General features: G+C 72.5%; 47 protein-coding genes, 2 rRNA genes and 2 pseudogenes (1 of these 51 only partly in view). 41 read left to right on the top strand and 10 right to left on the bottom strand.

From position 1 onward, the window contains the following. From OG552_RS07355 to OG552_RS07340, 4 genes and pseudogenes are all read left to right on the top strand, one after another. A 23S ribosomal RNA gene (locus tag OG552_RS07355) occupies window positions 1–1,359 on the top strand; it begins 1,767 nt to the left of the window's first position. A 133-nt stretch (window positions 1,360–1,492) separates the two neighbouring features. Then, window positions 1,493–1,609: ribosomal RNA gene (rrf, locus tag OG552_RS07350) — 5S ribosomal RNA — on the top strand. Window positions 1,610–1,762: 153 nt separating this feature from the next. Continuing rightward, window positions 1,763–2,404: pseudogene (locus tag OG552_RS36395) on the top strand (hypothetical protein); the annotation flags it as partial. Window positions 2,405–3,013: 609 nt separating this feature from the next. Continuing rightward, the gene (locus OG552_RS07340) at window positions 3,014–4,042 is read left to right on the top strand and encodes a hypothetical protein (RefSeq protein ID WP_329130461.1); all 1,029 of its coding nucleotides are present in this window, start codon (window positions 3,014–3,016) and stop codon (window positions 4,040–4,042) included. Window positions 4,043–4,148: 106 nt separating this feature from the next. Here the strand turns inward: OG552_RS07340 and OG552_RS07335 are convergent, their stop codons facing one another. Next, window positions 4,149–5,438: a DUF1015 domain-containing protein gene (locus OG552_RS07335; RefSeq protein ID WP_329130459.1), complete on the bottom strand. Its 1,290-nt coding sequence runs from the start codon at window positions 5,436–5,438 to the stop codon at window positions 4,149–4,151. A 79-nt stretch (window positions 5,439–5,517) separates the two neighbouring features. Here OG552_RS07335 and OG552_RS07330 point away from each other — a divergent pair, with 79 nt between their 5' ends. After that, window positions 5,518–6,537 (top strand): HAD-IIA family hydrolase, encoded by a 1,020-nt coding sequence (locus OG552_RS07330; protein ID WP_329140622.1) that lies wholly within the window; start codon window positions 5,518–5,520, stop codon window positions 6,535–6,537. A 93-nt stretch (window positions 6,538–6,630) separates the two neighbouring features. Here OG552_RS07330 and OG552_RS07325 read toward each other — a convergent pair whose 3' ends face one another. Both OG552_RS07325 and OG552_RS07320 read right to left on the bottom strand, forming a co-directional pair. Continuing rightward, window positions 6,631–7,431, bottom strand: a complete 801-nt coding sequence (locus OG552_RS07325) for a siderophore-interacting protein (protein WP_329130457.1) — start codon at window positions 7,429–7,431, stop codon at window positions 6,631–6,633. 4 nt (window positions 7,432–7,435) lie between these two features. Then, window positions 7,436–8,476 (bottom strand): ABC transporter substrate-binding protein, encoded by a 1,041-nt coding sequence (locus tag OG552_RS07320; protein WP_329130455.1) that lies wholly within the window; start codon window positions 8,474–8,476, stop codon window positions 7,436–7,438. Window positions 8,477–8,555: 79 nt separating this feature from the next. Here OG552_RS07320 and OG552_RS07315 point away from each other — a divergent pair, with 79 nt between their 5' ends. From OG552_RS07315 to OG552_RS07305, 3 genes are all read left to right on the top strand, one after another. Beyond that, window positions 8,556–9,629, top strand: coding sequence for a FecCD family ABC transporter permease (locus OG552_RS07315; RefSeq protein ID WP_443070883.1), 1,074 nt, complete (start codon window positions 8,556–8,558; stop codon window positions 9,627–9,629). Then, window positions 9,626–10,684 carry a FecCD family ABC transporter permease gene (locus tag OG552_RS07310; protein ID WP_329130453.1) on the top strand — a complete coding sequence of 353 codons (1,059 nt, stop codon included), beginning with the start codon at window positions 9,626–9,628 and terminating at the stop codon, window positions 10,682–10,684. Before OG552_RS07315 ends, OG552_RS07310 begins: the two co-directional genes overlap by 4 nt. Window positions 10,685–10,801: 117 nt before the next feature. Then, on the top strand, window positions 10,802–11,743 hold the full coding sequence (locus OG552_RS07305) for an ABC transporter ATP-binding protein (RefSeq protein WP_329130451.1): 942 nt from the start codon (window positions 10,802–10,804) through the stop codon (window positions 11,741–11,743). On the opposite strand, the gene OG552_RS07300 is transcribed toward OG552_RS07305, so the two are convergent. After that, on the bottom strand, window positions 11,691–12,038 hold the full coding sequence (locus OG552_RS07300; protein ID WP_329130449.1) for an SCP2 sterol-binding domain-containing protein: 348 nt from the start codon (window positions 12,036–12,038) through the stop codon (window positions 11,691–11,693). The two genes, OG552_RS07305 and OG552_RS07300, sit on opposite strands and share 53 nt — an antisense overlap. 139 nt (window positions 12,039–12,177) lie before the next feature. Between OG552_RS07300 and OG552_RS07295 the strand changes: the two genes are divergently transcribed. From OG552_RS07295 to OG552_RS07250, 10 genes are all read left to right on the top strand, one after another. Next, a complete protein-coding gene (locus tag OG552_RS07295; protein WP_329130447.1) occupies window positions 12,178–13,302 on the top strand; it encodes a histone in 1,125 nt (374 codons plus the stop codon). After that, entirely contained in the window at window positions 13,295–13,576 is a 282-nt protein-coding gene (locus OG552_RS07290; RefSeq protein WP_329130446.1) for a hypothetical protein, read from the top strand. The genes OG552_RS07295 and OG552_RS07290 overlap by 8 nt, the downstream gene beginning before the upstream one ends. Window positions 13,577–13,583: 7 nt before the next feature. Beyond that, window positions 13,584–14,390, top strand: a complete 807-nt coding sequence (locus tag OG552_RS07285; RefSeq protein WP_329130444.1) for a TlyA family RNA methyltransferase — start codon at window positions 13,584–13,586, stop codon at window positions 14,388–14,390. Window positions 14,391–14,449: 59 nt separating this feature from the next. Further along, entirely contained in the window at window positions 14,450–15,391 is a 942-nt protein-coding gene (locus OG552_RS07280) for an NAD kinase (RefSeq protein ID WP_329130442.1), read from the top strand. A gap of 54 nt (window positions 15,392–15,445) precedes the next feature. Continuing rightward, window positions 15,446–17,197, top strand: a complete 1,752-nt coding sequence (gene recN, locus OG552_RS07275) for a DNA repair protein RecN (RefSeq protein WP_329130440.1) — start codon at window positions 15,446–15,448, stop codon at window positions 17,195–17,197. A gap of 46 nt (window positions 17,198–17,243) precedes the next feature. Then, window positions 17,244–18,077 (top strand): hypothetical protein, encoded by an 834-nt coding sequence (locus OG552_RS07270; protein WP_329130437.1) that lies wholly within the window; start codon window positions 17,244–17,246, stop codon window positions 18,075–18,077. Between the two features lie 101 nt (window positions 18,078–18,178). Beyond that, the gene (locus OG552_RS07265) at window positions 18,179–19,303 is read left to right on the top strand and encodes a glycosyltransferase family 4 protein (RefSeq protein WP_329130435.1); all 1,125 of its coding nucleotides are present in this window, start codon (window positions 18,179–18,181) and stop codon (window positions 19,301–19,303) included. Window positions 19,304–19,327: 24 nt separating this feature from the next. Next, complete coding sequence (locus OG552_RS07260; protein WP_443070882.1) at window positions 19,328–19,660, top strand: SDR family NAD(P)-dependent oxidoreductase; 333 nt, start codon at window positions 19,328–19,330, stop codon at window positions 19,658–19,660. Window positions 19,661–19,763: 103 nt separating this feature from the next. Further along, window positions 19,764–20,483, top strand: coding sequence for an MmyB family transcriptional regulator (locus OG552_RS07255; RefSeq protein WP_329140618.1), 720 nt, complete (start codon window positions 19,764–19,766; stop codon window positions 20,481–20,483). Beyond that, window positions 20,465–21,457, top strand: coding sequence for an aldo/keto reductase (locus OG552_RS07250; protein ID WP_329130433.1), 993 nt, complete (start codon window positions 20,465–20,467; stop codon window positions 21,455–21,457). Before OG552_RS07255 ends, OG552_RS07250 begins: the two co-directional genes overlap by 19 nt. Before the next feature lie 68 nt (window positions 21,458–21,525). Here OG552_RS07250 and OG552_RS07245 read toward each other — a convergent pair whose 3' ends face one another. Continuing rightward, window positions 21,526–23,340: a glycoside hydrolase family 15 protein gene (locus OG552_RS07245; RefSeq protein WP_443070881.1), complete on the bottom strand. Its 1,815-nt coding sequence runs from the start codon at window positions 23,338–23,340 to the stop codon at window positions 21,526–21,528. Window positions 23,341–23,781: 441 nt separating this feature from the next. On the opposite strand from OG552_RS07245, the gene OG552_RS07240 reads away from it, so the two are divergent. The 11 genes and pseudogenes from OG552_RS07240 (at window position 23,782) to OG552_RS07190 (ending at window position 37,213) form a co-directional block, all read left to right on the top strand. After that, window positions 23,782–25,434 (top strand): CTP synthase, encoded by a 1,653-nt coding sequence (locus OG552_RS07240; RefSeq protein WP_329130430.1) that lies wholly within the window; start codon window positions 23,782–23,784, stop codon window positions 25,432–25,434. A gap of 33 nt (window positions 25,435–25,467) precedes the next feature. Then, entirely contained in the window at window positions 25,468–26,091 is a 624-nt protein-coding gene (locus OG552_RS07235) for an NUDIX hydrolase (protein ID WP_329130428.1), read from the top strand. A 305-nt stretch (window positions 26,092–26,396) separates the two neighbouring features. Continuing rightward, window positions 26,397–28,775 carry a tetratricopeptide repeat protein gene (locus tag OG552_RS07230; RefSeq protein ID WP_329130425.1) on the top strand — a complete coding sequence of 793 codons (2,379 nt, stop codon included), beginning with the start codon at window positions 26,397–26,399 and terminating at the stop codon, window positions 28,773–28,775. A gap of 277 nt (window positions 28,776–29,052) precedes the next feature. Beyond that, window positions 29,053–30,177 (top strand): alanine dehydrogenase, encoded by a 1,125-nt coding sequence (gene ald, locus OG552_RS07225; protein ID WP_329130423.1) that lies wholly within the window; start codon window positions 29,053–29,055, stop codon window positions 30,175–30,177. A 404-nt stretch (window positions 30,178–30,581) separates the two neighbouring features. Continuing rightward, a pseudogene (locus OG552_RS07220) lies at window positions 30,582–31,511 on the top strand (ParA family protein); the annotation flags it as partial. Continuing rightward, window positions 31,496–32,131 carry a hypothetical protein gene (locus tag OG552_RS07215; RefSeq protein ID WP_329130422.1) on the top strand — a complete coding sequence of 212 codons (636 nt, stop codon included), beginning with the start codon at window positions 31,496–31,498 and terminating at the stop codon, window positions 32,129–32,131. The pseudogene OG552_RS07220 and the gene OG552_RS07215, both read left to right, overlap by 16 nt. Window positions 32,132–32,218: 87 nt before the next feature. Beyond that, entirely contained in the window at window positions 32,219–33,391 is a 1,173-nt protein-coding gene (locus OG552_RS07210; RefSeq protein ID WP_329130421.1) for a segregation and condensation protein A, read from the top strand. Continuing rightward, complete coding sequence (gene scpB, locus OG552_RS07205) at window positions 33,388–34,104, top strand: SMC-Scp complex subunit ScpB (protein WP_329130419.1); 717 nt, start codon at window positions 33,388–33,390, stop codon at window positions 34,102–34,104. Before OG552_RS07210 ends, scpB begins: the two co-directional genes overlap by 4 nt. Then, window positions 34,104–35,315 carry a pseudouridine synthase gene (locus OG552_RS07200; protein ID WP_329130417.1) on the top strand — a complete coding sequence of 404 codons (1,212 nt, stop codon included), beginning with the start codon at window positions 34,104–34,106 and terminating at the stop codon, window positions 35,313–35,315. Before scpB ends, OG552_RS07200 begins: the two co-directional genes overlap by 1 nt. Before the next feature lie 87 nt (window positions 35,316–35,402). Beyond that, complete coding sequence (locus tag OG552_RS07195; protein WP_329130415.1) at window positions 35,403–36,188, top strand: nucleotidyltransferase domain-containing protein; 786 nt, start codon at window positions 35,403–35,405, stop codon at window positions 36,186–36,188. Further along, a complete protein-coding gene (locus tag OG552_RS07190) occupies window positions 36,185–37,213 on the top strand; it encodes an ADP-ribosylglycohydrolase family protein (protein ID WP_329130413.1) in 1,029 nt (342 codons plus the stop codon). Before OG552_RS07195 ends, OG552_RS07190 begins: the two co-directional genes overlap by 4 nt. Here OG552_RS07190 and OG552_RS07185 read toward each other — a convergent pair. Next, window positions 37,166–37,897 (bottom strand): nucleotidyltransferase domain-containing protein, encoded by a 732-nt coding sequence (locus OG552_RS07185; protein WP_329130411.1) that lies wholly within the window; start codon window positions 37,895–37,897, stop codon window positions 37,166–37,168. The two genes, OG552_RS07190 and OG552_RS07185, sit on opposite strands and share 48 nt — an antisense overlap. 269 nt (window positions 37,898–38,166) lie before the next feature. Here OG552_RS07185 and OG552_RS07180 point away from each other — a divergent pair, with 269 nt between their 5' ends. The 4 genes from OG552_RS07180 to der all read left to right on the top strand — a co-directional run bounded on the left by OG552_RS07180 (window position 38,167) and on the right by der (window position 42,376). Next, a complete protein-coding gene (locus OG552_RS07180) occupies window positions 38,167–39,255 on the top strand; it encodes a prephenate dehydrogenase (protein ID WP_329130409.1) in 1,089 nt (362 codons plus the stop codon). Window positions 39,256–39,440: 185 nt separating this feature from the next. Next, the gene (cmk, locus tag OG552_RS07175; RefSeq protein WP_329130407.1) at window positions 39,441–40,136 is read left to right on the top strand and encodes a (d)CMP kinase; all 696 of its coding nucleotides are present in this window, start codon (window positions 39,441–39,443) and stop codon (window positions 40,134–40,136) included. A gap of 71 nt (window positions 40,137–40,207) precedes the next feature. Continuing rightward, window positions 40,208–40,792: a lysophospholipid acyltransferase family protein gene (locus OG552_RS07170; protein ID WP_329140614.1), complete on the top strand. Its 585-nt coding sequence runs from the start codon at window positions 40,208–40,210 to the stop codon at window positions 40,790–40,792. A gap of 126 nt (window positions 40,793–40,918) precedes the next feature. Continuing rightward, entirely contained in the window at window positions 40,919–42,376 is a 1,458-nt protein-coding gene (der, locus tag OG552_RS07165) for a ribosome biogenesis GTPase Der (protein ID WP_329130405.1), read from the top strand. A gap of 52 nt (window positions 42,377–42,428) precedes the next feature. Here the strand turns inward: der and OG552_RS07160 are convergent, their stop codons facing one another. Together OG552_RS07160 and OG552_RS07155 are read right to left on the bottom strand one after the other, a co-directional pair. Beyond that, a complete protein-coding gene (locus OG552_RS07160) occupies window positions 42,429–42,659 on the bottom strand; it encodes a hypothetical protein (RefSeq protein WP_329130402.1) in 231 nt (76 codons plus the stop codon). 250 nt (window positions 42,660–42,909) lie between these two features. Continuing rightward, window positions 42,910–43,731 carry a hypothetical protein gene (locus tag OG552_RS07155; RefSeq protein WP_329130400.1) on the bottom strand — a complete coding sequence of 274 codons (822 nt, stop codon included), beginning with the start codon at window positions 43,729–43,731 and terminating at the stop codon, window positions 42,910–42,912. A 446-nt stretch (window positions 43,732–44,177) separates the two neighbouring features. Between OG552_RS07155 and OG552_RS07150 the strand changes: the two genes are divergently transcribed. The 4 genes from OG552_RS07150 to OG552_RS07135 all read left to right on the top strand — a co-directional run bounded on the left by OG552_RS07150 (window position 44,178) and on the right by OG552_RS07135 (window position 47,566). Beyond that, window positions 44,178–44,837: a transglycosylase family protein gene (locus OG552_RS07150; RefSeq protein WP_329130398.1), complete on the top strand. Its 660-nt coding sequence runs from the start codon at window positions 44,178–44,180 to the stop codon at window positions 44,835–44,837. A 247-nt stretch (window positions 44,838–45,084) separates the two neighbouring features. Continuing rightward, window positions 45,085–45,798, top strand: a complete 714-nt coding sequence (locus OG552_RS07145) for a LysM peptidoglycan-binding domain-containing protein (RefSeq protein WP_329130396.1) — start codon at window positions 45,085–45,087, stop codon at window positions 45,796–45,798. A 132-nt stretch (window positions 45,799–45,930) separates the two neighbouring features. Then, the gene (locus OG552_RS07140) at window positions 45,931–47,196 is read left to right on the top strand and encodes a glycosyltransferase family 4 protein (protein WP_329130394.1); all 1,266 of its coding nucleotides are present in this window, start codon (window positions 45,931–45,933) and stop codon (window positions 47,194–47,196) included. 151 nt (window positions 47,197–47,347) lie between these two features. Further along, complete coding sequence (locus tag OG552_RS07135) at window positions 47,348–47,566, top strand: proteinase inhibitor I78 (protein WP_329130392.1); 219 nt, start codon at window positions 47,348–47,350, stop codon at window positions 47,564–47,566. A gap of 47 nt (window positions 47,567–47,613) precedes the next feature. Here the strand turns inward: OG552_RS07135 and OG552_RS07130 are convergent, their stop codons facing one another. Next, window positions 47,614–48,639 (bottom strand): phosphatase PAP2 family protein, encoded by a 1,026-nt coding sequence (locus OG552_RS07130; protein WP_329130390.1) that lies wholly within the window; start codon window positions 48,637–48,639, stop codon window positions 47,614–47,616. A gap of 303 nt (window positions 48,640–48,942) precedes the next feature. Between OG552_RS07130 and OG552_RS07125 the strand changes: the two genes are divergently transcribed. Together OG552_RS07125 and OG552_RS07120 are read left to right on the top strand one after the other, a co-directional pair. Then, window positions 48,943–50,526, top strand: a complete 1,584-nt coding sequence (locus tag OG552_RS07125) for an MFS transporter (protein WP_329130388.1) — start codon at window positions 48,943–48,945, stop codon at window positions 50,524–50,526. 64 nt (window positions 50,527–50,590) lie between these two features. Then, on the top strand, window positions 50,591–51,802 hold the full coding sequence (locus OG552_RS07120) for an acyl-CoA dehydrogenase family protein (protein WP_329130385.1): 1,212 nt from the start codon (window positions 50,591–50,593) through the stop codon (window positions 51,800–51,802). 218 nt (window positions 51,803–52,020) lie between these two features. Here OG552_RS07120 and OG552_RS07115 read toward each other — a convergent pair whose 3' ends face one another. Beyond that, the gene (locus OG552_RS07115; RefSeq protein WP_329130383.1) at window positions 52,021–52,464 is read right to left on the bottom strand and encodes a cell division protein SepF; all 444 of its coding nucleotides are present in this window, start codon (window positions 52,462–52,464) and stop codon (window positions 52,021–52,023) included. Window positions 52,465–52,758: 294 nt separating this feature from the next. On the opposite strand from OG552_RS07115, the gene OG552_RS07110 reads away from it, so the two are divergent. Both OG552_RS07110 and OG552_RS07105 read left to right on the top strand, forming a co-directional pair. Next, window positions 52,759–53,991, top strand: a complete 1,233-nt coding sequence (locus tag OG552_RS07110; RefSeq protein WP_329130381.1) for a DUF5685 family protein — start codon at window positions 52,759–52,761, stop codon at window positions 53,989–53,991. A 1,046-nt stretch (window positions 53,992–55,037) separates the two neighbouring features. Continuing rightward, window positions 55,038–56,006 carry an LLM class flavin-dependent oxidoreductase gene (locus OG552_RS07105; RefSeq protein WP_329140612.1) on the top strand — a complete coding sequence of 323 codons (969 nt, stop codon included), beginning with the start codon at window positions 55,038–55,040 and terminating at the stop codon, window positions 56,004–56,006. The last annotated feature ends 213 nt before the right edge of the window (window positions 56,007–56,219 follow it).

Here is a 56,219-nt window from a genome sequence, read left to right as displayed (position 1 = left end):
TGGATGATCCTATGCTGTCGAGAAAAGCCTCTAGCGAGTTTCATGGCGGCCCGTACCCTAAACCGACTCAGGTGGTCTGGTAGAGAATACCGAGGCGTTCGGGTGAACTATGGTTAAGGAACTCGGCAAAATGCCCCCGTAACTTCGGGAGAAGGGGGGCCATTCCTGGTGATGGGATTTACTCCTTGAGCTGGGGGTGGCCGCAGAGACCAGCGAGAAGCGACTGTTTACTAAAAACACAGGTCCGTGCGAAGCCGTAAGGCGATGTATACGGACTGACGCCTGCCCGGTGCTGGAACGTTAAGGGGACCGGTTAGTCATGCTTTGGTGTGGCGAGGCTGAGAACTTAAGCGCCAGTAAACGGCGGTGGTAACTATAACCATCCTAAGGTAGCGAAATTCCTTGTCGGGTAAGTTCCGACCTGCACGAATGGCGTAACGACTTCTCGACTGTCTCAACCATAGGCCCGGTGAAATTGCACTACGAGTAAAGATGCTCGTTTCGCGCAGCAGGACGGAAAGACCCCGGGACCTTTACTATAGCTTGATATTGGTGTTCGGTTCGGCTTGTGTAGGATAGGTGGGAGACTGTGAACCAGTGGCGCCAGCCATTGGGGAGTCGTCGTTGAAATACCACTCTGGTCGTGCTGGATGTCTAACCTCGGTCCGTGATCCGGATCAGGGACAGTGTCTGGTGGGTAGTTTAACTGGGGCGGTTGCCTCCTAAAGGGTAACGGAGGCGCCCAAAGGTTCCCTCAGCCTGGTTGGCAATCAGGTGTTGAGTGTAAGTGCACAAGGGAGCTTGACTGTGAGACTGACGGGTCGAGCAGGTACGAAAGTAGGGACTAGTGATCCGGCGGTGGCTTGTGGAAGCGCCGTCGCTCAACGGATAAAAGGTACCCCGGGGATAACAGGCTGATCTTCCCCAAGAGTCCATATCGACGGGATGGTTTGGCACCTCGATGTCGGCTCGTCGCATCCTGGGGCTGGAGTCGGTCCCAAGGGTTGGGCTGTTCGCCCATTAAAGCGGTACGCGAGCTGGGTTTAGAACGTCGTGAGACAGTTCGGTCCCTATCCGCTGCGCGCGTTGGAGTCTTGAGAAGGGCTGTCCCTAGTACGAGAGGACCGGGACGGACGGACCTCTGGTGTGCCAGTTGTTCTGCCAAGGGCATGGCTGGTTGGCTACGTTCGGGAGGGATAACCGCTGAAAGCATCTAAGCGGGAAGCCTGCTTCGAGATGAGGGCTCCCACCCACGTGATGGGGTAAGGCTCCCAGGAGACGACTGGGTTGATAGGCCGGATGTGGAAGCCCTGTGAGGGGTGGAGCTGACCGGTACTAATAGGCCGAGGGCTTGTCCATGTATGCTCGCGTCCACTGTTTGGTTCCCGGGTTGCGAACAGTCGCACCGGTTGAACCAGTCACACAACTGAAAAGTGTGCTTGTTCGCTAGGACACTGTCGATATCCCGCTTCTGCGGGTTACCCGATAGCGTTTCGGTGGTCATAGCGTTAGGGAAACGCCCGGTTACATTCCGAACCCGGAAGCTAAGCCTTTCAGCGCCGATGGTACTGCAGGGGGGACCCTGTGGGAGAGTAGGACACCGCCGAACAATCTTTTTGGACCCTCGGTCCTGGCCTAAGCGCTGGGACCGGGGGTCCTTTTGTTTTCCCTCGAAGCGCGATCTCCTGGACGGTACGGGAGACTTGCACTACAGCAGCACGATCCGACAGGAGTCACGTCGATGTCCAACTCACCCGAAGAACGGCCCGAACGCCCTGGGCGTCGGGACTCGCGCGGCGGCGACAACCGCCGCGACGATCGGCGTGATGGCCGTCGTGACGACCGTCCCCGCGGCCCGCGTCGCGACGACGACCGCGGTGGCCCCCGGCGTGACGACCGTGGGGGCGCCGGCTTCCGCCGTGACGACCGCTCCGGTGGGGGTCCGCGTCGTGATGACCGGCCTGGTGGGTTCCGTCGTGACGACCGTCCCGGTGGGGACCGCCCGCGTTATGACCGCCCGGCCGGCGGCGACCGTCCGAGCGGCGGTGGTTTCCGCCGCGACGACCGCCCCAGTGGCGGGGGAGGCGGTTTCCGCCGTGACGACCGTCCCGGCGGTGACCGTCCGCGCGGTCCGCGCCGCGAGGACGACCGCGGTGGCCCGCGCAGGGACGACCGTCCCGGTGGTGGCGGTGGTTTCCGCCGTGATGACCGTTCCGGTGGCGGTGCTCCGCGTCGCGATGACCGGCCTGGTGGGTTCCGTCGTGACGACCGTCCCGGTGGGGACCGCCCGCGTTACGACCGCCCGCGCGACGATCAGCGCGGTGGTTTCCGTCGTGACGACCGCCCTCGTGATGACCGTCCTCGCGATGACCGCCCTCGCGATGACCGTCCGCGTTACGACCGGCCCAGGGACGATCGTCCCCGTGACGACCGTCGTGTCGACAGGCCCCGTTATGACCGTCCCCGCGACGACCAGCGCGCTGGCTTCCGTCGCGACGACCGCCCCGGTGGCGGGGGTGGCGGCTTCCGCGGTGACGATCGTCCCCGTGACGACCGTCGCGATGATCGCCCGCGCTATGACCGGCCCAGGGACGACCGTCCGCGTGACGACCGTCGTGACGACAGGCCCCGTTATGACCGTCCCCGCGACGATCGCCCGCGCTATGACCGGCCCAGGGACGACCGGCCGCGCGACGACCGCCGTGACGACAGGCCGCGCTACGACCGTCCCCGCGAGGACAGGCCGCGTGATGACCGTCCGCGTTACGAGCGGCCCAGGGACGATCGTCCCCGTGACGACCGTCGTGATGACCGTCCGCGTGGGCCGCGGCGGGACGACGACCGCGGCGGGCCGCGCCGCGACGACCGTGACTTCGGCGGCCGGCGCCCGGCCGTGCAGGGGCGTGGCCGGTTCGAGAACCGTGGCGGGCGGGACGAGCGCCGTGACGACCGGGAGCCGATCAGGCGGCTGCCGATCCCGGACGAGGTGACCGGCCAGGAGATCGACCCGAGCGTGCGGCAGGAGTTGATGAGCCTGCCCAAGACACTCGCCGACGACGTGGCGCGCAACCTCGTGATGGTGGCCCAACTGCTGGACGAGGACCCGGAACGGGCATACGCGTACTCGCGCGTCGCGCTGCGGCTGGCGTCGCGCGTGGCGGCCGTACGAGAGGCGGCGGGATTCGCCTCCTACGCCAGTGAGCGGTACGCCGAGGCGCTGGCGGAGTTCCGGGCGACCCGGCGGATGACCGGCACCGTCGACCTCTGGCCCGTGATGGCGGACTGCGAGCGTGGGCTCGGCCGGCCGGAGCGGGCGCTGGAGATGGCCGGTGCCCCCGAGGTGCAGAAGCTGGACAAGGCCGGCCAGGTGGAGATGCGGCTGGTCGCGGCAGGTGCCCGGCAGGACATGGGCCAGGCCGAGGCGGCCGTGGTCACCCTGCAGAGCTCCGAGCTGGCGGCCAACGCGATCCACCCCTGGACCGCGCGGCTGCGTTACGCCTACGCCGACGCCCTGCTCGCGGTCGGCCGGGAGTCCGAGGCCCGTGACTGGTTCGCCAAGGCACTGGAGGCCGACCACGACGGCACCACCGACGCGTCGGACCGGCTCGCCCAGCTCGACGGCCTGCAGTTCGTCGATGTCACCGATGACGTCGATGTCACCGACGACGCCGATGACGCCGACGAGACCGAGGACGACGAGGCGGTGACGGACGGAGCCACGACCCCGGCCGCCGCCGACGCCGTCGCAGCGGCGGACGACGCCGATGACGAAGACGATGAGGACATCGAGGACATCGAGGACATCGAGGACGATGAAGACGATGAGGACGACGAAGACGAGGACGACGACCTCGACGTCACGACCGACGACGTAGCCGCCAAGGCAGCCGAGGACGTCGCGGCCGATGACGAGGACGAGGAAGACGACGACAGCGAGGCCGAGGCGGCTGAATCCGCCGCCACGGCCGCCGAGACCGGCGTCCCCTCCTCCTTCCTCGCGCCCTTCCGTGAGCCCGCGCGGGACGACCGCGACGAGGACTGACCGGACCGCCTCGGCACAGGGGCGGGCATAACACCGCTGAGGGCGGCACCCCCGGATCCCGGGGGTGCCGCCCTCAGCGTTCTGCCGGGAGGAGCGCGACCGGCGCTCAGTCCAGGTCCAGGCTCCGGATGACCAGTCCGCCCGCCGGTTTCGGACCGAAGGAGGTGGACTTGCGGGGCATCATCACGCCGGCCCGGGCCAGTTCCATGACGACGTGCTCCCGTACCGGGTGCATCAGCACCGCGGTGCCGCCCTCTCGTTCGGCGAGTTCGACGGCCGCGGCGGTGTCGTGGATGTAGCGGATGTCGTCGGGGGAGTCGGGGATCTGCCAGACCCGGTCGAGCAGCAGGCTGTGCAGCACGGTCGCGTCAAGACCGCGCCACTGCTCGGGGCGGTCGTGCCGGACGGCGGACGCGAGCAGGTCGGGGTGCGGCCGGTCCAGCAGGTGGAAACCGTCGCCCGCCAGCAGGAACGCGTTGCCCTCGGCTGCCGCCTCGGCCAGGGCGGCGAGCGCGTGGTCCAGCGGGCGGGCCAGCGCCCTGACCCGGAAGGCACCCTGGGCCGCTTTGAGCGCGGTGTCCAGTCGCAGGCGCGGCAGGACACGGTGGATGGCCCGTACCCGCAGCGGGTAGTGGGCGGTGTCGACCAGCAGTACCAGGCCGTAGTCCCAGGGAGTGCCGGGCGGGTGGGCGGACTTGAGGAGGCGGTAGGTGGCCCAGCGGTGGTGGCCGTCGGCGATCAGGGCCTGCCGGGTGGCGAGGTCGGCCTGGACGGTGGCCACGTCGGCGGGGCCGGTCAGCGCCCACAACCGGTGCTGGACGCCGTCCTCGGTGGTGGTGGCGAGCAGCGGATCCCCGGTGGCCACCACGCGGTTGATGACCTGCGCGGTGGGGTCGCCGTCGCGGTAGGCGAGCAGCAGGGGTTCGAGGTTGGCGCGGGTGGCGCGCATCAGGGCGGCGCGGTCGGCGACCGGGCCGGGCATGACGTCCTCGTGCGGCAGGACGATGCCCTCTTCCGGTGCGGTGATGCGCAGCGCGCCGATGACGCCGCGCTGCAGGTGGTCGCCGTCGAGCTGCTCGTAGATGTAGAGCGCGGGTACCGGGTCGGCGGCGAGTACGCCCTGCTCCAGCCAGTCGGAGAGGGCGCGGGCGGCCTTGCGGTGCTGCTCGGCCGGGGTGGCGGCGTCGGGCAGGATGAGCCGGACCACGTTGTGCGGGTCGGCGAACTCCAGGTGCCGCTGGCCGTCGGGCCGGACCACGACGTCGTACGGCGGTGAGGTGACCGCGGCGAGGCTGCCGACGCGCTCCGGTACGTAGCGCAGGCCGCGGAAGGGCGCCAGTCGCAGACCCGGCTCGTGACCAGGACATGCGGGGCTTTCTGGACCGGTGATGCTCATCAGCGCATGCTACGTCCTGCGCCGGGCGGCGATGAGGGATGATCAGGCCATCGACACCACGACGAGGAGCGACCCCGCCATGACCCAGCGGACCCTGCCGGACAGCAGCGAACAAGCGCTCGACGCGGCCTACGACACGGCGCTGCTCGACCTCGACGGCGTGGTGTACGCCGGCGGGGACGCGATCGCGCACGCGGTGGAGTCGCTGGAGGCGGCGCGCGGGCAGGGGATGCGGCTGGCGTACGTCACCAACAATGCGGCGCGCACCCCGCAGACCGTCGCCGAGCACCTGACGCGGCTGGGTGTGCCGGCCGGGGCCGAGGACGTCATCACCTCCGCGCAGGCGGTGGCCCGGTTGATCGCCGACCAGGTGCCGGCCGGTGCGAAGGTGCTGGTGGTCGGCGGGGAAGGGCTGCTGGCGGCGGTACGTGAACGCGGGCTGGTGCCGGTGGACTCGGCGGAGGAGAAGCCGGCCGCCGCGGTGCAGGGGTACTCGCCGGACCTGCGGTGGTCGCAGTTGATGGAGATGGCGTACGCCGTCAATGGCGGGGTGCCGTGGTTCGCGTCCAACACCGATCTGACGATCCCCAGCGGGCGCGGGATCGCGCCGGGCAACGGCGCGGCGGTGGAGGTCGTACGGATCGCCACCGGGGGGAACCCGCAGGTCGCGGGGAAGCCACTGCCTCCCATGCACCGGGAGACGGTGATCAGGACCGGGGCGAAGCGGCCGCTGGTGGTGGGGGACCGGCTGGACACGGACATCGAAGGGGCGTACGCGGGGGGCGTCGACGCGCTGCTGGTGCTCACCGGGGTGACGACGGCCGCACAGCTGGTGGCGGCGGAGCCGAAGCACCGGCCGGCGTATGTGGCGGCGGACCTGCGCGGGTTGCTCGTCCCGCACCCCCGGGTCGAGGCGGCGGACACGGGTTTCACCTGCGGGGGGTGGACCGCTTCTGCCTCCTCCGACGCGCTGACGCTGGAGGGGCGGGGGGACGCGATCGACGGGCTGCGGGCGCTGTGCGGTGCGGCGTGGACCGCGGGCGGGGCGGGGTCGTGCGGGCTCGACGCCGGTCCCGCGCTGGCGCGCCTCGGCCTGTGAAGGGCCCCGCCCGCGGACCGGTGGCGGGAGGCCGGCGACCGGCGGACGGCCGTACGCCGGGCCGGCGATGACGCGCTGGACCGGTGGCCCCCGTCAGGCGGCGGCCTCCGCGGCGGCGGCCTCCAGCAGGTCGTCCTCGGTGGTGCCGCGGCGCCAGTAACCGCTGAAGGTGACGGCCGCGCGGGAGAAGCCGCGGTCGTTGACCAGGTGGCGGCGCTGGCCGCGGACGGTGGCGGCTTCGCCGGCCAGCCAGGCGTAGGGGGTGCCGGGCGGGAAGGCGGCGGTGGTGAGGTCGGCGGGGTCCCAGGAGATGCGGGCGTCGGCCTCGGTGGGGAGCGCGATGCGGTCGTCGGGGTGCGGGACGCCGATGAACGCGCGGACCGGGGTGCCCGGTGGGAGCGAGCCGAGGATCGCCGCGAGGGCGGGCAGCGCGGTCACGTCGGCGGTCAGCAGGATCCAGTCGGTGTCCTCGGGCGGGCGGAAGTCGACGCCGCCGTTGTCGGCGACGACGGGCGCGAGCAGGGAGAGGCGGTCGCCGGGCCGGGCGTGCTGGGCCCAGCGCGAGGCGGGCCCGAGGTCGCCGTGGAGGGCGAAGTCGATGTCCAGTTCGGGCGGGTCCTGGCGGACGGCGCGGACGGTGTAGGTGCGCATGATGCCGCGGACGTCCGGGTCGAGTTGGCGCCAGCGCGCGTACCAGTCGAGGTCGAGCACGTCCGGCAGCACCGGGGCGTCCTGGCCGGGGTGCGGGAGGAAGATCTTGAGCCGCTGGTCGAGGCCGCCGCTGACCACGCCGGCGATCTCCTGACCGCCGAGCACGACCCGCCGCAGCGTCGGCGAGACGTGCTCGACGCGGACCACCCGCGGATGGAAGAAGCCGTAAGGCATCTGCGACATGCCGTCAGCTCACCTTCTTCGCCGAGGTGATGGCCTGGGTGAGCACCTCGATCTGGGCGGCGCACTTGTCGTAGGAGAAGATCGGCTCGCTCGGCCAGCCCAGCACTTGTCCGGCCTTGACCGCCGGGAGCTGCGCCCAGGTGGGCTTGGCGGTCAGGTCCTTGGGCTGGAGGGTGGCGGTGCGGTTGTCCAGCATGACGACGTCGGCCTTGTACTTGTCGGCGGTCTCCCAGCTGAGGGTCTCGAAGAAGCCGCCCTCCACCTTGTCGGGGACGATGAAGTCGACGCCGAGGCTCTTGTAGTAGCTGAGGTCGCAGGCCGCGGCCGGGGTGGAGACGTAGAAGGAGTCGGCGCTCGCCGAGGAGGCGAGGACCTTGATGCCCGGGTGCGCCTTGACCGCGGCGCGCAGATCGGCGGACGCCTTCTCGAAGCGGGCCTTCTGGGCCGCGTTGGGGCCCGAGGACATGTCGGCGCCGAGCGAGCTGGCGAGTTCGGCGTACCGCTGGAGCGGGGTGGTCAGCGGGACTCCTGCGACGTTGATCCCGACACTGGGGGCCAGCGCCAGGATCTTCTTGGCGCTCTCGTCGGGGACGTACCAGAGCGTCGGCGCCTCGTACATGTGGCTGATCAGCAGGTCGGGGGAGAGGGCCGCGTACTTCTCGATGTTGAACTCGCCCCAGGTGTTGCCGATGACCGTCACCTTGTGGACGTCCACGCCGCCGGCCTGGGCGTCGGGGGAGCCGTTCTTGAGGGTGGTGGGGCCGAAGACGCCGGTGCACTCGATGCCGTAGTCGTGCAGGGCGGCCGCCGAGCCGATGTACGCGACGAGCTTGGCCGGCGTACTGCCCTTCTTCGCGGTCTGCTTGCGGTCGTCGGTGAACGACCAGGGGCCTCCCGGGGTCGTGGGTGCGGCGCCGGTCGTCGTACCGCCCTTGGCCGACCCGGCGCCGGAGTCCGGGGAGTCGGAACCGCAGGCGGCCAGGAGGGCTCCGAGACCGAGGGAGCCGCCGGCGGCGAGTACGCCACGACGCGAGATTCCGGGCATGGTTGCGAAACGGGGGGTATGCATAAACTGCCGCTCTGCTCGAAGGTGCACTAGCGAAGGTTAGGCTAACCTAATCCTCGTGTTGGTCGACCGTCACTCCCCTGCCGCCCCTTCGCTCCCGGCAGCGAAGGGTTCAGGACCGCCCGGCGGCAGCGTCTCCCGGGCGAACGCGAAACGAACGGCGGGACTGCTGCTGTCCGTTGGGCTCCTCGTCCTCGTCGCGCTGGCGAGCATCGGGCTGGGTGCGAAGGAGATCCCGCTCGACCAGGTGTGGCACGGCCTGTTCCACTACGCCGGCACCGACAACGATGTGGTGATCCGCCAGGTCCGGCTGCCGCGTACGCTGCTCGGCCTGCTGGTCGGCGCGGCCCTGGGCATCGCCGGCGCCGCCATGCAGGCGCTGACCCGCAACCCGCTGGCCGACCCCGGGCTGCTCGGGGTCAACGCCGGCGCCGCCGCCGCGGTGGTCACCGCGATCAGCTTCTTCGGGATCACCTCGGTCACCGGATATGTGTGGTTCGCGCTGGCCGGCGCCGCGATCGTCGCCACTCTCGTCTACGCCGTCGGCGGCAGCCGGGCCGCCACACCGGTCCGGCTGGCGCTGGCCGGCACCGCGGCGACCGCGCTGCTGCAGGGCTATACCAACGCGGTCGAACTCACCGACAACGCGGCCCTGGACCGGATGCGTTTCTGGCAGGTCGGCTCGCTCGCCGCCGCCGACATGGCCACCGTCCGGCATGTGGTGCTCTTCATAGCCGCCGGCACCGTACTGGCGCTCGCCTGTGCCCGGCCGCTCAACGCGGTGGCGCTCGGCGACGACACCGCCCGGGGTCTGGGTGCGCGGCTGGCCCGCACCCGGGTGGTGTGCATGCTCGCCATCACCCTGCTGTGCGGGGCGGCCACCGCCGCCTGCGGGCCGATCGTCTTCGTCGGCCTGATGGTGCCGCACGTGGTGCGCGGCATCACAGGACCCGACATGCGCTGGATCCTGCCGTACGCGGCGGTGCTCTCGCCGGTGCTGCTGCTCGGCGCCGACGTGGTGGGGCGGCTGGTCACCCGGCCCGCCGAACTCCAGGTCGGCATCGTCACCGCGGTGCTCGGCGGGCCCGTCTTCATCCTGCTGGTCCGGCGCCGAAGGATGGCCGAACTGTGAGCCCCGCCGTCAAGGACCGGGACCGCGCTCAGGCCGCCGCCGTCCACCGGACGTTCCCGGTACGCGTCGACCGGCGCACCCTGCTGGTCTCCGTGGTGCTGCTGGCCGTCGCGCTCGCGGTGTCGGTGGTGCTCATCGGCACCGGCGACTACCGCATCGGCCCGCTGGACGTGCTGCGCTCCCTCACCGGGAACGGCGACACGGGCCAGGAGTTCATCGTCCGCCAGCTGCGGCTGCCCCGGGTCGTGGTGGCGCTGCTGGTCGGCGCGGCGCTGGGGATGGCGGGCGCCGCCTTCCAGACCGTCTCCCGCAACCCGCTGGGCAGCCCCGACGTGGTGGGCTTCGGGCAGGGGTCGGCGGCCGGCGCGCTGATCGTCATCGTGCTGCTCAAGGGCTCGACGTTCGAGGTGTCGGCCGGCGCGGTGGCCGGCGGCCTGCTCACCGGGCTCGGCGTCTACCTGCTGGCATGGAAGCGTGGGGTGCACGGCTACCGGCTGGTGCTGGTCGGGATCGGCGCCTCCGCGGTGCTCGCCGCGGTCAACAGCTATCTGCTGGTCAAGGCGGACTTCGTGGACGCCGCCCGGGCGGTGGTCTGGATCACCGGGTCGCTCGACGGCCGTGACTGGGACCAGGTGTGGCCGCTGCTGATCCTCTGCGCGGTGCTGATGCCGGTGCTGCTGCTGCACAGCCGGGCGCTGCGGATCACCGAGATGGGGGACGACGCGGCAGCCGCGCTCGGCGTACGGGTGGAGCGCACCCGGCTGGTCACGGTGCTCGCCGCGGTCCTGCTCACCTCGGGGGCGACCGCCGCGGCCGGGCCGATCGCCTTCGTCGCGCTCACCGCGCCCCAGCTCGCCCGCCGGCTCACCCGCTCGCCGGGCGTCAGCCTGCTGCCGTCCGCCCTGATGGGCGCGGCCCTGCTGGTCATCGCCGATCTGGCCGCCCAGCGCGCCTTCGGCTCCGGGCAGGTGCCGGTCGGCGTGGCCACCGGAGTGCTCGGCGGCGGCTATCTGCTGTGGCTGCTGATCACCGAACGGAAGGCGGGCCGGATATGAGGACGGCGCCGGCCGCCCGGTCCCTTGCCGACACGACGACACGACGACACGACGACACAGCGACGGGCACCGCCCGCACCACGTGCCGCGACGACCCAGGAACCACGGGAGCACCGCATGACCCGCAGCGACAAGTCGACCGACGCACCGGAGAGCCGGCTGCGCGCCGAGACCGTCACCCTCGCCTACGACCAGCGGGTCATCGCCGAGGAGTTGTCGGTGGCGATACCCGACCGCTCGTTCACCGTCATCGTCGGCCCCAACGCGTGCGGCAAGTCGACACTGCTGCGGGCCCTGTCCCGGCTGCTCAAGCCGTCCCAGGGCCGGGTGCTGCTGGACGGCCACGCGATCGGCTCGCTGCCGGCCAAGGCGGTGGCGCGGACCCTGGGCCTGCTGCCGCAGAGTTCGGTGGCACCGGACGGCATCACCGTCGCCGGGCTGGTCTCCCGCGGCCGTTACCCGCACCAGGGGCTGCTGCGGCAGTGGTCGGCGGACGACGAGCGGATCGTCGACGAATCGATGACCGCCACCGGGGTGGCCGCACTCGCCGATCGCTATGTCGACGAACTCTCCGGCGGGCAGCGGCAACGCGTCTGGATCGCCATGGCGCTGGCCCAGCAGACCCCGCTGCTGCTGCTCGACGAGCCCACCACGTTCCTCGACATCCAGCACCAGATCGACGTACTCGACCTGTGCGCGCACCTCCACGAGGAGCGCGGCCGGACCCTGGTCGCCGTGCTGCACGACCTCAACCAGGCGGCCCGCTACGCCACCCATCTGATCGCCATGCGCGAGGGCCGGATCGAGGCGCAGGGCCCGCCCGCCGAGATCATCACCGCCGAACTGGTGGAGCGGGTCTTCGGGGTGCGCTGCCGCATCATCGAGGACCCGGAGAGCGGTACGCCGCTGGTGGTGCCGGCGGCGCGCCGGCCGTTCGGTGTCCCGACCGCACCGTCCGCACCGTCTGCACCGTCCGCACTGGCTGCACCGTCGGACCCGGCGGGCGCTACAGCAGCGAACGCAGCCGCAGCACGTCCCGCAGGCTCGCCTGCACCCTGACGCGCCCGCCGGCCCACGCCCGGGCGAAGTTCAACTCGCCGCCGACCAGGGCCACCAGATCGTCGCCCTTCATCGACAGCCGGATCTGCGCCTTGTCGGCGGGTGTGCCGGACACGGTGGTCACCTGCGTGATCCGGCCGTCGCTGAGCCGGCCCACGAACGTGGTGTCGAGATCGGTGATCCGGCAGCTCAGCGACCGGTCCAGCGCCGCCGCGGCACGCAGTTGCCCGTCCGCCTCCGCGAGGTTCAGGGACAGTTCGTCGAGCGCGGCGCGGCACTCCTCGATGGTGGCCATCGGTGCGTTCTCCCCCGGGTCTCCTCATCGGGTGATGCGTCCGGATGACCGTACCGCAGGTGCGCTGAGCGGGGCCGGGCGGCTGGAGGCGGTAGCGTCGTGACCACATGTGTCAACGGCAAGGCGAGGAGTGAGAGCGATGAGGGACGCGCTGCGTACCTGTCTGCAGATCGCGGGCGGCCTGACCGAGGCCACCCGCCGCCGTACGGTCGACGCCGCCAGGGACCTGCTCGGTCAGGCCGGAATCGACGTCGGCGCCGTCCAGCAGCGGATCGGCGACGCCATTCCGACCGAGGTGCAGACCCTCGCCGACGAGCTGATGGCGTCCGGCCGCGCCAACCGCGACCTGCTGCTCGGGCTGATCCGTGAAGAGGTCGACAAGGGAATGAGCCGGGTCGGGCGCCTTGCCGACGAGGTGACCAAGGTCGGCGTCGTGCTGGAGACGCTGGAGCGGCGCATCCACGACCTGGAGCGGCCCTCCGCCCCGGCCGCCAAGCCGGAGCGGAAGCCGAAGGGTCCGTCCTCGTCGCCCACGGTCGAGCACGTCACCGTCGAGCCCGAGCCGGGCCAGGCCGCCGCGAAGCCGGCCCGTACCACCAGGAAGCCGGCGTCCACGGTCCGTCCGGCGGCGCCCGCCGGTGAGCCGCCGGCCGCCCCGGCGCCCTCGGCCGCTGCGGCGAAGAAGGCCGCGGCGAGCCGTAAGACCGCGGCCAGGAAGGCGGCCACCACCCGGAAGGCCGCCGCGTCCGACGCGGCTTCCGGCACGACCAGGACCACGGTCGCGGCGAAGAAGTCGGCCCCGGCGAAGAAGACGGCCAAGAAGGCCGCGCCGGCCAAGAAAGCCCAGGCCGCGAAGAAGGCCGCACCCGCGGGGGAGACCACGGCCGCGAAGAAGGCCACTCCGGCCAAGGAGGCCGCCGCCGCGAAGACCGCGGCTACGAAGAAGGCGACTCCGGCGAAGAAGGCCGCCCCCGCCAAGGAGGCAGCCCCCGCGAAGAAGGCTCCCGCCAAGAAGGCGACGGCCACCAGGGCCACCGCGGCCGAGACCATCGCCGCGGGGACCACCCCGGCCCGCACCGCGCCGGCCCCCACCGCGCCCGCCAAGAGCGCGACCAGGGCCACGGCCAAGAAGGCGACCGCGGCCCAGAAGACCGCGAACCCCAGGCGCACCACGACCTCGGGCGCTGCGGCGAAGAAGGCCCCGGCGAGGAAGGCACCCGGCCCCCAGCCGTCCTCCGGAGCGTCCGGATCCACCGATGAGTGAGCCGGCCGGCATCGGAGAACGGCCGTACGGCGAAGCCCCCGTGGAAGCCCCCGGTGCCGCGCCCGACATGGCCGAAAGCGGGGCCCCGGAGCTGGCCGGGCCGCAGCCGCTGGGAGTCGTCGTCGCGGCCACGGGGAATGCTGACGTCGACACCGCGGTTGTCCGGCTCGGTGACGCCGACGAGTTGCCGACGCAGGCGCACATCGAGGTGTACGAGGATGTGCACCGCGGATTGCGGGACGCACTCGCCGCGCTGGACGAGAACAGGGGCTGAAACGTACGTGGCACGACGCCGACTCGACGCTGAGCTGGTGCGCCGGAACCTCGCGCGCTCCCGGGAGCACGCGACCCAGCTGATCGCCGCCGGGCGGGTGACTGTCGGCGGTGCCACCGCGACCAAGTCGGCCACCCAGGTGGAGACCAGCGCCGCCGTGGTGGTCGCCAAGGACGGCTCGGAACCGGAGTACGTATCGCGCGGCGGGCACAAACTCGCCGGTGCGCTCGCCGTGTTCACCCCGCTCGGGCTGGCCGTCGAAGGCCGCCGGGCGCTGGACGCCGGCGCCTCCACCGGCGGCTTCACCGACGTGCTGCTGCGGGCCGGCGTCGCCGAGGTGGTCGCCGTGGACGTCGGCTACGGGCAGCTCGCCTGGTCGCTGCAGAGCGACGACCGGGTCACGGTGAAGGACCGTACGAATGTGCGCGAGCTGACGCTCGACATGATCGACGGCCGCCCGGTCGACCTGGTGGTCGGCGACCTCTCCTTCATCCCGCTCGGCGTGGTGCTGCCCGCGCTGGTCCGCTGCGCCGCGCCCGGCGCGGACCTGGTGCTGATGGTGAAACCGCAGTTCGAGGTGGGCAAGGAGCGGCTGGGCAGCGGCGGTGTGGTCCGCAGCAGCGCGCTGCGGGCCGAGAGCGTACGCAAGGTCGCCGAACAGGCGGCAGGACTCGGGCTCGGCGCGCTCGGCGTGACCGCCAGCCCGCTGCCCGGCCCGTCCGGGAATGTGGAGTACTTTCTGTGGCTGCGGACCGGGGCGCCCGCGCTGGACCCGGCCGATGTCGACCGTGCTGTGGCGGAGGGGCCCCGTTGACCATGTCGTCCGAGTCTTCACAGTCTTCACAGACTTCGCAGTCTTCGCTGTCTTCAGAGGTGACCGCGGCGTCACCGGCTGCCGCCCCGGCGCCGCACGCTCCCCATCAGGACCGCACCGTCTTCCTGCTCGCCCACACCGGGCGCGAGGCAGCCGTCCGCAGCGCCGAGCGGGTGGTGCACGGTCTGCTGGCCAGCGGCATCGGCGTACGGCTGCTGGGGAACGAGGCCGCCGACCTGGAGCTGCCGCCGAGCGTGGAACTGGTCGGCGAGATCGGCCCCGGCTCGGTCCGGGGCTGCGAACTGATCATCGTGCTGGGCGGCGACGGCACCCTGCTGCGGGCCGCCGAGTTCGCCCGCGCCTCCGGGGTGCCGATGCTCGGCGTCAACCTCGGCCGGGTCGGCTTCCTCGCCGAGGCCGAACGCGACGACCTCGACAAGGTCGTGGACCGGGTGGTCACCCGCGAGTACGAGGTCGAGGAGCGGATGACTCTCGATGTGCTGGTCCGCAACGGCGGCCGCGTCGTGCACACCGACTGGGCGATGAACGAGGCATCGGTGGAGAAGGCGTCCCGCGAGCGGATGCTGGAGGTCGTCACCGAGGTCGACGGCCGCCCGGTCTCCCGGTTCGGCGGCGACGGCGTGGTCTGCGCGACCCCCACCGGCTCCACCGCGTACGCCTTCTCGGCCGGCGGGCCGGTGGTCTGGCCCGAGGTCGAGGCGCTGCTGATGGTACCGATCAGCGCCCACGCGCTCTTCGCCCGGCCACTGGTCACCTCGCCGCGCTCGGTACTCGCCGTCGAGGTGCAGCCCGAGACGCCGCACGGCGTGCTGTGGTGCGACGGCCGCAGGACCGTACCGCTGCCGGCCGGCGCCCGGGTGGAAGTACGGCGCGGGGCGGTGCCGGTACGGCTGGCCCGGCTGCACCACGCGTCCTTCACCGACCGCCTGGTGGCGAAGTTCGCGCTGCCCGTCGCGGGCTGGCGGGGCGCCCCGCAGTGAACCTCACGGACCGGTAGGGGGGCCGTCCGTCGCGCGGCGGGTGGCAAACCTCGTATGGTCGTATCCGTGTTGGAGGAAATGCGGATTCGGTCGCTGGGTGTCATCGAGGACGCCGTGGTGGAACTCTCGCCCGGCTTCACCGCGGTCACCGGCGAGACCGGCGCGGGCAAGACCATGGTCGTCACCAGTCTCGGCCTGCTGCTCGGCGGCCGGGCCGACCCGGCGCTGGTGCGGATCGGCGCCAAGCAGGCGCTGGTCGAGGGCCGGCTGACAATGGACCCCGAGGCCCGGGCCGCGGTCCGGGCCGAAGAGGCGGGGGCCGAGCTGGACGGCGGCGAACTGCTGATCAGCCGCACGGTGTCGGCCGAAGGCCGGTCCCGGGCCCACGTCGGCGGCCGTACGGTCCCGGTCGGGCTGCTCGGCGAACTCGCCGACGACCTGGTCGCGGTGCACGGCCAGACCGACCAGCAGGGCCTGCTCCGGCCGGCCCGGCAGCGGGAAGCCCTCGACCGGTACGCGGGCGACGCGGTCGCCGTACCGCTGGCCAAGTACGGGCACGCCTACCGGCGGCTGCGGGAGATCTCGGCCGAACTGGACGAACTCACCACCCGGGCCAGGGAACGCGCCCAGGAGGCCGACCTGCTGCGCTTCGGCATAGAGGAGGTCTCCGCGGCCGAGCCCCTGCCGGGTGAGGACGCGGAGCTCTCCGCCGAAGCCGAACGGCTCGGGCACGCCGAGGCCCTCGCCTCCGCCGCCACCATCGCGCACGCCGCGCTGGCCGGGAACCCCGAGGACCCCGAGGGCGTCGACGCCACCACCCTGGTGGCCGGGGCGCAGCGGGCACTGGACGCGGTGAGCGGGCACGACCCGGTGCTCTCGGCGCTGGGCGCCCGCCTCGGCGAGATCGGCATCCTGCTCGGCGACGTCGCAGGGGAACTGGCCGGATACGCCGACAACCTGGACGCGGACCCGCTGCGGCTCGCGGCGGTCGAGGAGCGCCGGTCGGTCCTGGCCCACCTGGTACGCAAGTACGGCGAGGACATCGACAGCGTGGTGGCCTGGGCCGCGCAGAGCGCCGCCCGGCTCGCCGAACTCGAGGGCGACGACGACCGGATCGCCGAACTCACCGCAGAACGCGACGCGCTGCGGGCCGAGCTGAGCGGGCTGGCGCAGGCGCTGACCGACGCGCGCGAGGAGGCGGCGGACCGCTTCGCGGCCGCGGTCACCGCGGAACTCGCGGAGCTGGCGATGCCGCATGCGCGGGTCACGGTGGCCATCGGGCAGACGGAGGCGGCGGACCCGGCGGCCGGCGTGGACGTCGGCGGGCGGGCGGTGGTCTACGGTCCGAACGGGGTGGACGAGGTCGAGCTGCTGCTCGCACCGCACCCCGGCTCACCGGCCAGGCCGATCGCCAAGGGGGCGTCCGGCGGTGAGCTCTCCCGGGTCATGCTGGCGGTGGAGGTGGTCTTCGCCGGGTCCGATCCGGTGCCGACGTACCTCTTCGACGAAGTGGACGCCGGGGTCGGCGGCAAGGCGGCGGTCGAGGTGGGGCGGCGGCTGGCCCGGCTGGCCCGTACCGCGCAGGTGATCGTGGTCACGCATCTGCCGCAGGTGGCGGCTTTCGCGGACCGGCAGCTGCTGGTCGAGAAGACCAACGACGGGTCCGTGACGCGCAGCGGGGTCACCGTGCTCGAAGGTGAGGCGCGGGTGCGGGAGCTCTCGCGGATGCTGGCCGGTCTGGAGGACTCCGAACTGGGCCGCGCCCACGCCGAAGAGCTCCTGGCCGCTGCCAAGGCCGCCCGCTGACCGCGCGGGGGATCCCCCCGCACACGGCGGGCAGGGAGGTCCGGTCATGAGGATACGCAGGAGCGGGCGGCTGTCCGCGGGGGCCGCCGCAGCCGCGGCGACCAGGGCGGCGTACCAGCAACTGCGCCGGTACCCCCCGGTGGAGGCACGGCTCTGGCAGCGCACCAACCACGCCGGCCGCGGCGTGGAACTGTACGGCGGCCTCGCGGCGGCCGCGGGCGCGGCAGCCGCGATGGGCCTGGCCGGCGGCGTCGGCGTCAGAACCCGCCTCGCCGCGGTCGGCGCCGCGCTGGCGGCCGGCGCCTGCGGGGCGTACGACGACCAGAAGGGCAGCCCGCACGTCCGGGGGTTCGCCGCCCATCTGGGCGCCCTGCGCGCGGGCCGGCTCACCTCGGGCGGGGTCAGACTCCTCGGTATCGGCGCCGCCGGCCTCGCCGCGGGCGCCCTGCTCAAGGCGCGGCCGGTGGACCGGCTGCTGGCCGGCACGGTCATCGCCGGCGCCGCCCACGCGGTGAACCTCATCGACGTCGCCCCCGGCCGCGCCGCCAAAGCCGTGATCGCGGCCGGCGCCCCGGCGCTGCTGCGCAAGGGCCCCGGCGCGGTGCTGACCGCAGCCTCCGTGGGCGCCGCCGCGGCCGTGCTCGGGGACGAGCTGAGCGAGCGGACGATGCTCGGCGACGCGGGCGCGCACGCGCTGGGCGCCGCTCTCGGTACCGCCATCGTCACCGCCAATGGACGTACCGGGCTGGTGCTGCACGCCGCCCTGCTGGTCGTCATGACGGCGGCCGGTGACCGTATCTCCACCCGGGGGCGGTTGTGGAACGCGCCCGGAATACGGCACCTTGACTCCTGGGGCCGGGTGGCACACCCGTATGGGTGATGCCCGGCCCGGGTGAGCGGGCCCGGCTGGCATCCTTGACGGGTCACCGCACCATCCCCCGATCCGAGACGTCCGGCGCCGAGTCAGGAGCCCTTCCCCGCGTGAGCAGCACCTCGCACCCCGCCCAGGGGACGCTGCACGCCGTGCACGTCCTGAGCACGGCCGCGGGAGCGCATGTCAGCTCGCTGGCCGGCGGGCTGGTCGCCCGCGGGGTCGAGGTCACCGTGTGCGGGCCGGCGACGACCGAGCGGGACTACGCCTTCACGAGATCCGGCGCCCGTTTCCTGCCGCTCGACATCGGCCGGAGCACCAGCACCGACGCACCCGCGGTCGGTTCGCTGCGAGCGGCGTTCACCGGGGCGGCCGTCGTGCACGCGCACGGGCTGCGGGCCGGACTGCTGGCCACCCTCGCGCTCGGCGGACGCCGCACCCCGCTGGTCGTCACCTGGCACGGCTCCGACGCGCCCACCGACGGCGGCCCGATACTGCGCTGGCTGGAGCGGCGGGCGGTTCGCGGCGCCGCCGTGGTGCTCGGGGTCTCCTCCGACCTGGTGGACCGGGCCCGTGCCCACGGCGCCCGTGATGTCCGGCTGGCGCCGGTCGCGGTGCCCCGGCCGACCGCGCGGCCCCCGCGCCCGCCGGCCGACGGAGAGCGGCACCGGCAGAAGACCCGGGCCGAATTCGGCGCGGTCGACCGGCCGTTGCTGCTGTCGGTGGGCCGGCTGGAGCCGGGCAAGGGCTATCACCTGCTGCTCGACGCGGCCGGTCACTGGGCCGGCCTCGACCCGCGACCGCTGATCGCCATCGCCGGGGAGGGACCGGAACGCGGGGCCCTGGAACGGCGGATCTCGGCCGAGCGGCTGCCCGTGCTGCTGCTCGGCCGGCGGGACGACATCCCCGAACTGCTCTCCGCGGCCGACCTGGTGGTGCTGCCCAGCCGCTGGGAGGCGCGCGCCCTGATCGCGCAGGAGGCCCTGCACGCCGGGGTGCCGCTGGTGGCCACCGCGGTCGGCGGCACCCCCGAACTCGTCGGCGAGGCCGCCGCCCTGGTGCCGTACGGCGACGCAGCCGCGCTGGCCGGCACGATCACCGCGCTGCTCGCCGACCCGGCCCGCCGTACCGCACTCACCGCGGCCGGCCGCGCCCAGGCCGCCACCTGGCCCACCGAGGACGACACGGTGGCCCAAGTCCTCAGCGTCTACGACGAGTTGATCCAGGGCCGGTAGGGCTGCAGGTGAGCTGCGGAGTTCTTGCCCGGTGACCGGGTAGGGGCTCTGGCAGTACCTGTACCGCAAGGGTCTGCTTGTCGCCTGCGAGCCCGCCTGACTTGTCCCGCCGACCTGTCCCGCCACGACGAGTGCCGGCGACTGTCCGGCCTCGTCACCGCCGCCTCGGAGCGTCTCGACATCCTCGTCAACAACGCGGGCGCCATGGGGGACGAGCCGCCGGCGACGGTCCCGGACGCGGCCTGCGACGCGGTCGTCGACCTCGACCTGAAGTCGCCGTTCTGGCCGGTCCAGGCGCTGCCGCCGGCACTTCGCAGGGCGGGCACCGCCGACGATGATGGCCGCGACCCTCGATGAGCTCGGCGAGGCGATCGCGGCGTCGGCCCCCCTACGCAGGATCGGGCATCGGGGTATCAGCGGTATCCCCCTTCACCTGCGGGCCGGGCGTTACGATGAGGGAGTGGCCGGCACGATGGATCTGCGCACCGAGATCCGGGAGTTCTTGAGGTCACGTCGCTCCCGCATCACGCCCGACAGGGCAGGACTGCCCGCCTACGGTGGCAACCGCCGGGTCAAGGGTCTGCGACGCGGGGAAGTAGCGCTCCTCGCAGGCGTGTCGGTCGAGTACTACGTGCGTAGGGAGCGCGGCGCCCTGGCCGGCACCTCCGAGGGCGTGCTCAACGCGTTGGCCTCGGCCTTGCGACTCGACGACGCGGAGCGCGATCACCTGTTTCACCTCGCGCGCCAGTCCGGGGCACCCAGCGGTCGACGCCGCCGCAAGCCCGTGGCGACGGCGGACCCGCGACGCCCCGCCAACACCGCGCGGTTCGTGTACCTGAACCACGACGCAGCCAGGACGTTCTTCGTCGACTACGACCAGGTCACACGGAACGCGGCCGCGACGCTGCGCATGGAAGCCGGCCGCGATCCGCACGACGAGGAGCTCGTCGCCCTGATCGGCGAATTGTCAACGTGCAGTGAGCTGTTCCGGCAGCGGCCCGCCGCCGACAATCTGGCCAGGCGGCTGAGGGAGGCTCTCGCAGTACCTGTATCAGCAGGGTCTCGCCCGCGTCCCGGAAGGCTGCCTCACCTCTGTACCGGCGCCCGGCCACACACGGAACAAGCGAGAGCCGGACGACCGATACCCCAGGAGCATCTCTCATGCGACAACGCAAACTAGGACAAGGCCTCGAAGTCTCGGCTCTCGGGCTCGGCTGCATGGGCATGAGTTTCTTCTACGGTCAGCCACATGACACAGCCGAGATGACGAAGCTGCTGCGGGCGGCCGTCGACCGGGGCGTGACTTTCTTCGACACCGCCGAGGTCTACGGCCCGTTCACCAATGAGGAGCTGGTCGGTCAGGCGCTGGCGCCGGTCCGCGACCAAGTGGTGATCGCCACCAAGTTCGGCATCAGGCACGGCGAGCACGGGCCGACCCCGCTGTCCGGGGTCGACAGCAGGCCCGAGCAGATCCGCCACGTGACCGAGGCCTCGCTCAAGCGTCTTCGCACCGAGAGCATCGACCTGCTCTACCAACACCGGGTCGACCCCGACGTGCCCATTGAAGACGTGGCCGGCACGGTCAAGGAGCTGATCGCCGAAGGCAAGGTGAAGCACTTCGGCCTGTCCGAGGCCGGTGCCGCGACGATTCGCCGCGCCCACGCCGTGCAGCCGGTGACGGCACTCCAGAGCGAGTACTCGCTCTGGATGCGCGAGCACGAAACCGAGATCATTCCGACCTTGGAGGAACTGGGCATCGGTCTGGTGCCCTTCAGCCCGCTCGGCAAGGGATTCTTGACCGGCACGATCGATTCCAGCACGTCGCTGGCCGACGACGACCTCCGCCGCCTGCTTCCGCGCTTCAGCCCTGAAGCACGGCAGGCCAACCAGGAGCTGGTCCACCTGCTGCGGCAGATCGCCGACGACAAGGGAGCCACGCCGGCCCAGATCGCTCTCGCCTGGGTGCTGGCGCAGAAGCCGTGGTTCGTGCCGATCCCCGGCACCACCAAGCTGCACCGCCTGGAAGAGAACCTGGGCGCACTCGACGTCGAGCTGACAACCGGCGACCTGGACCGGATCGAAGAGGCCGCGGCGACCATCCGGATCCAGGGTGAACGTGTCCCCGAGCAGTTGCAGTCACGCTTCGGCCGCTGAACCCCGTTGTCTGCCGGATCTGGAATCGGCCCCCGTGGTCCGTTCCAGGTCCTCCATCCCGCGAAGGCTCAGGCGCGGAAGGCGCCGGCCGCGGTCAGTCGCAGGGCCGTGTCGATCAGCGGCACATGGCTGAACGCCTGCGGGAAGTTGCCCACTTGGCGCTTGCGGCGCGGGTCCCACTCCTCCGCGAGGAGACCGAGGTCGTTCCGCAGGGCCAGCAGCTTCTCGAAGAGCCGCCGTGCCTCGTCCACCCGGCCGATCATCGCCAGGTCGTCGGCGAGCCAGAACGAGCAGGCCAGGAAGGCGCCTTCGTCACCGGGCAGGCCGTCCAGATTCTCCTCACCCGAGTCGGCGCCGCTGGACGTCGGGTAGCGCAGCACGAAACCGTCCGAGGTCGACAGCTCACGCTGGATCGCCTCGATGGTGCCTATCACCCGTTTGTCGTCCGGCGGCAGGAAGCCCATCTGCGGGATCAGCAGCAGCGACGCGTCCAGCTCGCGGGAGCCGTACGACTGGGTGAAGGTGTTGCGCTCCCGGTCGTACCCCTTCTCGCACACGTCGTAGTGGATGTCCTCGCGCAGTTCCTTGAACCGCTCCAGCGGACCGTCCACCTCGCCGGACTCGATCAGCTTGACCGTGCGGTCGACCGCCACCCAGGCCATCACCTTGGAGTGCACGAAGTGGCGGCGCGGGCCGCGCACCTCCCAGATGCCCTCGTCCGGCTCGTTCCAGTGCTTCTCCAGATAGCGGATCAGCTTCAGCTGCAGGATGCTGGCGTAGTCGTTGCGGGCCAGCCCGGTCATATGGGCCAGGTGCAGCGCCTCGGTGACCTCGCCGTAGACGTCCAGCTGGAGCTGGTGCGCGGCCCCGTTGCCGATCCGGACCGGCGCGGAGCCCTCGTAGCCGGGCAGCCAGTGCAGTTCGTTCTCGCCCAGTTCCCGCTCGCCGGCGATGCCGTACATGATCTGCAGGTTCTCCGGGTCGCCGGCCACCGCGCGCAGCAGCCACTCCCGCCAGGCGCGGGCCTCGTCGCGGTAGCCGGTGCGCAGCAGCGAGGAGAGCGTGATCGCCGCGTCCCGCAGCCAGGTGAAGCGGTAGTCCCAGTTGCGGACCCCGCCGATGTCCTCGGGCAACGATGTCGTGGGCGCCGCCACGATCCCGCCGGTCGGCGCGTAGGTGAGCGCCTTGAGCGTGATGAGGGAGCGGACGACCGCTTCCCGGTACGGGCCGGAGTAGGTGCACTGCTCGACCCACTCGCGCCAGAAGTCCTCGGTGTTGCTGAGCGCCACCTCGGGCTCGGGCAGGGAGGGCTGGGGCTTGTGCGAAGGCTCCCAGCTGATCGTGAAGGCCACCCGGTCGCCGGGCGCGACGGTGAACTCGGAGTACGTCGTCAGGTTCTCGCCGAAGGTGTCGACCTCGGTGTCCAGCCAGACCGAGTCGGGCCCGGCCACCGCCACCGTACGGTCGCCGACCTTGTGCACCCACGGGGTGACCTGGCCGTAGGAGAAGCGCATCCGCAGGGTGGAGACCATCGGCACCCGGCCGCTGACGCCCTCCACGATCCGGATCAGCTGGGGGGCGCCGTCGCGCGGCGGCATGAAGTCGATGACCCGGACCGTACCCCGGTCGGTGTCCCACTCGGACTCCAGCACCAAGGAGTCGCCGCGGTAACGGCGGCGGGTGGCGTCCGGGGTCCCGCTGCCCTCGGGATGGGCGGGCCCCAGCCGCCAGAAACCGTGCTCGTCCGTGCCGAGCAGCCCGGCGAAGACCGCCGGTGAGTCGAAGCGGGGCAGGCACAGCCAGTCGACTGTGCCGTCCCGGCAGACCAGTGCGGCGGTCTGCATGTCTCCGATGAGTGCGTAGTCCTCGATACGCCCGGCCACGAGCAACTCCAGTCGAACACGGCGCCGCCCCCGCTGGGACGGTCTTGCGGTCTAGGGAACAACCTGGTTCTGGAACTTTTCTGGATCTTGAACGAGCCCAATGATCCGGAAGAGGGCGGGGATGGTGCCGTGCCGGTCTGCTCGCGCAATGCGTCCGAGCAGAATACGTCTTCGGAAGGACTGGTGCGCATCTCTCGGCGATCTTCCGGTGATCTTCGCTGCGCCGGACGGGTGGACCTGGGCACTTGGCCGCAGAAAGGCCGTAACCGTTCGCAGAACGTATACAACGCCTGGTGGCGTGTGCCATCGGGAGGGCATGGCGTCGGCGCTGTTACCCTGGTAGCCCGTGGGCCGGTGGGCTGAACCACTGAACCGCCGCAACGGCGCTCCCAGGCAAGAACGCCGTTTCGACCCTCACCTCGCGACCACGGGAGCCCCCCTTTGGCAATTGCGCCGAAAACCACCACCACCAAGCACATCTTCGTCACCGGTGGGGTGGCCTCATCGCTCGGCAAGGGGCTCACCGCCTCCAGCCTCGGTGCGCTGCTCAAGGCGCGCGGCCTGCGGGTCACCATGCAGAAGCTCGACCCGTACCTCAACGTGGACCCGGGCACCATGAACCCGTTCCAGCACGGTGAGGTGTTCGTTACCGACGACGGCGCCGAGACCGACCTGGACGTCGGGCACTACGAGCGCTTCCTCGATGTGAACCTGGCCGGTTCCGCGAACGTCACCACCGGCCAGATCTACTCCTCGGTCATCGCCAAGGAGCGCCGCGGCGAGTACCTCGGCGACACCGTGCAGGTCATCCCGCACATCACCAACGAGATCAAGTCCCGGATCCGGCGGATGGCCACCGACGACGTCGACGTGGTGATCACCGAGGTCGGCGGGACCGTGGGCGACATCGAGTCGCTGCCGTTCCTGGAGTCGGTACGGCAGGTCCGGCACGAGGTCGGCCGCGACAACGTCTTCGTGGTGCACATCTCCCTGCTGCCGTACATCGGCCCGTCCGGCGAGCTGAAGACCAAGCCCACCCAGCACTCGGTGGCCGCGCTGCGCAGCATCGGCATCCAGCCCGACGCGATCGTGCTGCGCGCCGACCGCGAGGTGCCCACCGCGATCAAGCGCAAGATCTCGCTGATGTGCGACGTGGACGAGGACGCGGTGGTCGCCGCGATCGACGCGCCGTCCATCTACGACATCCCGAAGGTGCTGCACACCGAGGGCCTGGACGCCTATGTTGTCCGGCGGCTGGACCTGCCCTTCCGCGATGTGGACTGGACCCAGTGGGACGACCTGCTCAGGCGGGTCCACGAGCCCGCGCACGAGGTGAAGGTCGCGCTGGTCGGCAAGTACATCGACCTGCCCGACGCGTATCTGTCGGTGACCGAGGCGCTGCGGGCCGGCGGCTTCGCGAACAACGCCAAGGTGCACATCAAGTGGGTGACCTCGGACGACTGCAAGACCCCGGCGGGCGCAGCGGCCCAGCTCTCCGACGTGGACGCGATCTGCGTGCCCGGCGGCTTCGGCGACCGCGGTGTGGAAGGCAAGGTCCAGGCGATCACCTTCGCCCGTGAGAACCGCGTCCCGCTCCTCGGACTCTGCCTCGGCCTGCAGTGCATCGTCATCGAGGCGGCCCGCAATCTGGCCGGCATCACCGACGCCAACTCCACCGAGTTCGACCCGGGCACCGCGCACCCGGTGATCTCCACCATGGCCGAGCAGCTGGACATCGTCGGCGGCAAGGGCGACCTCGGCGGCACCATGCGGCTGGGCACCTATCCGGCCAAGCTCGCCGAGGGCTCCATCGTCCGCGAGGTCTACGGCGACCAGGCGTACGTCGAGGAGCGCCACCGCCACCGCTACGAGGTCAACAACGCCTACCGGGCCGAGCTGGAGAAGCAGACGGGCATCGTCTTCTCCGGGACGTCCCCGGACAACAAGCTGGTGGAGTACGTCGAGTACCCGCGTGAGGTGCACCCGTACCTGGTGGCCACCCAGGCGCACCCCGAGCTGAAGTCGCGCCCGACCCGGCCGCACCCGCTCTTCGCCGGACTGGTCGCGGCTGCGGTGGCCGCCAAGCAGGGCTGAACCCCTCTCCCACCTCCTTCCCGGAAGGCGCACATGCTCCAGGACACCCCGCAGGAATGGCGGATCACCGCGACCTCCACGCCGTTCACCGGCAAGAAGACCGGTGTCCGCAGCGATGAGGTCGTCATGCCGGACGGGGGGACGGCGGTCCGGGACTACCAGGTCCACCCCGGCTCCGTCGCCATCCTGGCGCTGGACGGGGAAGGCCGGGTCCTGCTGATCAAGCAGTACCGGCACCCGGTACGGCACAAGCTCTGGGAGATCCCGGCCGGGCTGCTCGACATCCCCGGCGAGAACCCGCTGCACGCCGCCCAGCGGGAGCTGTACGAGGAGGCACACGTCAAGGCGGGCGACTGGCGGGTGCTGGTCGATGTGTACCCCTCGCCGGGCGGCTCGGACGAGGCGATCCGGATCTTCCTGGCCCGTGACCTCTCGGAGGCGGACGGCGCGCGGTTCGAGGTCGCCGAGGAGGAGGCCGACATGGAGACCTCCCGGGTGCCGCTGACCGACCTGGTCCACGGGGTGCTCACCGGGGATCTGCACAACAACGCCCTGGTCACCGGGGTGCTGGCGGTCACCGCCGCGCTCGCCGGGGACGGGCTTGAGGCACTGCGGCCGGCCGAGGCGCCGTGGCCGGCCCGGCCGTTCACCGCGTGAGGGCGTGAGGGCGTGAGGGCGTGAGGCGGTAAGGCCGTAAAGGGCGGACCGGCCGGTGGGTCCGCGGCAGCGCACGTGGCCCGGGTGGGTAGCCGGCGCCGGGTGCCGGGCGTCCGTGGGCGGCGGTCGGTGGTCCGTGGCCGGTGGTCCGTGGTCGGCGGTGCGATGATCCGATGGGGTGATCATTGACGCTGTTGGCCGCGTCGGGCCAGGGGAACGGGCGCACCGCGTGAACTAGGCTCGGCGCACGCCCCTCGCGCAGGTGGCGGCAGCGACGACGACCACACCAGCCGGGAGCGTGCCCCGTGACGGACCAGGCACTCGATCCGCCTCCGGCACGGCCCGCGGAAGCTCCCGATGTGCCGGCCCGGACGTCCGCCTCTCCTTCCGCTCTCCCCCCGCCGGCCCCCCGCTTCGTCGGCCGCGCCCGCGAACTCGCCGAACTCCGCGCCGAGATCAGCCGCCCCGGCCTCGGCGCCACCCGCACCAGTCCCCCCGCCCGCCCCCGGGTCCTGCTCGTGGTCGGCCGGCCCGGGATCGGCCGCACCGCGGTGGCCCTCGAACTCGCCCGGCAGGTCGCCGCGGACTACCCGGACGGCCACTTCTTCCTCCGGCTCACCGGCGACCACGGCGACGCCCTCCCGCCGCAGCAGGTGGCGGCCACGCTGCTGGCCGCGGTCGGCGAGCAGCGGCACCGGTCCGCGACGGCGGTCGTGCCCCAGGGACAGGGCCCCGAAGCCGTCGCGCCCGCCGGGGAGTCACAGCCGGCCGACGCCCCGGCGGCGCTGCGCGAGGCACTGGCCGGGCGGCGGGTGCTGATCGTGCTGGACGACGTGGTGGACGCGGGCCAGTTGACCGGCCTGCTGCCTCAGACGGCGGGCAGCCTGGTGGTGGTGACCTCCGGGGGTCCGCTGGCCGGAGTGGCCGATGTACGGCCCAGCACGCTGGGCGGCCTGGACTCCGCGGCGGCGGTGGCACTGCTCGGACAGGCGGTGGGGGAGACCCGGGTCACCAACGACCCGCGGGGCGCCGAATCGCTGGTCCAGGAAGCGGCCGGGCACCCCACCGCGCTCCGCCTGGTCGGCGCCTGGCTCGCCGCCCAGCCGCGCCTGTCGCTGTCGGAGGCCGCAGCCCGGCTGCGGGCGGCCTCCGACACCCCGTTCCCGCCCGCCCCCAGGGCCACCGACGGCCTGGCCCCGCCGGACCTGGCAGCGAAGGGAGCCGGGCCGGCGAAGGAAGGCGAGCAGGCCGGGGAGGCGAAGGACGGCACGCCGGGCGGAGAACCCACGGCCGGGGAAGCCTCCGGGCCCGCCGCCAAGGCCCCCACCACCGGGCCGAAGCCCACACCGAAATCCATGCCGAAGCCCACGCCGAAATCCACGCCGAAATCCGCTCCCGCGTCCACCCCGGACCCCGCCCCCGAGCCGCCGCACGCCCCCGCGCCCCCCGCCGCCCCCGGCGAGCTCGTCCGGGCCTTCCGGCTGGTGTACGAGTCCCTGCCGGGCACCGCCGCCCGGATACTGCGCCTGCTGTCCCTCGCCCCGGCCGGCCTGGTGGACGCCCAGTCGGCCTCCGCGCTCGCCGGGTGCTCGGTGCCCGCCGCCCAGGGCACCCTGGACGACTTCGTCACCGGCGGGCTGCTCGCCCCGGGGAGTGAGCAGGGGCGCTACCGCGTGCCCGGGTGCCTGGAGCCGCTGCTGCGCGGGCTGGTGGAGACCCGGGACCGGCCCGAGGACGTACGGCTGGCGCGGGCCCGGATGCTGGAGCGGACCGTACGGCTGCTGGTCTCCTGCCGGGCCGCGCTCGCCGGCGAGGAACCGGCCGACGGGCTGCCCCGTACGCTGCGGTTCGCCACCCCCGCGGTCGCCGCCGGATGGCTCGACGCCCGGCTGCCCGGGCTGATGGCCGCGGCCCGGATGGCCGTCGCCGACGGCGAACTCGACACGCTGGCCCGCCGTCTGGTGGCCGCCCTGGTCCGGGCCCTGACCGCCGCCCCGGCGGCCACCCCCGCGCTCGCCGAACGGTACGAACTGCACCGCCTCGTCCTCGGTGTCGCCGAGCGCCGGGGCCTGCACCGGGAGAGGGCCGCCGCCCTGATCAACCTGGCCGACCTGGACGCCGAGGCCGGCCGCCCCGCGGACGCGGTGGAGAGGTACCGGCAGGCGCTCGGCGCGGCGCGGGACGGCGACGACACCGAGGCCGAGGGGCGGGTGCTGGAGGCACTCGGCGGCACCTACCTCGCCCAGCAGGACCTGCCGCGCGCCTCGGACTGGTTCGGCCGGGCGCTGGCCCTGCGCCAGGCCCGCGGCGAACTCGCCGACCAGGCCCGGCTGCACGCCAGGATCGGCGCGGTGCTGACCTACCTGGGCCGCTACGGCCCCGCGCTGCGCGAATGGCGCTCCGCGGCCGGCGTCTACCGGCGGCTCGGCGACCTGCCCTCACAGGCCCGCGCCCTCACCGAGGCCGCCCGGGTCCAGGAGTACGCGGGACACCCGGAGGACGCCCTGCGCACCTGCCGTGACGCGCTCTACTGGGCCCGGCAGGCGGGCGAGCGGCGGCTGGAGGCGGCGGTGCTGCTGCGGCTCGCCGACGCCCTGGACCGGCTCGGCGACTCCGGCGGCGCGGGCCTGCAGCGCGCCGCCGCCCAGCGGCTCTTCCGCCCCGGCGAGTTCCCGGCCTTCTGAGGGACGGCCCGCCGGCCCGGCGCCCCTTCGTCGGGTTCGGCGGCTCCCCATGGCACCCCAGCCGCCGACCAGCCTACGAAACTGCCAATGTCTTCGACTGAACCCACCACTTTGTAAGGCTGGACAGCGGCAACTCCTTCACTAAACTGGGCACGGCCGCACACAACGCGGTCAGGTCCGACGTGTCGTGCCATCCCGCACCATGTCAGGACGTCCTTCGGCATGCGCTCCCTCAGGGCCTGCCGGATCCCGCCAGTTCTCCCTGAGTGCAAGGACCGTGATCGACGTGAAGGTGGGCATCCCCCGCGAGGTCAAGAACAACGAGTTCCGTGTGGCCATCACCCCGGCCGGTGTGCACGAGCTCGTCCGCAACGGACACCAGGTCCTCGTCGAGGAGGGCGCCGGCGACGGTTCGTCCATCCCCGACCAGGAGTACCTGGCGGCCGGCGCCGCCATCCTGCCCACCGCCGACGAGGTGTGGGCCGGGGCCGAGCTGCTGCTGAAGGTGAAGGAGCCGGTCGCCGAGGAGTACCACCGCCTCCGCAAGGACCTGACCCTCTTCACGTACCTGCACCTGGCCGCCTCCCGGGAGTGCACCGACGCGCTGCTGGAGTCCGGTACCACCGCCATCGCCTACGAGACCGTCGAGCTGCCCAACCGGCAGCTGCCGCTGCTCGCCCCGATGTCCGAGGTGGCCGGCCGGCTGGCCCCGCAGGTCGGCGCCTACCACCTGATGCGTTCGGCCGGCGGCCGCGGGGTGCTGCCCGGCGGCGTGCCCGGCGTCCGCTCCGGCCGGGCGGTCGTCATCGGCGCCGGTGTCTCCGGCTGGCACGCCACCACCATCGCGCTCGGCCTCGGCTTCCACGTCACCCTGCTCGACAAGGACGTGAACAAGCTGCGCGAGGCCGACAAGGTGTTCGGCAACCGCGTGCAGACCATCACCTCCAACGCATACGCGCTCGAACAGGCCGTGCTGGAGGCCGATCTGGTGGTCGGCGCGGTGCTCATCCCCGGCGCGAAGGCCCCCAAGCTCGTCAGCAACGAGCTGGTGTCCCGGATGAAGCCGGGTTCGGTACTTGTCGACATCGCCATCGACCAGGGCGGCTGCTTCGAGGACTCCCGGCCCACCACGCACGCGGAGCCGACCTTCACCGTCCACGGGTCGGTCTTCTACTGCGTCGCCAACATGCCCGGCGCGGTGCCCAACACCTCGACGTACGCGCTGACCAACGCCACGCTGCCGTACATCGTGGAGGTCGCCGACAGGGGCTGGCGCCAGGCGCTGCGCCGGGACGTGGCGCTCGCGCTCGGTCTCAACACCCATGAGGGACAGGTCGTTTACGGCCCGGTCGCCGAGGCGCACGGCCTGCAGGCCGCCGACCTGCAAGCCCTGCTGGGCTGATCGGGCGCCGGTTTCTGGCAGCCGGTGTCAACTCCGTTTATCCGGCCGGGTCTTGGCAGCTGAGACCCGGCCGATCGCGTGGTTACGCCCTTGACAGAGGGGCGTTCGGTTGCCGACACATCGTGCCGTGTCCGGCGGATTGTGTTGCTGCGGACCACTGACACGCCATAGAGTCGCGAAGCGTCGGCTGTAGTCACGCTGACCTGTCTAGAAGTTTCCTGGTCACCAAGGAGGTAAGACGACTTGTGAATGAGTCGACATTTGCTCCCGGGGGTGGTCAACCAGGAATGACCGTCGGTTCGGTCGCGGTCCACACCTTCGAGTCCCGCCGCCCCGAGTCGAGCACAGAGACGCAACCCTCTTACGCCATGGCGCCTTACGACAACAACGACGACCTGCAGGACGGCCAGTTCTACGACCCGGACGCGGAGTACGAGCCCGATCCGGAGTATGCCGCCACGCTGGCCCCCGACGCCGCCCGGCAGCGCCGCGAGCGGGTGGGGCCCACCGGCCGGCCGCTGCCGTACTTCCCGATCCCCAACCCGCTGACCGACCACGGCCCGGCGAAGATCGTCGCGATGTGCAACCAGAAGGGCGGGGTCGGCAAGACCACCTCGACCATCAACCTGGGTGCCGCGCTCGCCGAGTACGGCCGCCGGGTCCTGCTCGTCGACTTCGACCCGCAGGGCGCGCTCTCGGTCGGCCTCGGCGTCAACCCGATGGAACTGGACATCACCGTCTACAACCTGCTGATGGAACGCGGGCTGGCGGCGGACGAGGTGCTGCTGAAGACCGCGGTGCCCGGCATGGACCTGCTGCCCAGCAACATCGACCTGTCGGCCGCCGAGGTGCAGCTGGTGAGCGAGGTGGCGCGTGAGTCCGCGCTGGCCCGCGCGCTCAAGCCGCTGATGGCCGACTACGACTACATCGTCATCGACTGCCAGCCCTCGCTCGGCCTGCTCACCGTGAACGCGCTGACCGCGGCGCACTCGGTGATCGTGCCGCTGGAGTGCGAGTTCTTCGCGCTGCGCGGAGTGGCGCTGCTCACCGAGACCATCGAGAAGGTCCGCGAGCGGCTCAACCCCGAACTCGAACTCGACGGCATCCTCGCCACGATGTACGACTCCCGCACGGTGCACAGCCGCGAGGTGCTGGCCCGGGTGGTCGAGGCGTTCGACGACCACGTCTTCCACACCGTCATCGGCCGGACCGTACGGTTCCCCGAGACCACCGTGGCCGGTGAGCCGATCACCACCTACGCCTCCAACTCCGTCGGTGCCGCCGCCTATCGCCAGCTCGCCAGGGAGGTGCTCGCCCGGTGCCACGCCGAGTGAGTCTGCCGGGCGCCGACGAACTGTTCCGGACCACCGGGGGAGCAGCGCTCCAGGCCCCGCAGCCACGGCAGCACCCCGGCGGCGAGACACAGCTGCGGCCGGTCCCCCCGGGCGGGGAGGACGAACGGCAGGACGAACGGGCGGAGTCACGGGCGGAAGAGGCCCAGGAGAGCCGCGAGGGCGAGGCGGACCCCCGGTCCGGGGCCGTGGAGCACGGCGGCCGTGACGGGGCGCCAGGCCCTCGCAGGCCGCTGACCGCCGAACGCGCCGGAGTGAAGCCGGCCTCGGCCGGGATGCCCACCGTGACCGCGACGGTCACCCCCCAGGTCCCGCCGCCCCTGCAGAGCCCGTCCCAGCAGCAGCCGCCCCAGGGCCGCCGCAAGGCGCCCCGGCAGAACCGCCGCCCCAGCGGGCGCGAACGCCACGACGAGAAGATCACCGTCTACGTCTCCGCCGAGGAGCTGATGGACCTGGAGCACGCCCGCCTGGTGCTGCGCGGCGAGCACGGGCTGGCCATCGACCGCGGCCGTATCGTCCGTGAGGCCGTCGCCGTCGTCCTCGCCGACCTCGAATCCCGCGGCGACGCGAGCATTCTCGTGCGCCGCCTGCGCGGTCGCTGACCGCTCACCTCCAGGCGTGGGGCCCGGGCCCCGGCGCCCGGGGAGGATAGCCTGCGGTCCTGGACCTCCCCGCCCCTTGGACCCCCGATGCCACCCACCCACCCCCGCCGCCCGCTCGGACGCGGCTCCGCGCCGCTCCCCGACGACCCCGGCCCCGTGACGGCGGAGCCGGTGACGACGGAGCACGCGACGGCGGAGCCGGTTCCGGACGTCGGCGCGCCCCTCGTGGAGCCGGCCGAGCAGGTCGAGCCGGCCGAACCGGTCGAACCGGTCGAGCCAGGTGTGCCGGAGGGGGCCGCCGCGCCGGCGCAGGACGAGCCGGGACCTGCGGTCGCGGACGCTTCCGCGGCACCGCCCGGTGAGGCCGCCGACAGCGGCCGGTTCACCGTGCGGCTGGTGAACTTCGAGGGGCCGTTCGACCTCCTGCTGCAGTTGATCTCGAAGCACAAGCTCGATGTGACCGAAGTCGCACTGTCGAAGGTCACCAACGAGTTCATGGCGTACATCCACGCGATGGGGCCGGACTGGGACCTCGACCAGACCACCGAGTTCCTGGTGGTCGCCGCCACCTTGCTCGACCTGAAGGCGGCCCGGCTGCTGCCGTCCGCCGAAGTGGAGGACGAGGCGGACCTGGCGCTGCTGGAGGCGCGGGACCTGCTCTTCGCCCGGCTGCTGCAGTACCGCGCGTACAAGCAGATCGCCGCGATCTTCGCCGAACGGCTGGAGCAGGAGGCACTGCGCCACCCCCGCACCGTCGGCCTGGAACCGCAGCACGCCGAGCTGCTGCCCGAGGTCGTGCTGAGCATCGGCCCCGAGCGGTTCGCCCAGCTCGCGGTGAAGGCGATGCAGCCCAAGCCGAAGCCGCAGGTCTACGTGGACCACATCCACGCCCCGCTGGTGTCCGTACGGGAGCAGGCCGAGCATGTGATCGCGATACTGCGGGCGCTCGGCGTGGCCAGCTTCGGCGAGCTGACCCGGGACGCCCCGGACACCCTCACCGTGGTCGCCCGCTTCCTCGCGCTGCTGGAGCTGTACCGCGAGAAGGCGATCACGCTCGATCAGGAGGAGGCGCTCGGCGACCTCCAGGTCCGCTGGACCGGCGCCGCCGTCGAGGAGGCCGCCGCGCTGGTGACCGACGAGTTCGACCGGGAGCCGGCCGCGGAACCTGAGGGCGGCAAGAAGACCGGCGGCGCCGCGGGCACGGGCACAGGCGGCGGTGCGGGACGTACCGACGACGAGGACGAGGGAGAAGAGCGATGACCCAGGCGGCCGACCCGGCGGAACCCGCCACCGCGGAACTGGACCCGGGCACACCCGAGGGCACCGCCCCGGCCCCGGCCGGCCTGCTCACCGCGGACCTGGCCCGGCTGGAGCTGAAGCCCGCTCTCGAAGCGGTCCTGATGGTGATCGACGAACCGGCCACCGAGGAGCACCTCGCCAAGGTGCTCGACCGCCCCCGCCGCAGCGTCACCAAGGCGCTGCGCGAACTCTCCGACGACTACACCCGCGAGAACCGCGGCTTCGACCTGCGGCTGGTGGCGGGCGGCTGGCGTTTCTACACCCGGCCCGCCTTCGCCCCGGCGGTGGAGAAGTTCGTGCTCGACGGCCAGCACGCCCGTCTCACGCAGGCCGCGCTGGAGACATTGGCGGTGGTCGCGTACCGTCAGCCGGTCAGCCGCTCCCGGGTCTCCGCGGTGCGCGGCGTGAACTGTGACGGTGTGATGCGCACCCTGCTCCAGCGGGGGCTGGTGGCCGAAGGTGGGACGGAACCCGAGACAGGTGCGATCCTGTACAGGACGACCAACTACTTCCTGGAACGTATGGGCCTGCGCAGCCTTGATGAGCTGCCGGAGCTCGCCCCGTTCCTGCCGGAGGCGGACGCGATCGAGGCGGAGTCCCAGGAGGGGCTGCCGTCCTTCGATCCCGATGCCCCGGACGACGACGTAGTGACCACCTCGATTACGGAAACTTGATGCGAAGCAGCGACAGGAACAGCGGCGGCGGCCGGAACTCCCGCGGTGGCGGCGGCGGTGGCACCGGCGGCTCCGATCGGCGTGGGTCCGGTGGCGGTCAGGACCGGCGTGGCGCCGGTGGCGGTCAGGACCGGCGTGGGTCCGGTGGCGGTCAGGACCGGCGTGGCGCCGGCGACCAGCGCCGCGGCGACGACCGGGGCCGCGGGCAGGGCCAGTCCCAGCCGCAGGGCCAGGGCCCGCAGCGCCCGAGCAAGCCGCGCCCGGAGGAGCGCCGCTACGACGTCGGCAGCACCGGCCAGTCCGGCGCGAACCGGCCCGGCGGCATGCCCCGCACCAAGGCGGAGGGTCAGCCAGGCAACCGCGGCAAGCGCGGCGGCCGGACCCTTCCGGCCCGCCCCCGCGAGCTGGACGCCCAGATCGAGGAGCGCAACCGGGAGCGGCACAGCAAGCCCAAGCTGAACCTGCCCAAGACCTTCCCCGGCGCCGAGCAGGAGGGCGAGCGTCTGCAGAAGGTGCTCGCCAGGGCCGGCATGGGCTCCCGCCGCGCGTGCGAGGAACTGATCGAGCAGCGCCGGGTCGAGGTGAACGGCAAGGTCGTCACCGAGCAGGGCCTGCGGGTGGACACCAACCACGACGAGGTCAAGGTCGACGGGCTGACCGTGGCCACCCAGACGTATCTCTTCTTCGCGCTGAACAAGCCGGCCGGTGTCGTCTCCACCATGGAGGACCCCGACGGGCGGCAGTGCCTCGGCGACTACGTCACCAACCGCGAGACCCGGCTCTTCCACGTCGGGCGGCTGGACACCGAGACCGAGGGTCTGATCCTGCTCACCAACCACGGCGAGCTCGCGCACCGGCTGACCCACCCGCGGTACGGCGTGCAGAAGACGTATCTCGCCGCGATCCAGGGCCCGTTGCCCCGCGATCTCGGCAAGCAGCTCAAGAGCGGCATCGAGCTGGAGGACGGGTGGGCACGCGCCGACCACTTCCGGATCGTGCAGAACACCGGCAAGAACTACCTGGTCGAGGTCACCCTGCACGAGGGCCGCAAGCACATCGTGCGGCGGATGCTGGCCGAGGCCGGCTTCCCGGTCGACAAGCTGGTCCGTACCAGTTTCGGCCCGATCCCGCTGGGCGACCAGAAGTCCGGCTGGCTGCGCCGGCTGACCAACACCGAGGTCGGCATGCTGATGCAGGAGGTCGACCTCTGACCCGACCGGTTCCGCGGCCTGCCGGCCCGGAACCGGAACGCGGGAAACCTCTCGCGTGCGGATGCTCCGGGCGGCTTGGATGACAGCATGACCATCCAAGCCGACCCCCTCTCCGCCGCGGGCGTCCCCGACCTCACCCCCCTACTGCCCGAACTCCTCGCCGGCCCCGACCCCCTCCTCTTCACCACCATCTCCGGCGCCCACCTCTACGGCTTCCCCTCCCACGACTCCGACATCGACCTCCGCGGCGTCCACCTGCTGCCGCTGCGCGAGGTGATCGGCCTGCGTGAGGGTGAGGCGACCCAGAGCCGGATGTGGGACCGTGACGGCCTCGACCTCGACCTCGTCACGCACGACGTGCTGAAGTTCGTCCGGATGATGCTGCGCCGCAATGGCTACGTGCTGGAGCAGTTGCTCTCCCCGCTGGTCGTGCAGACCACCGACGCGCACGCCGAACTCGTCGCGCTGGCCCCGGGGGTGCTCACCTCCGAGCACGCCCACCACTACCGCGGCTTCGCCAACACCCAGTGGCGGCTGTACGAGAAGAACGGCGAACTCAAGCCGCTGCTCTACACCTTCCGGGTGCTGCTCACCGGTATCCACCTGATGCGTACCGGCGAACTCCAGGCGCATCTGCCGACGTTGCTCACCCTCGTCGACGCCCCGGCCTATCTTCCGGACCTGATCGCCCGCAAGGCGGACGCCGAACACGGTCCGGCCGGCGCTCTCGACGCCGACCGGCTGCGTACCGACGTCGAAGCCCTGCACGCCGCCCTCAGCCAGGCGCAGGCCGGTTCGGGGTTGCCGGGGCGGGTGGGGGGCTATGACGCGCTGCATGACTTCGTCGTGCGGGTTCGGGAGGCGGGGGTATGAAGGGTGGGAAGCGGGCGGCGAGTGGGGTGATGACCGGGCTCGCGCTCGGGGACGCGCTCGGGTTTCCGACCGAGTTCAACACGGTGGCGATGATCGGGGCGACGTTCGGGCCCTGGCGGGGGATGGAGCTGCCGCGGCCCGCCATCGTCACCGACGACACCCAGATGACGCTCGCCTTCGCGCGGGCCCTGCGCACCGCCTCGGAACGCGGCCGGCTGACACCGCTGGGGCTGCTCGGGCCGCTGCGCGAGGAGTACGTCGAGTGGTGGCGCTCCCCGGAGAACAACCGGGCCCCCGGCCGGACCTGCATGGTCGCGTGCCAACTGCTCAGCCGGCCGGGGCGGATCTGGCAGGAGGCCAGCCAGACCGGCTCCAAGGGCTGCGGGGCCAATATGCGGGTCGCGCCCGCCGCGCTCGTCCCCGGGACGGATGAGCGCACCCGCTCCGGCATCGCCCAGTTCCAGGCCGCCCTCACCCATGGCCACCCGACCGGGCTCACCGCGTCCGACCTGACGGCGTACACGGTACGGCTCCTCGCCGAAGGCGCCCGCCCCGGCGAACTGCTCGCGCTGCTGCGGGAGTACGTGGCCGCGAACCGGTCGTACTACCACGAGTACTGGCTCGGCGACCTGTGGACGTACGCCCAGGACCCCACACCCGCCCACTTCGCCGAGCGCGGCTGGGACGAGTGCGCGCAGGTGCTCGTCCGCCTGGAGCAGGCACTGCGGGAGCGGGACGAGGAGGCCGACCCCTGCCTGGTCACCGGGGCCGGGTGGGTGGCGGAGGAGGCGTTCGCCACCGGGCTGCTCTGCTTCCTGCTCTTCCCCGAGGAGCCGGTGACCGCGCTGCGGCGGGCCGCCTACAGCTCCGGCGACTCGGACTCGATCGCCTGCCTGACCGGGGCCTTCGCCGGCGCGTACCTGGGCGCGGACGCCTGGCCGGCCCGCTGGGCGGAGCGGATCGAGTACGGCGAGGAGCTACGGGCGCTGGGCGGACTCTGGGACCAGGACACCGACCGGGGCTGAGGCGGAGGCGCGCCGGACCCGGAGCAGGAAGTCCTCCACCCGGGCCCGGTCCGGCTCCTGCGGCAGCGGCGTCCGGGCCGCGGCGGCGTCCGTCTCCTCGTGCAGCGTACGGATCCGCGCCTGGAACTCCTCCCAGCCCACCTCGCCCCGCTTCACCGCCAGCAGCCGCTCACGGTGCTCGCCCACGTCCACCGTGAGCCGGCCGGTCCGCAGCAGGTCACGGCAGCTGATCAGCAGCCGCAGCAGATGCATCGCGTGCTTCCAGCGCAGCTCGCCGCGGGTACGCAGATCGGCCTCCAGCTTGCCCAGCTGCTGGGCCGCGTAGCCGCGGAAGCTGCTCTCGGCCCGCCGGGACAAGAACGCCCCCCGCAGGTCGAGCAGTTCGCGGCCGGTCGCGTCGGCGTACTCCACCAGCGGTGAGTGCAGGCACTCCAGCAGATTGGGGTTGGCCCGCAGCGCGAGCACGCAGAACCGCTCCAGCTCCCAGGAGAACTGCTCGTCCAGCGGCCCGGTGACATGGGTCGGCGGCTTCTCGAAGCGCCAGAACAGCGGGGTCGGCGCCACGAAGATCCCGCGCCGGTCGGTGTCGCTGCCGTCCGTGGCGAGCCCGAAGGCGCGCGAGCCCATGACACAGGCGTAGACCGTGTGGTCCCTGACGAGGGCGTGGCCCAGGGAGTCGCGCATGAGGGCGATTATCGCCATGCCGTACGAACGGCGCGGGGAAACCGCTGCTTCCTGCGGGGAGCGGAGGGACAGGCGGGGCCCGCGGACACCCGCGTCTCGCCCTGCGGGCGCGGGCCGGTCCCGCGGGCGCGCATCATTACCTTTGTCACAGGACACCGCCGCGGGACCGCTGTCGCGGGGCGCGTGTGCCAGGACGTCCGTCGCAGGACACCGCCGCCAGACACCGGGCCGCCGCTCCGGTGTGCCCCCGTGCAGTGAGGATCGCCACAGTGAGGACCGCGCTCGTCATCGGAACCGGGCTGATGGGCACCTCCGCCGCCCTCGCGCTCACCGCCCGCGGCGTCGACGTGTACCTCACCGACCACGACGAGTCCGCGGTCCGTACCGCCGAAGCGCTCGGCGCCGGCACGTCCGGCAGCCCCGGGGCCCCGGTCGACCTGGTGATCGTCGCGGTGCCGCCGGCCCACGTCGCCGCCGCCCTCGCCGACGCCATCTCCGGCGGGCTCGGCCGCGGCTACCTCGACGTCGCCAGCGTCAAGGGCGGCCCGCGCCGCGAGCTGGAGGCGCTCGGCTGCGACCTCGGCCGTTACATCGGCACGCACCCGATGGCCGGCCGGGAGCGCTCCGGGCCGCTGGCGGCCACCGCCGACCTCTTCGAGGGGCGTCCCTGGGTGCTCACCCCCACCGCGGCCACCGACACCGAGGTGCTCAACCTCGCGCTGGAACTGGTCGCCCTGTGCCGGGCCGTCCCGGTGGTGATGGACGCCGACGCGCACGACCGCGCGGTGGCCCTGGTCTCGCACACCCCGCAGCTCGTCTCCAGCCTGGTCGCGGCCCGGCTGGAGCACGCCGAGGAGGCCGCCGTACGGCTCTGCGGTCAGGGCATCCTGGATGTGACCCGGATCGCCGGCTCGGAGCCGGGCATGTGGATGGACATCCTGGCCGCCAACCCGGGCCCGGTCGCCGACATCCTCGCCGACCTCGCCACCGACCTCGCCGAGACCGTCAGCGCGCTGCGCGCCCTGGAGAGCGGCGACGGCGACAAGCGCAGCGGCGGCGCGGCCGGCATCGAGGACGTCCTCCGCCGCGGCAAGGCCGGCCGTGCCAAGGTGCCCGGCAAGCACGGCAGCGCTCCCAAGCCGTACGAGCTCGTCGCCGTCCTCATCGGCGACCAGCCCGGCGAACTCGCCCGCCTCTTCGCCGACGCGGGCGCGGCCGGTGTGAACATCGAGGACGTCCGTATCGAGCACTCCACCGGCCGGCAGGCGGGCCTCGTCCAGCTCATGGTCGAACCGCGCAGCGCCCCGAAGCTGACGGCGGCGCTGCGCGAGCGCGGGTGGGCGCTGCGGCAGCCGTGAGGCCGGCCGGTCCGGAGCCCGGGGAGCGCCCCGGCGCCGGGCGGTGCGCGGGGCCGCGCAAGGGGCGGGGGAAACCCGTGGCACGCCGTCCCCCGCATGGCCGGTAACCTTGGGGGGATGGGTGCCCGTCCGATCCGGGCAGTCCCGCGCCCCCGACGTTACGTGCACGAGGAAGGTCCACCCCTGTGGAAAATCCGGTAAGTCCGGTGAACCCGGTGATCGTCGCCATCGACGGCCCCTCCGGCACGGGCAAGTCCAGCACCTCCAGGGCGGTCGCCGCCAAGCTCGGGCTGAGCTACCTGGACACCGGCGCCCAGTACCGGGCGATCACCTGGTGGATGCTCAGCAATGGCGTGGACGTGCACGACCCCATCGCGGTCGCCGACGCCGTGGACAAGCCGGTGATCGTCTCCGGCACCGACCCCGGCGACCCCGCGATCAGCGTCGACGGCGTGGACGTGGCCGCCCCGATCCGCACCCAGGAAGTCACCGCCGCGGTCAGCGCGGTCAGCGCGGTGCCCGAGGTGCGCGCCCGCATGGTCGCCTATCAGCGCAGCGCCGCTGCCGCCGCCCCCGCCGGCATCGTCGTGGAGGGCCGCGACATCGGCACCACCGTGCTCCCCGGCGCCACCGTGAAGATCTTCCTCACCGCGTCCGCCGAGGCGCGCGCGGCCCGCCGCAGCGGCGAGCTGAACGGTGCCCAGAGCGTCGCCGCCACCCAGGCCGCGCTGATCCGCCGGGACGCCGCCGACTCCGGCCGCAAGACCTCCCCGCTGGCCAAGGCCGACGACGCGATCGAGGTCGACACCACCGCGCTCACCCTGGAGCAGGTCATAGAGCAGGTCGTGACGCTGGTCGAGGAGAAGCGGGCGACCCGGTGACCACCCAGCACGCCACCGCGCCGCCGGGCCCGCGCGGCGCCGCTGTCGCCCGCGGCATCGGGATCGGCCTGATGAACGGCCTGTGGCGGCCCCGGGTGCTCGGCGCCTGGCGGGTGCCCGCCCACGGCCCGGTGATCCTGGCCGGCAACCACAGCCACAACGTCGACGGCCCGATGCTGATCGGCACCACCCCCCGCCCGATCCACTTCCTGGTGAAGAAGCAGGCGTTCGTCGGCCCGCTCGACCCCTTCCTGCGCTCCATCGGCCAGATCGAGATCGACCGGGACAGCGTCGACCGCACCGCCATCGCCAACGCGCTGGGCGTCCTGGAGCGCGGCGGCGTGCTCGGCATATTCCCCGAGGGCACCCGCGGCGTCGGCGACTTCGCCCAGCTGCGGGCGGGCCTGGCGTACTTCGCGGTCAGGTCCGGCGCGCCCGTGGTGCCGGTCGCGGTGCTCGGCAGCGCCCGCAAGGGCAAGGTGGTCGGCGCGCTGCCACCGCTGGGCGCCCGGATCGACGTCGTCTTCGGTGAACCCTTCGAAGCGGGCGACGGCAGCGGGCGCCGCACCCGCAGCGCGCTGGACGCCGCCACCGCGCGCATCCAGGAGCGGCTGACCGCGCACCTGGCCGACGCCAGGCGGACCACCGGCCGCTGAACCCCCGGCCCGCCGATACCGGCCGGGCCCCCTGAACCCACACCGGGCGCCGCAGACCGCGGAACCGCTCCGGTTGCCGCCACACTGGTTACGGCAGCCACCACCGCCGACCGACGGAGAGACCTCATGGACCAGCAGGACGAGCACGGCGACATCGGCGCCCTCGGCGACGCCGAATACGCCGAGTTCATGGAGCTCGCCGCCGAAGAGGGCCTCGATCTGGACGAGGTGGCCGGTGACCTCGCCGAGGCGGGCCACGGCCCGCTGCCGGTGCTGGCCGTCGTCGGCCGGCCCAATGTCGGCAAGTCGACGCTGGTGAACCGGATCATCGGCCGCCGCGAGGCCGTCGTCGAGGACCGGCCGGGCGTCACCCGCGACCGGGTCACGTACGAGGCGAACTGGAACGGCCGCCGCTTCAAGATCGTGGACACCGGCGGCTGGGAGCAGGACGTCCTCGGCATCGACGCCTCGGTCGCCGCGCAGGCCGAGTTCGCCATCGAGGCCGCCGACGCGGTGGTCTTCGTGGTGGACTCCACGGTCGGCGCCACCGACACCGACGAGGCCGTGGTGAAGCTGCTACGCCGGGCCGGCAAGCCGGTCGTCCTCGCCGCCAACAAGGTGGACGGCCCCTCCGGCGAGGCGGACGCGGCGGCGCTGTGGAATCTCGGCCTCGGCGAGCCCTTCCCGGTCTCCTCGCTGCACGGCCGCGGCACCGGCGACCTGCTCGACGCCATCTTGGAGGCCCTGCCCGAGGCGCCCGCGATGTCGTTCGGCGACACCGTCGGCGGCCCGCGCCGGGTGGCCCTGATCGGGCGCCCCAACGTCGGCAAGTCCTCGCTGCTGAACCGAGTGGCGGGCAGCGACCGGGTGGTCGTCAACGAGGTTGCGGGCACCACCCGTGACCCGGTCGACGAACTGATCGAACTCGGCGGCGTCACCTGGAAGTTCATCGACACCGCGGGCATCCGCCGCCGGGTGCACCTGGCCGAGGGCGCCGACTACTACGCCTCCCTGCGGACGGCTGCGGCGCTGGAGAAGGCCGAGGTCGCGGTCATCCTGATCGACGGCAGCGAGTCGCTGGCCGAGCAGGACACCCGGATCATCACCATGGCCGTCGAAGCGGGCCGGGCGGTGGTCATCGCCTACAACAAGTGGGACCTGCTGGACGAGGAGCGCCGCTACTACCTGGAGCGGGAGATCGAGCGCGACCTGGTCCAGGTGCAGTGGGCGCCGCGGGTCAATGTCTCGGCGCGTACCGGCCGGCACATGGAGAAGCTGGTGCCGGCCATCGAGACCGCGCTGGCCGGCTGGGAGACCCGGGTGCCCACCGGGCGGCTCAACGCCTTCCTCGGCGAGCTGGTGGCCGGCCACCCGCACCCGATCCGCGGCGGCAAGCAGCCCCGGATCCTCTTCGGGACGCAGGCGGGCACCAGGCCGCCGCGGTTCGTGCTCTTCGCCTCCGGCTTCCTGGAGGCGGGCTACCGGCGCTTCGTGGAGCGCCGGCTGCGCGAGGAGTTCGGCTTCGAGGGCACCCCGATCCAGGTGTCGGTGCGCGTGCGGGAGAAGCGCGGCCGCAAGAAGTAGCGGCGCCCTTGACGGGCGCCTGCTTCCCCGGCCGGCGGACGGCCCCGGCGGCTCAGCGGAGCCGGTTGTCACCCCGGCCCGGCGGCAGTGCCGCCGGGCCGTTGCCGCGGTGCCGCCCGCCCGGCTGATACTCGCTGTACCAGGCGGCGATGCCGCTGAAGTCCAGCTGTTCCTCGTCGCTGCGGTCGCCCGGCAGGGTACGGAAGAGGCGGCGGTACTCGGAGTACAACGCGTCGTAGATCGGGGTGCCACTGCCTCCTGCGGAGTCCTGCGCGGTGCGCATGGACGGGATGTAGCGCTGGTAGGGGGCTCGGGCGGAGGCGTCAAAGGTGTGCACGTATCTGCCAACGAGGGGAGATCCCGCGGGATGCGGGCCGCCCGGTTGAATTGCGCATCTTTGACCGGTTCAAGGATGCGCGGCACGACGAGGGGGCGTGCACGGTACTCCCGTGCACGCCCCCTGGGTCGTTCCCGCTCAGCGGCTCAGCGGCTCAGCGGCTCAGCGGCTCAGCGGCTCAGCCGCCGGATGCCGCTCAGGTGCCCGCGAGCGGCATGGTCGCGGCCACCAGCCGGCCGCGGGAACAGGCGCGCGCCAGCGCGTCCCGCATCAGGTCCTCGCGGGGCTGGCGGCCGATGGAGCCGGACGGCCCGGCGTAGACGTACACCTCGTTGCTGCGGCTGACCGCGGCCCGCCAGCCGTCGCTCACCTGGAGCGGCTGGTGCGCCTGCCACCACGCGGTGCCCGGGGCGCCGTTCACGCCGGGCTGCAGCACGGCGTGGAGCTTGCCCATCGCCAGCAGCACCGACCACCCGTTCAGCGGCGAAGGACGCACGTCCAGATCGAGCTGCGGTACGAAGCCCTGCTCGATCAGCAGCGGCAGGAAGTCGTCGCCGCCGCTTTCGGAGCCCACCCGGGACACCGGGCCGGTCGGCTCGACCACGAGCGCCGGCCGGAGCTGGTCCTCGACGATGATCAGCCCGCAGGTGATGCCCAGCACGGCCTGCCGGGGCCCGGCCTCCGGGGGTGCCTGAGGGGCGGTGTGGTGGCTGTGCGGGCCCGCGTCGGCCGGGGTGCCCGCCACCGCCCCGGCGCTGCGCACCGCGCCCTGCAGCTGTGCCTCGGCGACCGGCACCACCTGGGACGGGATGCAGGCGGCATGGGCGAAGGCCAGTACGGCCGTCTCGTCGCCCACGAAGAGCACGGTGCTGGTGGGCTCCTGACCGGTGTCCCCGGGGGTGCGGCAGGAGGTGCAGTCATAAGTGCCCGGCGCGTTCTCGCCGGTGAGGAGACGCGCGGTCTCCTCCTCGCCGATCTCGGCTCGTACCTCGTCACTCACGTCGAGCAGGGGCGCCACGGGAGTCTCCTTGAAGTGCGGTGCAGCGGTCACTGAGTGACAACGGATGGTCTGTGGCAGGAGTCACGGTTTGTGGTGTATCTCATTCCACCACTTGTCGCGGTCGGTGAGAATGTGGCCGTTTTGCTCACCGAGCGTCGAACGAACGTATGGGCGGGGCGAATTGGGCCTGTGAGGTGACTCACGGTCAGCGCCCGGAGTTTCCGTACATACGACGATACGCGCGCGTCAAGGAGTCGTAAACCGACGCTTGTTACCGCCGGTAAACGCCAACTGGCCTGCGGCGAAAAGGAATTGTTTGCCCCGCTGCGGTGGCCGTGCCTAGATTCGCCCGCCGTGTGCAGAGTGCACCGCCCGGGTTCGGACGGGCGCCGCCTCATGAGGGAGGCGGCGCCCGTTCTTTGACGAAGTGACGGGGGACCCCCGGGTCCGTGGAGAGGCAATCCATGGCGTTGAGCTCCAAGTACCGGCATACCGCACTGCTCACCGGGGCCGCCGCCCTCGCACCGATGGCCGTCCTGGCCACCGCGGGCGGGGCGGCAGCGGCCGACAGCGCCGTGTGGGACCGGATCGCCCGGTGCGAGAGCGGCGGCAACTGGCACATCAACACCGGCAACGGCTACTACGGCGGGCTCCAGTTCTCCGCCTCCACCTGGCGGTCCTACGGCGGCGGCGCGTACGCGTCCACCGCCGACCGGGCCAGCCGCGAGCAACAGATCGCCATAGCGACAAAGGTGCAGCGGGCGAGCGGCTGGGGCGCCTGGCCGGTGTGTGCCCGCAAGGCCGGCGCGTACGGCTCCGCCCCGGACGCGGGCAGCCCGCCGGCGTCGCACGGCAAGAGCGCGAAGCCGGCGAAGCCCGCCAAGCCGGCGAAGTCCGCGAAGTCGTCGGAGGCAGCCACGCCGGCCCGGCGCGCCAAGCCCGCGAAGAAGGAACTGACCGTCGAGAACAGCCTGGTGCCGCGGTACGCCCACGCCCCCGCCCGGGCCGACCGGGGCACGGCACGCGCGGCGCTGGCGATGGCCGGCACCGCACGCGGCGCGCAGGTGCGCGGAACGGCGCTGAACAGGGTGGTCGTGGTGCCGGCGTGGTGGCCGGACTGGTGATCCGGCGGCGTCCTCCGCTCCTCCGCGTGCTCCGGGCCCGTTGAGTCCTTGCCCTCCGGGTCCTTCGCACCCGAGCCGCCGGGCCCGCGACGGGCGGGGTGAGCGCCCGGCCGCCCATCGGGTGACCAGCCGCCCCGCAGGTGCCCTGTCCGTGCCCCGCCCGAGTGTGGTCCACCCGGGTGGGGCACGCTCCGCGCCGGGTCGTGTTGCCACCGTTACGGGGCGGAGGCGTGCTTAGCGTGGCCCGATGATCGAACTGTCGAACAAACGCCAGAGCGGCCCCGCCGGTCACAGTGCGCCGGACGACCGTACGACCGCCAGCCCCTGCGCAGGTGCCCCGGCCGGTGTCCGCAGCCGCGGAGTCCGGGCCGCGGCAGCCGTCGCGGCACTCGGCGCCGCAGCCCTGCTGCCGCTCCTTGCGCCCTCCGCGCAGGCCGCCACCACCCTCCACCGGACAGCCGCGCCACCGGCTCGCGCCGCCGCGGTGCTCCCGGTCACGGCGGGAATCGGCCGCCCGCAGGGGTTCGTCCCGCGGGTGCTCGCCCGTCAGCACTCGGTGTGGGACGACATCGCCCTGTGCGAGAGCAGCGGCAACTGGCATGTGAACACCGGCAACGGCTACTACGGAGGGCTGCAGTTCTGGCAGACCACCTGGGAGGAGTTCGGCGGTCTGAAGTACGCCGGCCGCGCCGACCTCGCCACCCCCGACCAGCAGATCGCGGTCGCCGAGGCGGTGCTGCGGGTGCAGGGCTGGGGAGCGTGGCCGGTCTGCTCCCGCGGACTGGGCCTGAGCGGCTTCCAGCACCTCGTGCACACCGTGCAGAGCGGCGAGACGCTCTCCGGCATCGCCGACGACTACGGCGTCCCTGGTGGCTGGTCACGCCTGTACGAGCTGAACAAGGCACTGATCGGCGCGGACCCGGACCGGCTGATCGCCGGAGTCGTCCTCACCGTCTCCTGATCCCCGCGGACCCCGCGGCCCCCAGCGGCCGCTGAGGAATCAAACATCCTTGCCAGGGTCGGCGGTGAGCCCCGCCGGCCCTCGGCGCGATCCGACGGCTCGGGGACATCGGAGTCGGGGGCCCGGACCATCATGCGTATCGCCTTCTTGCTGAACAACGCCTACGGCATCGGCGGCACCATCCGCACCGTCTGCACCCTCGCCGGCCGGCTCGCCGGCCCGCACCAGGTGGAGGTGGTCTCGGTCTTCCGGGACCGTGACGAACCGCACTTCACCTACCACCCGCAGATCCGGCTGAGGTATCTCGCCGACCTGCGGCCGGACAGCCCGGCCGGTGTCCGCGACGACCCGCGGCGGCAGCGGCCCTCCGCGATCTTCCCGGCCTCCGACCGCCGGCACGCGATGTACAGCGCGCTCACCGACGGACTCATCGGGGACTGCCTCACCTCCCTGGACACCGACGTGGTGATCGGCACCCGGCCCGGCCTCAATGTGCACCTCGCCCGGCAGGCCCCGCGCCGCCTGGTCCGGGTCGCCCAGGAGCATCTGACGCTCGACACCCACTCCACCCGGCTGGTGCTCGCGCTGCGCCGCAGCTACCCGGGCCTGGACGCGGTCACCACCACCACCCGCGCCGACGCCGCGGTCTACCGCCGCAGGATGCCCGGCACCCGGGTCGTCGCGATCCCCAACGGGGTGCCGGCCGTGACCACCCCGCCCTCCGACTGCACCGCGCCCGTGGTGGTCGCCGCGGGCCGGCTCACCGAGGCCAAGCGCTACGACGACCTGATCCGCGCCTTCGCCGGTGTCCGTGCCGCCCGCCCCGACTGGACGCTGCGGCTCTACGGCAGCGGTGAGCGGCGGGCGAGTCTGGCCGCGCTGATCACCGAGCTCGGTCTCGGCGACCACGTCACCTTGATGGGTGCGGTCGCCGACCTGGAACCCGAACTCGCCAAGGCGTCCCTGCTCGCGGTCACCTCCACCACCGAGTCCTTCGGCATGACCGTCGTCGAGGGCATGCGGGCCGGCCTCCCGGTGGTCTCCACGGACTGCCCGCTGGGTCCACGCGAGATCATCCGGCACGGGGTGACCGGTCTGCTGGTGCCGCCGCGCGACACCGCGGCCATCACCGCCGCGCTGCTGACCCTGATCGAGGACGACGACCGCCGGCGGCGGATGGGGCAGGCGGCGCTGACCGCCGCCGGGGCCTACGACCCGGCGCTGATCGCCGAGCGCCATCTGCGGCTCTTCCGCGCACTGCTCGCCGAGCGGGCCAGGCCCGGCCACCGGGCCAGAGCCGGGCTGTACGCCGGAGCAGGGCGCGGGCTCGGCGCGGTGCTCTCGGCGGCGGACACCGCCGGGGCGGCGGTGCGCAACGTCAGGCGCCACATCGCCTGAACGAGCCGGCGCCGACCGCTTCCCCGGGCCGGCGATCAGGAGATCCCGCGCGGAATATGTGCGCGAATTGTGTGCACCTCGCATGCGGTACCGACCGGTATTCACGCCAGAGCAGCGCCCGAGCCGCGCCCGGGGCGCATACGGTGGCTCTATGGAGCCGCGAGGGAACTTCTCCGCCAGTAATCCGCACGACGACCTGGACGCCTATCCCGGCCTTGAGGAAGAGGTGGCCGTGGCGCGGGCCCGTGAGCACGGCTGGACCACGGTCCGCACGCTGCCGACCGACGGCGTGGTGACGATGGAGTACCAGGCCGGACGGCTGAACTTCACCGTGGACCACGGCCGGGTGCGGCGCTGCTGGCTCGGCTGAGCGGCAGCCGCGCGACCCGGCCGTACGAATGACCCGCGACGACGGCGTCAGCTGCCGTTGCCCCGGCTGCCGCGTGCCTGCTGGACCAGCGGGGCCGCCGGTCTGCCGGTGCGGTCGACCGGTGGCCGGCGGCTGCCGACCGGGGTGAGCGGCGTGCGCTCGTTGCGGCCGGCGGGGGGCCGGCCGGGAGGATACGGCGGCGGGGCGGCCGCCACGGCGCCCGCCTGCGTGCTGCTGCTCTGCGCCGTGCCCGCGCCGACGGGCTCGCGGCTCGGCTCGGTCTCCTCCGAACCCCGGGGGCCCACCAGCGAGGGACCGGCCACCGGGAGGGTGGTGCCCCGGTGCGAACCCTTCCGCAGCCGCGCCCAGCCGGCCACCAGATAGTCCTCCGCGCGCGCCATCATCGGTTCGAACCACGGCAGGGCCAGCAGGATCAACAGGCCGGCCGCCCAGCCGAGCAGCACGTCGCTGACCCAGTGTGTGCCGAGGTAGACGGTCGTCGCGCCCACCCCGAGGGCGAGCAGCGCGCTGGCCACCGATCCCCACCGCTGGGCCCGCTGCGTGGTGGCCAGGTAAGCGAGTACGCCCCAGGTCACCACCGCGTTGGCGGTGTGGCCGGACGGAAATATATCCCCGCCGGCGAACATCTCCGAGGATCCGACGGTCGTCGCGTAATGCGGGCCGAGCCGTCCGAGGCCGTATTTCACGGCGCCCACGGTGACGTTGAGCAAGAGGAGGGAGGTGCCGAGCACCAGCAGGGGGTGCAGGGTCCGGCGGCGCCAGGCGCGCCAGCCGAGCCAGGCGAGCACTATCACCGCGGTGGGACCGCGCTGACCGAGCACCACGAAATAGTCCAGGAACGCGTGGATTTGCGGCCATTGCTTGTAGGGCCGCCAGAGCATGACCTGCCAGTCGAGCGTCACCAGTTTGGAGGTGGTCACAACGCCGACGACGATCGCCACGTAAGCCGCAAGCGTCAGTCCCAACAACCAGACGCGTGTTCGGCTCATACGCGGCAGACCCCGTCTGGTCGGGCGCTCCACCGTGGGGTGAAGCCTCTCATCGGTACGCACTTAATCGACGTTACAGCGTGTGACGGCATGGATCGGCGGAACGGACCGCTTTGTAATGACGATGTGATGTGGAGTCGGTCTCACGGGCCCTTTGGAGCGGCCGGATTGGGGTGAATGCGGGAAGCCCGTGGAGTTTATGTTCGGGTGTTGATACTCACACTGTCGGCTTCTTATTTATTTCTTATTTCCCCGGACTTTCTGCGATGTTTCCCTGCCGATAGCCGGACGGGCCGCCGCCGGAGGCCGGAGGGACGTTCGAGCCTCACGTACGCTGCTGTTTCACTCGTTCGTGGAGGTGGGCCTGTGACGCGACCGGTCAGCCGGTGGACCGTACTGGTCCTGCTCTGCGTCAGCCTGCTCGTCGTGGCGCTGGACGCCACCGTCCTGCACGTCGCGGTGCCCGCGCTCACCGAGGACCTGCACCCCGGCGGCCAGGAGCTCCTCTGGATCGTCGACGTGTACCCGCTGATCGCCGCCTCCCTGCTGATCCTCTTCGGCACGCTGGGGGACCGTATCGGCCGCCGCCGGGTGCTGTTGACCGGGTACGCGCTCTTCGGCGCCGCCTCCGCGGCGGCGGCCTTCGCACCCGGCCCGCACGCGCTGATCGCGGCCCGGGCGCTGCTCGGCGCCGGTGGCGCCATGATCATGCCGGCCACACTGTCGATCCTGCGGCAGGTCTTCCCCGACCGGCGCGAGCGGGCGATGGCCATCGGCCTGTGGAGCGCGGTCGCCGCGGTCGGCGCCGCGGTCGGGCCGGTGCTCGGCGGCTTCCTGGTCGAGCACTTCTGGTGGGGCTCGGTCTTCCTGGTCAACATCCCGCTGATGGCGGTGATGCTGCCGCTCGGCCGGCTGCTGCTGCCGGAGTCGCGCGGCGCCTGCGACGGGCCCTGGGACGTACTCGGCGCCGTCACCGCGGCGGCCGGTCTGCTCGGCGTGGTCTTCGCGGTCAAACGCATCGGCGCGGGCGCCGCCCCGATGGACACCTCCGTCGGTGTTCCGCTGCTGGCCGGCGCGGTCCTCCTGGTCCTCTTCGTCCGCCGCCAGCGCCGGCATCCGCATCCCCTTGTCGATGTGACGATGTTCTCCCGGATCGCCTTCTCGACCTCGGTCGGCTGCATCGTGCTGGCCATGCTGGCGCTGGTCGGCCTGGAACTCGTCGCCGTGCAGTACCTCCAGCTCGTGCTCGGCCTGAGCCCCCTGCAGACCGGGCTGCGACTGCTGCCGCTCACCTTCGCCGCGATGGCGGCGGGCCTTGCCGGCGCCCGGCTGCTGCGGCGTTTCGGACCCCGCCGTACCGTCGGGGTCGGCTTCCTGCTCACCGCGCTGGCCGTGCTCACCTTGACCGGAATGGGCCAGACCGACCGCCCGGGCCTGCTGACCGCCGCCTTCGTCCTGCTCGGGTTCGGCCTGGAGACCACGCTCTTCGGCGCCTACGAGTCGATGCTCAGCGAGGTCCCCGCGCACCAGGCGGGTGGCGCCGCCGCGATCGGCGAGACCTCGTACCAGCTCGGCGCGGGTCTTGGCATCGCGCTGCTCGGCACGGTGATGAACGCCGCCTACGGCCCGCACGCCGCCGGAGTGAGCAGCGCCGACAACGCCGCCGCAGGGAAGTCGCTCGGCGAGGCGTACGACGTCGCCGACCGGCTGGGCGGCGGGTCGGGAGCCGCCCTGCGGCAGGCCGCCCGGCACTCCTATGTGCACGGCATGCATATGACGTTGCTGGTCAGCGCGGTGCTGCTGGTCGGTGGGGCGTGCGCGGCGATGCGGCTGCCCCGGGTGATGGAGTGCGAGAGACCCGAGGACGGCACCCCGGCGGCGGCCGGCCCGCCGCACACGGCGCGCCAGGGACAGGCCGCGGCCGTACGCTCTGGACGCACGGGGGAGTGAGCCGTAACGTCGGCGCCGAGCCGCCGCTGCTACCACTGCTCGTTTCCGGGCCGGAGGTCCAGCCATGTCCGCATCCCCCGCATCCCCCGCACCCGCGTCCAGGCCGTCCTTCGATCCGTACGACCCGCTGGGCCTGGACGACCTGCTCACCGAGGAGGACCGGGCGGTCCGCGACACCGTACGGGCATGGGCCGCCGACCGGGTGCTGCCCCATGTCGCCGGCTGGTACGAGGCAGGCGAACTCCCCGCGGCCCGCGAACTCGCCCGCGAACTCGGCTCCATCGGAGCGCTCGGCATGCCGCTGACCGGCTACGGCTGCGCGGGCGCCAGCGCGGTGCAGTACGGCCTGGCCTGCCTGGAACTGGAGGCCGCCGACTCCGGCATCCGCTCCCTGGTCTCGGTCCAGGGTTCGCTGGCGATGTATGCAATCCACCGCTACGGCTCACCCGAACAGAAGGAGCGCTGGCTGCCGCCGATGGCGGCCGGCGAGGTGATCGGCTGCTTCGGGCTCACCGAACCCGACCACGGCTCCGATCCCGCCGGGATGCGGACGTACGCCAAGCGCGACGGCACCGACTGGGTGCTGGACGGCCGCAAGATGTGGATCACCAACGGTTCGCTGGCCGGTGTCGCTGTGGTCTGGGCGCAGACCGAGGAGGGGGTCCGCGGCTTCCTGGTGCCGGCCGGCACCCCCGGCTTCACCGCCCCCGAGATCCACCACAAGTGGAGCCTGCGGGCCTCCGTCACCAGCGAACTGGTGCTGGACGGCGTACGGCTGCCCGCCGACGCGGTCCTCCCCGAGGCCGTCGGACTGCGCGGCCCGCTGAGCTGTCTCAGCCACGCGCGCTACGGCATCGTGTGGGGCGCGATGGGTGCGGCCCGCTCCTGCTTCGAGGCGGCGCTGGAGTACGCCAAGGGCCGGGAGCAGTTCGGCCGGCCGATCGCCGGCTTCCAGCTCACCCAGGCCAAGCTCGCCGACATGGCGGTGGAACTGCACAAGGGGATCCTGCTCGCCCACCACCTGGGCGGACGGATGGACGCCGGCCGGCTGCGCCCCGAGCAGGTCAGCTTCGGCAAGCTCAACAACGTCCGCGAGGCGATCGGGATCTGCCGCACCGCCCGCACGATCCTGGGGGCCAACGGGATCTCGCTGGAGTACCCGGTGATGCGGCACGCGACGAATCTGGAGTCCGTGCTCACCTACGAGGGCACGGTGGAGATGCACCAGCTGGTCCTGGGCAAGGCGCTCACCGGGCTCGACGCCTTCCGCGGCTGAGCGGGTCGCGGCGTGGGGCGCGGCGCGGCGTGCGGGTGGCGGCGCGGCCTTCGGGGGCGGGCACGGCGTTGGGGCGTCCGCGCGGCGTGGGGGCGGCTTCGCGTGACTCCATCACGCGAAGCCGCCCTCACGACCGGTCGCCGCCGTCTTCCGGGGAGCGGTCCCCGTACCCCGGGTGGGGTGGTTCGGCCTGTTCTGTCATCCGGAGTCCCCTCGGGTCACGACTGGTTGAAGAAGCCGTCCCCGCCACGGCGGGAGTCCGCGTTCATCACCGAGTAGTCGGCCGGGGTCAGCAGGAAGACCCGGGTGGCCACCCGCTCGATGGAGCCGCGCAGACCGAAGGTGAGCCCGGCCGCGAAGTCGACGACGCGCTTGGCGTCGGCCGAATCCATGCCGGTGAGGTTGACGATCACCGGTACGCCGTCCCGGAAGAGCTCCCCGATGCCGCGCGCGTCCCGGAAACCGTCCGGGGTGACGGTGGCGATCCGGCGGCCCTGCTCCTCGGCGGACTCGCTGGCCACCCGCACCCGTGGGTCGGTCACCCAGGTGTCGGCACGCTCGGAGCCCTCGCCGTAGTCGGCGTACTCCTCGTCGTAGTAACCCTCGCCGCCGTTGTCGTCGACGAGGCCCAGCCAGGCACTCGCCCGTCGTACCGAACCCATGGACGCCTCCTCTCTCACACGCGGTCGTACCGTCCGCTGTTCCTATGGTCGTCCATGACGTGGATTCTCTGCCATGCGGATTGCCGCCACTCAGGCGACTTGTGACGGTACTGGCACACACGATAGTGGCGCACCGTCAAGCCGCGGCAGGGGTAAGCGGGGTGACGGATCGATGGGAACTTGCTCCACGTGCGGGTGATTCGCAGGGCCGTACGGCCGTACCCTGCCCCGTGTTGGCAGGCCGATAACATGACCGCCGCTGTGAAGTAGCCGGCTCGACGGGGGTACGTGGGCATGTTCGGCATCATCAGACCGTGTCGTCACCGCATGTCAGAGGGGATGGCGGCGTCCTGGCTCGCCCATCTGTGCGGGCTCTGCCTGGCACTGCGGGACGGCCACGGACAGTTCGCCCGTATCGCAACCAACTATGACGGACTGGTCATATCGGTCCTGACGGAGGCTCAGTCCCCTCCGGTGTCCACCGCGCACGACGGCGGGCGGCGTACGCCCGGCGGCCGGCTGCGCACCGCGGGCCCGTGCCCGCTGCGGGGGATGCGTACCGCACAGGTCGCCACGGGGGAGGGTGCCCGGCTCGCCGCGGCGGTCTCGCTGGTGCTCGCCTCGGCGAAGATACGTGACCATGTCGACGACCGGGACGGCGCGTTCGGCCGGCGGCCGGTCGCCGCGGCGGCCCGTACCGTCGCCCGCCGCTGGGACCGGGCCGGCGCGCGCGGCGGGGAAGCCGTCGGTTTCGACACCGCCGTGCTGCTCGACGCGGTCGGCCGGCAGGGCGGGATCGAGGCGGCGGCCGGGCCCGGCACCCCGCTGCTCACCGTCACCGAACCCACCGAAACGGCGACCGCGGCGGCCTTCGCGCACACCGCCGTCCTCACCGGGCGGCCCGGCAACCTGGCACCGCTGGCGGAAGCGGGCCGGCTCTTCGGCCGGCTCGCCCATCTCCTGGACGCGGTCGAGGATCTCGCCGACGACACCGGCACCGGTGCCTGGAACCCGCTCACCGCGACCGGTACCGGCCTGGCCGAGGCGCGGCGGCTCTGCGACGACGCCCGGCACGGCATCCGGCTCGCCCTGCACGACACCGAGTTCGCCGACCCGGCGGCCGGGCGGCTGGCGCATGTGCTGCTCGTCCACGAGCTGGGACGGTCGGTGGACCGGGCCTTCGGCACCGGCGGGTGCACCCACCGGGCGGCCCAGCTGCCGCCGCCGGGCAACCCGTTCCGCGGGAGTCCGTACGCGCCGCAGGACCCCGGGCGCAGTCCGTACGCACCGGGCGGCCCCGGCGGCCCCGGCGGATTTCCGCCGCCGGAACCGCCGCGGCGGCGCGGACTGCTGATGGGGTGCCTGGTCTACACGGGCATGTGCTGCACCTGCGAACTGTGCTGCCGTGAGCACGACGACGCCTGGAGCGGGCAGCGCCGGGACTCCTGGTGCGGCAGCTGTGACGGCGACTGCTGCGATTGTTGTGACTGCTGTGAGTGCTGCGAATGTCTCAACTGCGGGGCCTGATGGCCGGCCGGTGGTGAGCCGGGCCGCGCTCTGCGGTGGGGTGGCCCGAGGGAGGGGCCGGAGCTGCCGAACGATCGGGTGCCTGTGTGAAGGCGACGGAACGACGATCCGCCGGCCGGCGGGGACGCCGGTCCGTCGGGCGTCTGTCGGAGGTGGTCAGCGGCTACAACACGCGGCCGACCACACCCGACCGAAGTCGATGTGATCGCGGGTGACCAGCTGACAGCTGCGCATGCGGACAGTGCAGCAGCCGGGCGGGCGATCCGTCAACCGAGCTGAGACGCGTGTCCACGGACCGGACACGCTTGACAGTCGCCGACGGCGTCGGCATAGCCTCATGTCAAGGCCCCCGGGGCCCCAGCCGCGTTGAGGGACGCGGCAACTGTGTGAAGGCGTCCTCCGCCTCTTCCGCGTGTCCACGGAGCCTTCGCATGCGTGCTGATATTTCCCCCCTCCCCACCCCGCCGCCGTCCGCGGTGCCAGCGCCGCCCGCCTCGCCGATGCCCGCGGCCTCGGCTGCGCCGACGGTGCCTGCGGCTCCTGCGGTGCGGTTCGCGCCGGCCGCTTCGGCGGTCCCGGTTGGGCGGGCCGTGCCGACGGTGCCTGCGGCTTCCGCGGTGTCGACCGGGCTGACTGCTTCGGCGGTGCCTGCCCGTTCCGGAGTGTCGGCTGCGCCTACTGCGCCGACCGCCTCGGTGGTGCCGGTTGCATCGGCGGCTTCTGCGGTGCCTGCGGCTCTTGCGGTGCCGTCTGTGCCAGCCGCTTCAGCGGTGCCGGTTGCGCTGGCCGTGCCGACGGTGCCCGCGGCTGTTGCGGAGTCGTCTGCGCCGGACGCCTCGGTGGTGCCGGTTGCGTCGGCGGTGCCTGAGCCTTCTGCGGTGCCGGCTGCGCCTGCGGCTCCTGCCGGGGTGGCTGCGGCGAGTGGGCCGGACGGTTCGGCGGGGTCGGCGGCTCATGCCGTGCCGGGTGCGGCGGTTGAGCGGAACGTGCCGGCGGCTTCGGCGGGGGCGCCGGCTTCTGGTGCGCCGGGGGCGGCCGCGTGGCCGCTGCGGCGGACCCGGACGCTTCATCTGGCCGCTGCGATCGACGGTGGGGAGGAGCCCGCTGGGTCCTATCTGGAGCTGGTCCGGCTTGCTGAGCGCGGGGCGCTGGATTTCGTGACGCTGGCCGGGGGAGAGGGTGACAGCGGCGACGACGCCCTCGCGGTCCTCACCCGGCTCGCGCCGGCCACCGACCGGGTCGGCGTGGTGCCGGCGCTGGCGGCCTCCTCCGCACCTCCGGCCGAACTCGCCCTCGCGGTCGCCGCTCTGGACCGGGTGAGCCAGGGCCGGGCCGGATGGGCGCTGGCCGTGCCGGGCGCGGCGGCGGGACGGGGCAGGGCCGAGCGGGCCGAGGCGCGGTGGCGGCACGCGGACGAAGTGGCCGCTGCGGTCTCCCTCGCGTGGGACGCGGACGGTGACCTTGCCGGCGGCGCCGGTTCGCGGACGCCGCAGGGCCGGCCGGTGATCGCGGTGGACGCCACAGAACCCGCGGCCAGGACCACCGCGGCCCGGCACGCGGACGTCGCCTTCGTCCGGGCCGCCCGTCCGGACCAGGCGCTGCTGATACGGAACGACCTGCGCCGGCTCGCGATGGAGGCGGGCCGCGACCCGGACCGGCTGCTGGTGCTCGGTGAACTCGCCATCGACCTCGGCGGCGGCGAACTCGGTCCCGAACCTGGCGCCGACAGCTCCCCCGCTCCCGACGGCACGGGCGGCGTGCTCTTCAGCGGCGGACCGGTCGACCTGGCCGACCTCATCGCGGACTGGCAGCGGTCCGGCGCGGTGGACGGCTTCCACGTGCGGCCGGTTGAGCCACGCCGCGACCTGGAACGTTTTGTCAACGGCACGGTGGCGCTGCTCCAGCACCGGGGCCTCTTCCGTTCTTTCCACCCGGGCGCGACGCTGCGGGAGCACCTCGCCCTGCGGCGGCCCGTCCCGCATCCGGCACCCCCCGGGCAACCGTTCCGACGGTGACTGTGCGGAAGGGTCTCCCGGCCCGAGCGGGCGAGCAGGCGACCGGACGCGCGGGCCGTGGCGGAGCGGACGAAGCGGCCGGAGCGGACCGCCGGCCCGTCCGCCGCCCCTGTCGGCGACGCGTGCGCAGACCTTCTTCCGGTTCCGATCCGATTCCGTTTTCCGGTCCGTGCCGACCCCGGCGCCGTGCGGCCCGGTGACCGTGGACCCGAA

Origin of the sequence: Streptomyces sp. NBC_01476 (assembly GCF_036227265.1) — a bacterium.
Lineage (GTDB): Bacteria > Actinomycetota > Actinomycetes > Streptomycetales > Streptomycetaceae > Actinacidiphila.
Note: the sequence above shows the minus strand (reverse complement) of the source record. Positions and strands in the feature narration are given on the sequence as shown.

Bases quoted from the DNA above. Each gene is read 5' to 3' on its own strand.
- OG552_RS07335 (WP_329130459.1), bottom strand. From the start codon at position 5,438: ATGAGCATCACCGGTCCAGAAAGCCCCGCATGTCCTGGTCACGAGCCG.
- OG552_RS07330 (WP_329140622.1), top strand. From the start codon at position 5,518: ATGACCCAGCGGACCCTGCCGGACAGCAGCGAACAAGCGCTCGACGCG.
- OG552_RS07325 (WP_329130457.1), bottom strand. From the start codon at position 7,431: ATGTCGCAGATGCCTTACGGCTTCTTCCATCCGCGGGTGGTCCGCGTC.
- OG552_RS07320 (WP_329130455.1), bottom strand. From the start codon at position 8,476: ATGCCCGGAATCTCGCGTCGTGGCGTACTCGCCGCCGGCGGCTCCCTC.
- OG552_RS07305 (WP_329130451.1), top strand. From the start codon at position 10,802: ATGACCCGCAGCGACAAGTCGACCGACGCACCGGAGAGCCGGCTGCGC.
- OG552_RS07300 (WP_329130449.1), bottom strand. From the start codon at position 12,038: ATGGCCACCATCGAGGAGTGCCGCGCCGCGCTCGACGAACTGTCCCTG.
- OG552_RS07295 (WP_329130447.1), top strand. From the start codon at position 12,178: ATGAGGGACGCGCTGCGTACCTGTCTGCAGATCGCGGGCGGCCTGACC.
- OG552_RS07290 (WP_329130446.1), top strand. From the start codon at position 13,295: ATGAGTGAGCCGGCCGGCATCGGAGAACGGCCGTACGGCGAAGCCCCC.
- recN (WP_329130440.1), top strand. From the start codon at position 15,446: ATGGTCGTATCCGTGTTGGAGGAAATGCGGATTCGGTCGCTGGGTGTC.
- OG552_RS07270 (WP_329130437.1), top strand. From the start codon at position 17,244: ATGAGGATACGCAGGAGCGGGCGGCTGTCCGCGGGGGCCGCCGCAGCC.
- OG552_RS07250 (WP_329130433.1), top strand. From the start codon at position 20,465: ATGCGACAACGCAAACTAGGACAAGGCCTCGAAGTCTCGGCTCTCGGG.
- OG552_RS07235 (WP_329130428.1), top strand. From the start codon at position 25,468: ATGCTCCAGGACACCCCGCAGGAATGGCGGATCACCGCGACCTCCACG.
- OG552_RS07210 (WP_329130421.1), top strand. From the start codon at position 32,219: ATGCCACCCACCCACCCCCGCCGCCCGCTCGGACGCGGCTCCGCGCCG.
- scpB (WP_329130419.1), top strand. From the start codon at position 33,388: ATGACCCAGGCGGCCGACCCGGCGGAACCCGCCACCGCGGAACTGGAC.
- OG552_RS07200 (WP_329130417.1), top strand. From the start codon at position 34,104: ATGCGAAGCAGCGACAGGAACAGCGGCGGCGGCCGGAACTCCCGCGGT.
- OG552_RS07195 (WP_329130415.1), top strand. From the start codon at position 35,403: ATGACCATCCAAGCCGACCCCCTCTCCGCCGCGGGCGTCCCCGACCTC.
- OG552_RS07190 (WP_329130413.1), top strand. From the start codon at position 36,185: ATGAAGGGTGGGAAGCGGGCGGCGAGTGGGGTGATGACCGGGCTCGCG.
- OG552_RS07185 (WP_329130411.1), bottom strand. From the start codon at position 37,897: ATGCGCGACTCCCTGGGCCACGCCCTCGTCAGGGACCACACGGTCTAC.
- OG552_RS07170 (WP_329140614.1), top strand. From the start codon at position 40,208: ATGAACGGCCTGTGGCGGCCCCGGGTGCTCGGCGCCTGGCGGGTGCCC.
- der (WP_329130405.1), top strand. From the start codon at position 40,919: ATGGACCAGCAGGACGAGCACGGCGACATCGGCGCCCTCGGCGACGCC.
- OG552_RS07160 (WP_329130402.1), bottom strand. From the start codon at position 42,659: ATGCGCACCGCGCAGGACTCCGCAGGAGGCAGTGGCACCCCGATCTAC.
- OG552_RS07150 (WP_329130398.1), top strand. From the start codon at position 44,178: ATGGCGTTGAGCTCCAAGTACCGGCATACCGCACTGCTCACCGGGGCC.
- OG552_RS07145 (WP_329130396.1), top strand. From the start codon at position 45,085: ATGATCGAACTGTCGAACAAACGCCAGAGCGGCCCCGCCGGTCACAGT.
- OG552_RS07140 (WP_329130394.1), top strand. From the start codon at position 45,931: ATGCGTATCGCCTTCTTGCTGAACAACGCCTACGGCATCGGCGGCACC.
- OG552_RS07135 (WP_329130392.1), top strand. From the start codon at position 47,348: ATGGAGCCGCGAGGGAACTTCTCCGCCAGTAATCCGCACGACGACCTG.
- OG552_RS07120 (WP_329130385.1), top strand. From the start codon at position 50,591: ATGTCCGCATCCCCCGCATCCCCCGCACCCGCGTCCAGGCCGTCCTTC.
- OG552_RS07115 (WP_329130383.1), bottom strand. From the start codon at position 52,464: ATGGGTTCGGTACGACGGGCGAGTGCCTGGCTGGGCCTCGTCGACGAC.
- OG552_RS07110 (WP_329130381.1), top strand. From the start codon at position 52,759: ATGTTCGGCATCATCAGACCGTGTCGTCACCGCATGTCAGAGGGGATG.